At 73.0% G+C, this 54,769-nt stretch carries 57 protein-coding genes and 1 pseudogene (1 of these 58 only partly in view); 35 read left to right on the forward strand and 23 right to left on the reverse strand.

Annotated features, from left to right (window positions below; all coding sequences use genetic code 11):
• Positions 1-33: 33 nt before the first annotated feature.
• The 3 genes from QNO07_RS02610 to QNO07_RS02620 all read right to left on the reverse strand — a co-directional run bounded on the left by QNO07_RS02610 (position 34) and on the right by QNO07_RS02620 (position 3,262).
• On the reverse strand, positions 34-696 hold the full coding sequence (locus tag QNO07_RS02610) for a maleylpyruvate isomerase family mycothiol-dependent enzyme (RefSeq protein ID WP_502961757.1): 663 nt from the start codon (positions 694-696) through the stop codon (positions 34-36).
• A gap of 145 nt (positions 697-841) precedes the next feature.
• Entirely contained in the window at positions 842-1,948 is a 1,107-nt protein-coding gene (locus tag QNO07_RS02615) for a DUF5937 family protein (RefSeq protein WP_283989731.1), read from the reverse strand.
• 54 nt (positions 1,949-2,002) lie between these two features.
• Positions 2,003-3,262: a threonine aldolase family protein gene (locus QNO07_RS02620; protein ID WP_283989732.1), complete on the reverse strand. Its 1,260-nt coding sequence runs from the start codon at positions 3,260-3,262 to the stop codon at positions 2,003-2,005.
• Positions 3,263-3,437: 175 nt separating this feature from the next.
• Here QNO07_RS02620 and QNO07_RS02625 point away from each other — a divergent pair, with 175 nt between their 5' ends.
• The 7 genes from QNO07_RS02625 to QNO07_RS02655 all read left to right on the forward strand — a co-directional run bounded on the left by QNO07_RS02625 (position 3,438) and on the right by QNO07_RS02655 (position 10,907).
• A complete protein-coding gene (locus tag QNO07_RS02625; RefSeq protein WP_283989733.1) occupies positions 3,438-4,349 on the forward strand; it encodes a Rossmann-like and DUF2520 domain-containing protein in 912 nt (303 codons plus the stop codon).
• On the forward strand, positions 4,346-5,410 hold the full coding sequence (panC, locus tag QNO07_RS02630) for a pantoate--beta-alanine ligase (protein WP_283989734.1): 1,065 nt from the start codon (positions 4,346-4,348) through the stop codon (positions 5,408-5,410). Before QNO07_RS02625 ends, panC begins: the two co-directional genes overlap by 4 nt.
• Complete coding sequence (locus QNO07_RS02635; protein ID WP_283989735.1) at positions 5,407-7,323, forward strand: L-aspartate oxidase; 1,917 nt, start codon at positions 5,407-5,409, stop codon at positions 7,321-7,323. The genes panC and QNO07_RS02635 overlap by 4 nt, the downstream gene beginning before the upstream one ends.
• 83 nt (positions 7,324-7,406) lie before the next feature.
• Positions 7,407-8,444 (forward strand): carboxylating nicotinate-nucleotide diphosphorylase, encoded by a 1,038-nt coding sequence (nadC, locus tag QNO07_RS02640; protein WP_283990048.1) that lies wholly within the window; start codon positions 7,407-7,409, stop codon positions 8,442-8,444.
• 2 nt (positions 8,445-8,446) lie between these two features.
• Positions 8,447-9,253: a type III pantothenate kinase gene (locus QNO07_RS02645; protein WP_283989736.1), complete on the forward strand. Its 807-nt coding sequence runs from the start codon at positions 8,447-8,449 to the stop codon at positions 9,251-9,253.
• A 166-nt stretch (positions 9,254-9,419) separates the two neighbouring features.
• Positions 9,420-10,118: a haloacid dehalogenase type II gene (locus tag QNO07_RS02650; RefSeq protein WP_283989737.1), complete on the forward strand. Its 699-nt coding sequence runs from the start codon at positions 9,420-9,422 to the stop codon at positions 10,116-10,118.
• A gap of 252 nt (positions 10,119-10,370) precedes the next feature.
• Entirely contained in the window at positions 10,371-10,907 is a 537-nt protein-coding gene (locus tag QNO07_RS02655) for a hypothetical protein (protein ID WP_283989738.1), read from the forward strand.
• Positions 10,908-11,017: 110 nt separating this feature from the next.
• Here QNO07_RS02655 and QNO07_RS02660 read toward each other — a convergent pair whose 3' ends face one another.
• The gene (locus QNO07_RS02660) at positions 11,018-11,743 is read right to left on the reverse strand and encodes a RibD family protein (RefSeq protein ID WP_349636801.1); all 726 of its coding nucleotides are present in this window, start codon (positions 11,741-11,743) and stop codon (positions 11,018-11,020) included.
• A gap of 196 nt (positions 11,744-11,939) precedes the next feature.
• Between QNO07_RS02660 and QNO07_RS02665 the strand changes: the two genes are divergently transcribed.
• The 7 genes from QNO07_RS02665 (at position 11,940) to QNO07_RS02695 (ending at position 16,979) form a co-directional block, all read left to right on the forward strand.
• Positions 11,940-12,671, forward strand: coding sequence for a GntR family transcriptional regulator (locus QNO07_RS02665; protein WP_283989739.1), 732 nt, complete (start codon positions 11,940-11,942; stop codon positions 12,669-12,671).
• A gap of 290 nt (positions 12,672-12,961) precedes the next feature.
• Positions 12,962-13,291, forward strand: a complete 330-nt coding sequence (locus QNO07_RS02670) for a hypothetical protein (protein ID WP_283989740.1) — start codon at positions 12,962-12,964, stop codon at positions 13,289-13,291.
• Complete coding sequence (locus QNO07_RS02675; RefSeq protein WP_283989741.1) at positions 13,288-13,515, forward strand: hypothetical protein; 228 nt, start codon at positions 13,288-13,290, stop codon at positions 13,513-13,515. Before QNO07_RS02670 ends, QNO07_RS02675 begins: the two co-directional genes overlap by 4 nt.
• A 372-nt stretch (positions 13,516-13,887) precedes the next feature.
• Positions 13,888-14,472, forward strand: a complete 585-nt coding sequence (locus QNO07_RS02680; protein WP_283989742.1) for a TetR/AcrR family transcriptional regulator — start codon at positions 13,888-13,890, stop codon at positions 14,470-14,472.
• Positions 14,473-14,477: 5 nt separating this feature from the next.
• Positions 14,478-15,239 (forward strand): maleylpyruvate isomerase family mycothiol-dependent enzyme, encoded by a 762-nt coding sequence (locus QNO07_RS02685; RefSeq protein WP_283989743.1) that lies wholly within the window; start codon positions 14,478-14,480, stop codon positions 15,237-15,239.
• Between the two features lie 40 nt (positions 15,240-15,279).
• Positions 15,280-16,095: an oxygen-binding di-iron domain-containing protein gene (locus QNO07_RS02690; protein WP_283989744.1), complete on the forward strand. Its 816-nt coding sequence runs from the start codon at positions 15,280-15,282 to the stop codon at positions 16,093-16,095.
• A 158-nt stretch (positions 16,096-16,253) separates the two neighbouring features.
• On the forward strand, positions 16,254-16,979 hold the full coding sequence (locus tag QNO07_RS02695; protein ID WP_283989745.1) for a hypothetical protein: 726 nt from the start codon (positions 16,254-16,256) through the stop codon (positions 16,977-16,979).
• A gap of 51 nt (positions 16,980-17,030) precedes the next feature.
• Here QNO07_RS02695 and QNO07_RS02700 read toward each other — a convergent pair whose 3' ends face one another.
• A complete protein-coding gene (locus QNO07_RS02700) occupies positions 17,031-17,498 on the reverse strand; it encodes an SRPBCC family protein (protein ID WP_283989746.1) in 468 nt (155 codons plus the stop codon).
• A 69-nt stretch (positions 17,499-17,567) separates the two neighbouring features.
• Between QNO07_RS02700 and QNO07_RS02705 the strand changes: the two genes are divergently transcribed.
• The 7 genes from QNO07_RS02705 (at position 17,568) to QNO07_RS02735 (ending at position 23,666) form a co-directional block, all read left to right on the forward strand.
• A complete protein-coding gene (locus QNO07_RS02705) occupies positions 17,568-18,095 on the forward strand; it encodes a MarR family winged helix-turn-helix transcriptional regulator (protein WP_283989747.1) in 528 nt (175 codons plus the stop codon).
• A 68-nt stretch (positions 18,096-18,163) separates the two neighbouring features.
• Entirely contained in the window at positions 18,164-18,352 is a 189-nt protein-coding gene (locus tag QNO07_RS02710) for a hypothetical protein (protein WP_283989748.1), read from the forward strand.
• Positions 18,353-18,467: 115 nt separating this feature from the next.
• A complete protein-coding gene (locus QNO07_RS02715) occupies positions 18,468-18,860 on the forward strand; it encodes a BlaI/MecI/CopY family transcriptional regulator (protein WP_283990049.1) in 393 nt (130 codons plus the stop codon).
• A 9-nt stretch (positions 18,861-18,869) separates the two neighbouring features.
• Positions 18,870-19,475, forward strand: a complete 606-nt coding sequence (locus QNO07_RS02720; RefSeq protein WP_502961758.1) for an amino-acid N-acetyltransferase — start codon at positions 18,870-18,872, stop codon at positions 19,473-19,475.
• Between the two features lie 206 nt (positions 19,476-19,681).
• A complete protein-coding gene (locus QNO07_RS02725) occupies positions 19,682-20,023 on the forward strand; it encodes a histone-like nucleoid-structuring protein Lsr2 (RefSeq protein WP_283989749.1) in 342 nt (113 codons plus the stop codon).
• 291 nt (positions 20,024-20,314) lie between these two features.
• On the forward strand, positions 20,315-20,482 hold the full coding sequence (locus tag QNO07_RS02730; RefSeq protein WP_283989750.1) for a hypothetical protein: 168 nt from the start codon (positions 20,315-20,317) through the stop codon (positions 20,480-20,482).
• Between the two features lie 661 nt (positions 20,483-21,143).
• The gene (locus QNO07_RS02735) at positions 21,144-23,666 is read left to right on the forward strand and encodes an ATP-dependent Clp protease ATP-binding subunit (protein WP_283989751.1); all 2,523 of its coding nucleotides are present in this window, start codon (positions 21,144-21,146) and stop codon (positions 23,664-23,666) included.
• Positions 23,667-23,762: 96 nt separating this feature from the next.
• On the opposite strand, the gene QNO07_RS02740 is transcribed toward QNO07_RS02735, so the two are convergent.
• Positions 23,763-24,290 carry a GNAT family N-acetyltransferase gene (locus QNO07_RS02740; RefSeq protein WP_283989752.1) on the reverse strand — a complete coding sequence of 176 codons (528 nt, stop codon included), beginning with the start codon at positions 24,288-24,290 and terminating at the stop codon, positions 23,763-23,765.
• 334 nt (positions 24,291-24,624) lie between these two features.
• Between QNO07_RS02740 and QNO07_RS02745 the strand changes: the two genes are divergently transcribed.
• A complete protein-coding gene (locus tag QNO07_RS02745; protein ID WP_283989753.1) occupies positions 24,625-25,314 on the forward strand; it encodes a hypothetical protein in 690 nt (229 codons plus the stop codon).
• Positions 25,315-25,378: 64 nt separating this feature from the next.
• Here the strand turns inward: QNO07_RS02745 and QNO07_RS02750 are convergent, their stop codons facing one another.
• Complete coding sequence (locus QNO07_RS02750; protein WP_283989754.1) at positions 25,379-28,042, reverse strand: NACHT domain-containing protein; 2,664 nt, start codon at positions 28,040-28,042, stop codon at positions 25,379-25,381.
• A 268-nt stretch (positions 28,043-28,310) separates the two neighbouring features.
• Between QNO07_RS02750 and QNO07_RS02755 the strand changes: the two genes are divergently transcribed.
• The 3 genes from QNO07_RS02755 to QNO07_RS02765 all read left to right on the forward strand — a co-directional run bounded on the left by QNO07_RS02755 (position 28,311) and on the right by QNO07_RS02765 (position 30,220).
• Complete coding sequence (locus QNO07_RS02755) at positions 28,311-28,691, forward strand: PadR family transcriptional regulator (protein WP_283990051.1); 381 nt, start codon at positions 28,311-28,313, stop codon at positions 28,689-28,691.
• Positions 28,688-29,743 (forward strand): hypothetical protein, encoded by a 1,056-nt coding sequence (locus QNO07_RS02760; protein WP_283989755.1) that lies wholly within the window; start codon positions 28,688-28,690, stop codon positions 29,741-29,743. The genes QNO07_RS02755 and QNO07_RS02760 overlap by 4 nt, the downstream gene beginning before the upstream one ends.
• A 195-nt stretch (positions 29,744-29,938) precedes the next feature.
• Positions 29,939-30,220, forward strand: a complete 282-nt coding sequence (locus tag QNO07_RS02765; RefSeq protein WP_283989756.1) for a hypothetical protein — start codon at positions 29,939-29,941, stop codon at positions 30,218-30,220.
• 105 nt (positions 30,221-30,325) lie between these two features.
• On the opposite strand, the gene map is transcribed toward QNO07_RS02765, so the two are convergent.
• A complete protein-coding gene (gene map, locus QNO07_RS02770; protein WP_283989757.1) occupies positions 30,326-31,093 on the reverse strand; it encodes a type I methionyl aminopeptidase in 768 nt (255 codons plus the stop codon).
• Between the two features lie 61 nt (positions 31,094-31,154).
• On the opposite strand from map, the gene QNO07_RS02775 reads away from it, so the two are divergent.
• Positions 31,155-31,433 carry a helix-turn-helix domain-containing protein gene (locus QNO07_RS02775; RefSeq protein WP_283989758.1) on the forward strand — a complete coding sequence of 93 codons (279 nt, stop codon included), beginning with the start codon at positions 31,155-31,157 and terminating at the stop codon, positions 31,431-31,433.
• A 48-nt stretch (positions 31,434-31,481) separates the two neighbouring features.
• Here QNO07_RS02775 and cseC read toward each other — a convergent pair whose 3' ends face one another.
• The 5 genes from cseC to QNO07_RS02800 form a co-directional block, all read right to left on the reverse strand.
• On the reverse strand, positions 31,482-32,855 hold the full coding sequence (gene cseC, locus QNO07_RS02780; protein WP_283989759.1) for a two-component system sensor histidine kinase CseC: 1,374 nt from the start codon (positions 32,853-32,855) through the stop codon (positions 31,482-31,484).
• 1 nt (position 32,856) lies between these two features.
• Positions 32,857-33,567, reverse strand: coding sequence for a two-component system response regulator CseB (gene cseB, locus QNO07_RS02785; RefSeq protein WP_283989760.1), 711 nt, complete (start codon positions 33,565-33,567; stop codon positions 32,857-32,859).
• A gap of 71 nt (positions 33,568-33,638) precedes the next feature.
• Positions 33,639-34,412 carry a hypothetical protein gene (locus QNO07_RS02790; protein ID WP_283989761.1) on the reverse strand — a complete coding sequence of 258 codons (774 nt, stop codon included), beginning with the start codon at positions 34,410-34,412 and terminating at the stop codon, positions 33,639-33,641.
• Positions 34,400-34,945: a SigE family RNA polymerase sigma factor gene (locus tag QNO07_RS02795; RefSeq protein ID WP_283989762.1), complete on the reverse strand. Its 546-nt coding sequence runs from the start codon at positions 34,943-34,945 to the stop codon at positions 34,400-34,402. The genes QNO07_RS02790 and QNO07_RS02795 overlap by 13 nt, the downstream gene beginning before the upstream one ends.
• 169 nt (positions 34,946-35,114) lie before the next feature.
• Entirely contained in the window at positions 35,115-36,026 is a 912-nt protein-coding gene (locus tag QNO07_RS02800) for an iron-sulfur binding domain-containing protein (RefSeq protein WP_283989763.1), read from the reverse strand.
• A gap of 174 nt (positions 36,027-36,200) precedes the next feature.
• Here QNO07_RS02800 and QNO07_RS02805 point away from each other — a divergent pair, with 174 nt between their 5' ends.
• Positions 36,201-37,067, forward strand: coding sequence for a hypothetical protein (locus QNO07_RS02805; RefSeq protein WP_283989764.1), 867 nt, complete (start codon positions 36,201-36,203; stop codon positions 37,065-37,067).
• A gap of 82 nt (positions 37,068-37,149) precedes the next feature.
• Here QNO07_RS02805 and disA read toward each other — a convergent pair whose 3' ends face one another.
• Together disA and radA are read right to left on the reverse strand one after the other, a co-directional pair.
• Positions 37,150-38,208: a DNA integrity scanning diadenylate cyclase DisA gene (gene disA / locus QNO07_RS02810; protein ID WP_283990052.1), complete on the reverse strand. Its 1,059-nt coding sequence runs from the start codon at positions 38,206-38,208 to the stop codon at positions 37,150-37,152.
• An 82-nt stretch (positions 38,209-38,290) separates the two neighbouring features.
• A complete protein-coding gene (gene radA, locus QNO07_RS02815; RefSeq protein WP_283989765.1) occupies positions 38,291-39,697 on the reverse strand; it encodes a DNA repair protein RadA in 1,407 nt (468 codons plus the stop codon).
• A 372-nt stretch (positions 39,698-40,069) separates the two neighbouring features.
• Between radA and QNO07_RS02820 the strand changes: the two genes are divergently transcribed.
• On the forward strand, positions 40,070-41,683 hold the full coding sequence (locus tag QNO07_RS02820) for a BACON domain-containing protein (protein WP_283989766.1): 1,614 nt from the start codon (positions 40,070-40,072) through the stop codon (positions 41,681-41,683).
• Positions 41,684-41,805: 122 nt separating this feature from the next.
• On the opposite strand, the gene QNO07_RS02825 is transcribed toward QNO07_RS02820, so the two are convergent.
• On the reverse strand, positions 41,806-42,624 hold the full coding sequence (locus tag QNO07_RS02825; RefSeq protein WP_283989767.1) for a DUF3109 family protein: 819 nt from the start codon (positions 42,622-42,624) through the stop codon (positions 41,806-41,808).
• A 59-nt stretch (positions 42,625-42,683) separates the two neighbouring features.
• Between QNO07_RS02825 and QNO07_RS02830 the strand changes: the two genes are divergently transcribed.
• The 4 genes and pseudogenes from QNO07_RS02830 (at position 42,684) to ilvD (ending at position 46,996) form a co-directional block, all read left to right on the forward strand.
• Positions 42,684-43,616, forward strand: a complete 933-nt coding sequence (locus QNO07_RS02830) for a Ppx/GppA family phosphatase (protein WP_283989768.1) — start codon at positions 42,684-42,686, stop codon at positions 43,614-43,616.
• A 22-nt stretch (positions 43,617-43,638) separates the two neighbouring features.
• The gene (locus tag QNO07_RS02835; RefSeq protein WP_283989769.1) at positions 43,639-44,472 is read left to right on the forward strand and encodes a sugar phosphate isomerase/epimerase family protein; all 834 of its coding nucleotides are present in this window, start codon (positions 43,639-43,641) and stop codon (positions 44,470-44,472) included.
• Between the two features lie 9 nt (positions 44,473-44,481).
• Positions 44,482-44,745 (forward strand): annotated as a pseudogene (locus QNO07_RS27655) (TetR family transcriptional regulator); the annotation flags it as partial.
• A gap of 412 nt (positions 44,746-45,157) precedes the next feature.
• On the forward strand, positions 45,158-46,996 hold the full coding sequence (gene ilvD, locus QNO07_RS02840) for a dihydroxy-acid dehydratase (RefSeq protein ID WP_283989770.1): 1,839 nt from the start codon (positions 45,158-45,160) through the stop codon (positions 46,994-46,996).
• Between the two features lie 138 nt (positions 46,997-47,134).
• Here ilvD and QNO07_RS02845 read toward each other — a convergent pair whose 3' ends face one another.
• Together QNO07_RS02845 and QNO07_RS02850 are read right to left on the reverse strand one after the other, a co-directional pair.
• The gene (locus tag QNO07_RS02845; protein ID WP_283989771.1) at positions 47,135-47,563 is read right to left on the reverse strand and encodes a hypothetical protein; all 429 of its coding nucleotides are present in this window, start codon (positions 47,561-47,563) and stop codon (positions 47,135-47,137) included.
• A 229-nt stretch (positions 47,564-47,792) separates the two neighbouring features.
• Positions 47,793-48,356 carry a heme-binding beta-barrel domain-containing protein gene (locus QNO07_RS02850; protein ID WP_283989772.1) on the reverse strand — a complete coding sequence of 188 codons (564 nt, stop codon included), beginning with the start codon at positions 48,354-48,356 and terminating at the stop codon, positions 47,793-47,795.
• A 325-nt stretch (positions 48,357-48,681) separates the two neighbouring features.
• On the opposite strand from QNO07_RS02850, the gene QNO07_RS02855 reads away from it, so the two are divergent.
• Together QNO07_RS02855 and QNO07_RS02860 are read left to right on the forward strand one after the other, a co-directional pair.
• Entirely contained in the window at positions 48,682-49,053 is a 372-nt protein-coding gene (locus QNO07_RS02855; RefSeq protein WP_283989773.1) for a DsrE family protein, read from the forward strand.
• A gap of 171 nt (positions 49,054-49,224) precedes the next feature.
• Positions 49,225-50,022 (forward strand): mechanosensitive ion channel family protein, encoded by a 798-nt coding sequence (locus QNO07_RS02860; RefSeq protein WP_283989774.1) that lies wholly within the window; start codon positions 49,225-49,227, stop codon positions 50,020-50,022.
• A gap of 106 nt (positions 50,023-50,128) precedes the next feature.
• Here the strand turns inward: QNO07_RS02860 and QNO07_RS02865 are convergent, their stop codons facing one another.
• The 5 genes from QNO07_RS02865 to QNO07_RS02885 all read right to left on the reverse strand — a co-directional run bounded on the left by QNO07_RS02865 (position 50,129) and on the right by QNO07_RS02885 (position 53,958).
• Positions 50,129-50,416, reverse strand: a complete 288-nt coding sequence (locus QNO07_RS02865; protein WP_040908647.1) for a DUF1416 domain-containing protein — start codon at positions 50,414-50,416, stop codon at positions 50,129-50,131.
• Positions 50,417-50,504: 88 nt separating this feature from the next.
• Positions 50,505-51,341 (reverse strand): sulfurtransferase, encoded by an 837-nt coding sequence (locus tag QNO07_RS02870; protein ID WP_283989777.1) that lies wholly within the window; start codon positions 51,339-51,341, stop codon positions 50,505-50,507.
• A 529-nt stretch (positions 51,342-51,870) separates the two neighbouring features.
• A complete protein-coding gene (locus tag QNO07_RS02875; RefSeq protein WP_283989778.1) occupies positions 51,871-52,578 on the reverse strand; it encodes an LmeA family phospholipid-binding protein in 708 nt (235 codons plus the stop codon).
• Positions 52,579-52,642: 64 nt separating this feature from the next.
• Positions 52,643-53,692: a hypothetical protein gene (locus QNO07_RS02880; RefSeq protein WP_283989779.1), complete on the reverse strand. Its 1,050-nt coding sequence runs from the start codon at positions 53,690-53,692 to the stop codon at positions 52,643-52,645.
• Positions 53,689-53,958 carry a MoaD/ThiS family protein gene (locus tag QNO07_RS02885; protein WP_283989780.1) on the reverse strand — a complete coding sequence of 90 codons (270 nt, stop codon included), beginning with the start codon at positions 53,956-53,958 and terminating at the stop codon, positions 53,689-53,691. The genes QNO07_RS02880 and QNO07_RS02885 overlap by 4 nt, the downstream gene beginning before the upstream one ends.
• Positions 53,959-54,249: 291 nt before the next feature.
• On the opposite strand from QNO07_RS02885, the gene QNO07_RS02890 reads away from it, so the two are divergent.
• Positions 54,250-54,769 carry the 5' portion of a response regulator transcription factor gene (locus QNO07_RS02890; RefSeq protein ID WP_283989781.1) on the forward strand. Its footprint extends 302 nt past the window's final position, so 520 of the gene's 822 nt are visible here — the first part of the coding sequence; it begins with the start codon at positions 54,250-54,252; the stop codon falls past the right edge of the window.

Below are 54,769 nucleotides of genomic sequence, written 5' to 3' on the forward strand. Positions count from 1 at the left end.
CGGCCGACGCGGCCCGCGGCCTCGGGCGGCCCGTCAGGTCGGCTGCCCCAGCGCGCCGACTCCCGGGCCGTCCAGCTCGCTGAGCGCCTCGCGCCGTCCCATGACTGCGAGCAGCAGTGAGAGCGCAGGCCCGGTCACCTCCCGGCCGCCGCCGATCGAGACGTCGCCGATCGAGACGTCGGCGTCGGTCGCCGTGAGGCGCAGAGGGGCCACGAGTTCCTTGGCGCCGCCGAAGGACGCCGGGGTGCGCGTCTGCAGGCGAAGCGCCCGGACGACGGCGTCCCGGGGGTAGGGGCGGGCGAGCCCCAGCGGGCGGCGGATGTCCTCGCCGTGGATGACCTCCTCGACGATCCGGCTGTCGAGGGGCGCGGGAGGGGTCGACGTCAGCGAGGCCACCTGACGCAGCCGCCCCAGCGTCTCCTGTGGTGAGGCACCGCGCTCGCGCGCCACACCCCGGGCGTTCTGGCGGTGGAAGTCGAACCGTGCCCGCACCAGGCCGACCGCGAAACCGAGACGCGTCGTGCGAGCCGAATCGACCAGGTGGGCGGCGACGTCGCGGACCGTCCACCCCTCGCAGAGCGACGGCTGCTCCCACTGCTCGTCAGCCAGCCCCTCAAGGTCGTGGATCAGTGCCGCACGCTCCGCGTGCACGATCGGCCAGACATCTGTGCCGCGCTCCGGACTTCCCATGGCCATCGTTTCTCCTCGACGATCGGGGTGCTGCTCTCACAGGTGCACAGACTCACGATCGCCGCGAAACTCATCGCGAGCAGCGGGTTCTCCTGGGATCAGCCGGTGTCCAGCCGGGATCAGCCGGTGTTCAGCGCAGTGGTCCGGTGGTTCAACGCAGTACGGCCTCCAGCAGGTCGCTGCCCAGCCGCGCCACCACCGGCACGTCCATGCGGTGCTGGACGTAGCGGCCCTGCCGCCGGGTGGTGAGCAGCCCCGCCTCCCGCAGCACCTTCAGGTGCCTGGACACCTCGGGCGCGGTGATGCCGAGGTTCTCGGCGAGTTCGCTGGTCGTGTAGGGGGCGCGGGCCAGGTTGCGGCACAGCCGGATGCGCACCGGGTGGGCGAGCGCCTCCAGCCGCCGTTCCATCAGCCGCACCGACTCCGGCCCGGCGCGCAGCTCGGGCGAGCCGACCGGGTACTCGATGACGGGTCGCCTGCCCGGCGCGTGCAGCACCACCAGATGCGGCCAGCCGAACGCCGTCGGGACCAGCGTGACGCCCGGCCCGACCGCCGGATCGACGGCGGTGGTCCGGGCGGTGGCCAGCTTGTCCACCACGATGTGCTGCCGGGTGCCGTCGTCGTCCAGTGTCACTGCGGCGGAGACGGCGGCCAGCGCGGCGGCCGTGCCCTTGCGCTGGAGCACCTCGGTCTTGTGCCGCGCGTCGGCGGCGAGTTGGGCCCGTACCCGCTGCCAGGTGTCGGCGAAGAACGCCTGGTCGCAGTCCTCCAGCAGGCGCCGGATCCAGGCCCGCAGGGTGGGCGGGTCCTCCAGCAGGTGCTGCGCGAACTCCAGTTGCCGCGGCCCGCGGGCGGCAGCCCGCTCCAGGGCCCGGCGGCGGGCGTGCTCGTCCGCCAGCGGTGACGGGCCGCCGTTGTAGTCGGGGGAGCAGTTGATCTCCAGTGCCGCCTGCACGAAGCGCTCGTCGTCCATCCGGTCCAGCGCGTCCAGCTCCTCGGCGAGCGTGGCGGCGGGCACGGCGTCGTGCGGCAGCAGGATGTCCGAGCGGGTCGACCGCCACAGGAAGTCCGCCTCCGCCAGCCGCCCGGCGAGGTCCGGCTTCAGCGCGGCGGTGGTGGACGTCGTCCAGCTGTGCAGCCCCGGGTGGTGCGCCGGCTCGGACAGGGCGTGCAGCGCCGCGCCCAGCTCCGCCAGCGGCGACGGCGCGAAGACGAGGCGCTCGGCGGGCAGCGCGGTGATGTCGATGACGACGCTCATGAGCCCATCCTGCCGCCGCCCGGACCGGAAGCCGCAGCCGATTGTGCGCCTTCGTCAATCGGCCGGTGCGGCCTGCTCGGTGTGAGGGGTCCTCCCGGGGTGCGGGGGCCTCCCGCCGCCGGGGAGGCGGGACAGGAAGTCGTGGACCGCGTCCCGCACGTCCCGGGCCGACCACCGCAGGCCAGCGGCGTCGACCGTGCACTCCGTCATCGCCGTGCCCGGCGGGCCGCTCTCCTCCCAGCGCCGGAACAGCAGCGTGCCGGTCTCCTCGGGCTGGCGGACCGACGCCTCGTCCAGGTCCCGCGCACCGAACGGCAGCCACACCTGGAACTGGTGGGTGTGCGGCTGCTCGGGGTGGACGCGGAACCAAGGCACCCCGGCCTCGGTGAACGCCTCCTCCAGCGCCCCGGCCACCACCTGCGCGTGGGCCACGTACTCCGGCAGGCGCGGCAGCTCCCGGTCCAGCCCGGCCAGAGCCGCCAGCGCGGCCGGCCACTGCTGGAAGACGTCCCCGCCGTAGCGGTGCCGCCAGGCCCCGGCCTCGTCCACGAAGTCCCGCGGCCCGGCCAGCGCGGCCCCCGACAGGCCGCCGAGCGACTTGTAGAACGACACGTAGACGCTGTCGGCGAGATCGGCGATCTCCGGCAGCGACCGGCCGAGGTGGCGCGTGCTCTCCCACAGCCGGGCGCCGTCGAAGTGGACCACCGCGTCCCGCTCCCGGGCCGCCTCGACGACGGCGGTCAGCTCCTCCCAGGTCGGCAGCACGAACCCGGCGTCACGCAGCGGCAGTTCCAGCATGAGCGCGCCGAACGGCTCGTCCAGGCCGCGGACGTCGGCGGCGTCCACCGGCTGCGGGCCGGCCCCCGCGTGCAGCGTGCGCAACCCGCTGACCCGGGTCAGCGCCTGCCGCTCCCAGCGCTCGGGGTGTGACATCGGGTGCAGCGCCACGGTCGGGTTGCCGGTGCGTCCCGCCCAGCAGCGCAGCGCCACCTGCTGGGCCATCGTGCCCGTCGGGAACCACAGCGCGGCGGGCTTGCCGAGCAGGTCGGCGGTGCGTTCCTCCAGCGCGGCCACCGCGCCGTCGCCGTAGGTGTCGGTCCACGCGGTCAGGTCGTGGGCGGCGGGCGCCTGCTCGGCCAGTCGCGCCAGCTGGGCCGCCATCGGCTGCACGAGGTTCGCGGCGAGGGAGCGTTCGGCGGCGTTCCAGGCCGCCAGCCGCCGCTGCCGCTGCCGCGTCGGCGAGGCGTCCGCCGCGTCAGCCGAGTCCGCTGTATCAGCTGTATCAGCTGTGTCCCGGGTGCTGTCATCCGTCATGGGGGCATCCTGTCCCACCCGGCCCCGCCGCCACCTTCCGTTGCCCCACGGGTGCCCGCGCGGGCACCCGAGCCGGGGCGTGGGACGACCGCGCGGGGGGCGCGGGGCGGCGCGTAGCATGGCGTGGATCGTCCGGTACCGATCCCGCGGACTGGAACGGAAGGCCAGAGTTCACGTGAACGCACACTCCTCCGGAAGCGTCGAGGACCGTCCCGCACGCCTGACCGTGGGCGTCGTCGGCGCCGGCCGGGTCGGCCCCGCGCTGGCCGCCGCACTGCGGCAGGCCGGGCACCGCCCCGTCGCAGCCTCCGGCGTCTCCGACGCGTCCCGGCGCCGCGCAGCCGCGCTGCTGCCCGGCGTCCCCCTGGTCGAGCCCGCCGAGGTGCTGGCCCGCGCCGAGCTGGTCCTGCTGACCGTGCCCGACGACGCGCTGCCCGAACTGGCACAGGGCCTGGCAGACACCGGCGCCGTGCGCCCCGGCCAGCTCGTCGTGCACACCTCGGGCCGCTTCGGCACCGCCGTCCTGGACCCGGTGCTGCGGGCCGGGGCGCTGCCGCTCGCCCTGCACCCGGTGATGACGTTCTCCGGCACCGACGTGGACGTGCCGCGCCTGGCGGGCTGCTCGTTCGGCGTCACCGCGCCGGAGGAGTTGCGGCTCGCCGCGGAGGCGCTGGTGATCGAGATGGGTGGCGAGCCGGAGTGGATCGCCGAGGAGGCGCGCCCGCTCTACCACGCGGCGCTCGCGCTCGGCGCGAACCACCTGGTCACCCTGGTCGCGCAGGCCATGGACCTGCTGCGCACCGCCGGGGTGGGGGCGCCCGACCGGATGCTGGGGCCGCTGCTCGGCGCCGCGCTGGACAACGCGCTGCGGTCCGGCGACGCGGCCCTGACCGGCCCGGTGGCCCGCGGGGACGCCGGCACGGTCGCCGCGCACATCGCCGAGCTGCGCGCGCACGCACCCGGCGCGGTCGCCGGATACGTCGCGATGGCGAGGACCACCGCCGACCGGGCGCTGGACCGGGGCCTGCTGAAGCCGGAACTCGCCGAGGACCTGCTCGGCGTCCTGTCGGACGGAGCCGCTCGATGACCACCCCCCGCACGGCCCCCCAGCCTCCCGCCCCCGCCGACGCACCAGTGTCCGGGGCTGCCGCTGCGCCGGGGCCCGCCTCCGGGGTGCTCCGGCCGCTGCACACCGCCGCCGAGCTGCGCGAGCTGCCCCGCGAGGGCCGCCGGGCGGTGGTGATGACCATGGGCGCCCTGCACGACGGCCACGCGGCCCTGGTGCGGGCCGCCCGCGCCCGCGTCGGTGCCGCCGGGCAGGTGGTGGTGACCGTCTTCGTCAACCCGTTGCAGTTCGGCGCGGGCGAGGACCTCGACCGCTACCCCCGCACCCTCACCGCCGACCTGGACGTGGCCGCCGCAGCCGGTGCCGACGCGGTGTTCGCGCCCGCGGTCGAGGAGGTCTACCCCGGCGGCGAACCGCAGGTGCGGATCAGCGCCGGGCCCATGGGGGAGCGGCTGGAGGGCGCCGCCCGGCCCGGCCACTTCGACGGCATGCTCACCGTCGTCGCCAAGCTGCTGCACCTCACCGCGCCGGACGTGGCGCTGTTCGGTGAGAAGGACGCCCAGCAGCTGGCGCTCATCACCCGCATGGCCGGCGACCTCAACTTCCCCGTCGAGGTGGTCGGCGTGCCGACCGTCCGGGAGGAGGACGGGCTCGCGCTGTCCAGCCGCAACCGCTACCTCTCGGCCGCCGACCGGCAGGTCGCGCTGGGCCTGTCCCGGGCGCTGTTCGCGGCCCGCGACCGGCTCACCGCCGAGCGCGCGCTCGCCGCCCGCGCCGCCGTCTCCCCGGCCCCGCACGGCCGGGCCGAGGCGCTCGCCGCGCTGCACGAGCCGCGCGCCTCCGCCGACGCCGACGCGCTCTCCCGCGCCACCGCGCGCCCCTCGGCGGCGCTCGCCGCCGCCCGGCAGGTGCTGACCGGCGCGTCCGGCCTGGACGTCGACTACCTCGCGCTGGTGGACCCGGCCGACTTCACCGACGTCGGCGAGGACCACCGCGGCGACGCGCTGCTCGCCGTCGCCGCCCGCGTCGGAGGCACCCGCCTCATCGACAACGTCCGACTCCACTTCGGAGCCGCCTCATGAAGCCCCCCGGCATACGCCTGGACGCGCCCGCCCCGAGCTGGGCGATCGACGCCGACGTGGTCGTCGTCGGCTCCGGTGTCGCCGGTCTGACCGCCGCGCTGCGCTGCGCCGCCGCCGGGCTGCGCACCGTCATCGTCACCAAGGCCCGGCTCGACGACGGCTCGACCCGCTGGGCGCAGGGCGGCATAGCCGCCGCACTCGGCGACGGCGACACCCCCGAGCAGCACCTCGACGACACGCTGGTCGCCGGGGCCGGGCTGTGCGACGAGGAGGCGGTGCGCACCCTCGTCACCGAGGGCCCCGACGCGGTCCGCCGGCTGATCGCGGCCGGCGCCGTCTTCGACACCTCCGACGGCACCGACCGCATCGCGCTCACCCGTGAGGGCGGCCACCACCGGCGCCGCATCGCGCACGCCGGCGGCGACGCGACGGGGGCGGAGATCTCCCGGGCACTGGTCGCCGCCGTGCACGCACGTGGCATCGAGACGGTGGAGAACGCGCTCGTCCTCGACCTGCTCACGGACGCCCTGGGCCGTGCCGCCGGGGTGTCCCTGCACGTCATGGGCGAGGGCCAGCACGACGGGGTCGGCGCGGTGCGCGCGTCCGCGGTGGTGCTCGCCACCGGCGGCATGGGGCAGGTCTTCTCCGCGACCACCAACCCGGCCGTCTCCACCGGTGACGGCGTGGCGCTGGCGCTGCGGGCCGGTGCCGAGGTCAGCGACCTGGAGTTCGTGCAGTTCCACCCGACGGTCCTCTACCTGGGCCCGGACGCCGAGGGCCAGCAGCCGCTGATCTCCGAGGCGGTCCGCGGCGAGGGCGCCCACCTGGTCGACGCCGACGGGGTGCGCTTCATGGCCGGGCAGCACGAACTCGGCGAACTCGCCCCGCGCGACATCGTCGCCAAGGGCATCATGCGGCGCTGCCAGGAGCAGGGCGCCGAGCACATGTACCTCGACGCACGGCACTTCGGCGCGAAGATGTGGGCCGAGCGGTTCCCGACGATCCTCGCCGCGTGCCGCGCGCACGGCATCGACCCGGTGACCCGCCCGATCCCCGTCGCCCCCGCCGCGCACTACGCGTCCGGCGGTGTGCGCACCGACCTGCGTGGCCGCACCACCGTGCCGGGGCTGTACGCGTGCGGCGAGGTGGCGTGCACAGGCGTGCACGGCGCGAACCGGCTGGCGTCGAACTCGCTGCTTGAGGGCCTGGTCTTCGCCGAGCGCATCGCCGAGGACGTCATCACCGAACACGGCAGCGCCGTGTTCGCCGCCGATACCGGCGATGACGCCGCCCACGCCTCCGGGCGGGCGTCCGGCCCGCCGGAGCACGTCGACCCCGGCACGCAGCCGCGGGTGCCGCTGCTGCCGCCCGAGGCGCGGGCCGCCGTGCAGCGCATCATGACGCGCGGCGCAGGCGTGCTGCGGTCCGCACACAGCCTGGCCGAGGCCGCCGCCGCCCTGGCCGCCCTCCCGGTGGCCGGCACCATCACCGGGTCGGGCAGCGTCGACGGGTCGGTCAGCGGTGGCGGGTCGAGTAGCAGTGGTGGGTCGAGTAGCAGTGATGGGCAGGGCAAGGCGGCGGAGCCCGGCGTGGAGGCGTGGGAGGCCACCAACCTGCACCTCGTCGCCCGGGTGCTGGTCGCCGCCGCCGAACGCCGCGAGGAGACCCGCGGCTGCCACTGGCGCGAGGACCACCCCGACCGGGACGACACCGTCTGGCGCCGCCACCTCGTCGTCACCCTGCCGCTGCCCGAAGCGCCGCCCGGTGCGCTGGTTGAAGCGCCGCCAGAGGTGCTGCCCGAAACCGGCAGCCCCGGCGCGACCGCGCCGCCGGACACCGCCCTCACCCTCCGCACCACCGAGTCCACCGGCTTCCCGCCGGTCGCACCCGCCGTTCCCGAGGAGACACCGTGACGCCCCGCGACGCCGAGAACGCCGCACCGGCCGAGGCCGCCGAGCCCGCACCCCCGCCCTCGGAGGGCGGACCGGCCGACGCCGTGACCGCGCTCCCGCAGGCCGGTGGCTGCGGCGACGCCTGCGGCTGCGCCGCGGACGGCGATCCGGACGGCGAACTGCCCGAGTGCGGACTCGACCCGGGCCTGGCCGCGCTGCTCGCCGGGGCGGGACTCGACCCGCTGCTCGTGGAGGACATCGCCCACCTCGCGGTGGACGAGGACCTCGACGGCGGCGTGGACGTCACCACCGTCGCCACCGTGCCCGAACACGCCCTCGCCACCGGCGACTTCACTGCCCGCGAGGCCGGGACGGTGGCCGGACTGCGCGTCGCGGAGGCGATCCTGTCCGTCGTCTGCACCGACGAGTTCGAGGTCGAGCGGCACGTCGAGGACGGCGACCGCGTCACCCCCGGAACGCGGCTGCTGACCGTCCGCGCCCGCACTCGCGATCTGCTCACCGGCGAGCGCAGCGCGCTCAACCTGCTGTGCCGGCTGTCCGGCATCGCCACCGCCACCCGCGCCTGGGCCGACGTGCTGGAGGGCACCGGCGCGCACGTCCGCGACACCCGCAAGACCACCCCGGGCCTGCGCGCCCTGGAGAAGTACGCGGTGCGCTGCGGCGGCGGGCTCAACCACCGGTTCTCGCTCTCCGACGCGGCCCTGATCAAGGACAACCACGTCATCGCGGCAGGAGGCGTCGCACCCGCCTTCAAGGCCGTGCGCGCACGCTTCCCCGACCTGCCCATCGAGGTCGAGGTGGACCGCCTCGACCAGATCGAGCCGGTGCTCGCCGAGGGCGCCGACCTGCTGCTGCTGGACAACTTCACGACCGAGCAGACCGCCGAGGCGGTCCGCCTCGTCGCCGGGCGGGCCCTGCTGGAGTCCTCCGGCCGACTCACCCTCGACAACGCCGCCGCCTACGCCGCGACCGGCGTCGACCACCTCGCGGTCGGCGCGCTCACCCACTCCGCGCCGATCCTCGACATCGGCCTCGACCTGCGCGAGGACGACGGTCCCGACGGGGGCGGCCCCAGCGGCCCGGCGACGGACGGCCCGGCGACGAACGGCGAGGCGGTCTGACCATGCTGCTCACCATCGACGTAGGCAACACCCACACCGTGCTCGGCCTGTTCGACGGCGAGGACATCGTCGAGCACTGGCGCATCTCCACCGACGCGCGCCGCACCGCCGACGAACTCGCCGTGCTGCTCCAGGGACTCATGGGCATGCACCCGCTGCTCGGCATGGAACTGGGCGAGGGCATCGACGGCATCGCGATCTGCTCCACCGTGCCGTCGGTGCTGCACGAGCTGCGCGAGGTCACCCGCCGCTACTACGGCGACATCCCGGCCGTGCTCGTCGAGCCGGGTGTGAAGACGGGTGTGCCGATCCTCATGGACAACCCCAAGGAGGTCGGCGCCGACCGCATCATCAACGCCGTCGCCGCCGTGGAGCTGTACGGCGGTCCGTGCGTCGTCGTCGACTTCGGCACCGCCACCACCTTCGACGCGGTCTCCGCTCGCGGCGAGTACACCGGCGGCGTGATCGCACCGGGCATCGAGATCTCGGTGGACGCGCTCGGGGTGCGAGGCGCCCAGCTGCGCAAGATCGAACTGGCCCGCCCGCGCAGCGTCATCGGCAAGAACACCGTCGAGGCCATGCAGTCCGGCATCCTCTACGGCTTCGCGGGCCAGGTGGACGGCGTCACCGAACGCATGGCCAAGGAACTCGTCGGCCCCGACGGCGACCCGGACGACGTCACCGTCATCGCGACCGGCGGCCTGGCGCCGATGGTGCTCGGCGAGTCCTCGGTCATCGACGAGCACGAGCCCTGGCTGACCCTCATCGGCCTCCGCCTCGTCTACGAACGCAACATCTCCCGCAGCTGACCCCGGTCGGGCGGCCGCCCGACCGCCCGGCCTGCCCCGGGCGGGCGGCGGGCGGGCGGCGGGCCGGCCGTGCGGTGTGTCGTGTCGCGGTGTGGGAATCAGGGAACGTCCCGCGGCGTTCGAGCAACAGGCCCACCTACGCCCCCGCTTCGCACAGGAGACCCCCGTGCCAGAGCCAGAGATCGATGCGATCGTGTTCGACGTGCTCGGCACGCTCGTCGACGAGCCCGCCGGCATCCGCGCCGGCATCCGTGCGCAGTACCCCTCGCTCGGCGACCCCGGGGTCGAACAGCTCCTGGCGCTGTGGCAGCAGCACATCGCACGTGAGCAGCGCCGCGTCCTCGACGGTGACCGGCCCTACCTCGCCAGCGGCGCCCTCGACCTGGAAGCCGCCCGGCTCGTCGCCGAAGCCGCCGAAGCCGCCGGAACGGGTGACCCGGCCGACGTGGCGGCGCTGGCCCTGTCCGGACGCAGGCTCCCGCCGTGGCCCGACACCGTGGCAGGACTCGCCCGCCTAGCCGAGCGGTTCCCGTTGATCGGACTCTCCAACGCGAGCCGGACGGCGCTGCTCGGACTCAACGCCCACGCCGGACTGCGCTGGCACCAGGCACTGTCCGCCGAGGACGCCCGGACCTACAAGCCGGACCCGGCCGTCTACCGGTTGGCTGTCACCGTTTCCGGACGACCGCCGGAGCGGCTCCTGATGGTCGCCGCCCACGCCTGGGACCTGCGTGGAGCTCAGGGCCTCGGCCTGCGCACCGCCTACGTTTCCCGCCCGGTCGGCGATCCGCCCACCCCCTCCGACGAGTTCGACCTGCTCGCCGACGGGTTGGCCGACCTGGCCGAGCAACTCGGTTGCCCGTAAAGGGGGTTCGGTGCCTGAGAGCCGGAACTCACCAGCCCAGTACCTGTTTCAGGACAAACGTGGTCGCTGGTTCCCCAGAGCAGCATCGCCTGTCATCGCAGCCCAGTAGGGTCCCCCTGTTCCACTGCCAGGTGCTCTCGGCCGTCGAGGCTGAACACGCGAGCCTGTCAAGAGAATGGGTGTGCATTGAACAGTCACTTACGACTGCGGATTCGTACGGCGGCGGCGGTCCTCCGGACCAGGTCCGCCGCGATGGTCGGAACGGTCGCGATGCTCGCGGCCGTCATCACGGGCACGGCCACCACCACGGCAAGCGCCACCGAAACCGGTCCCAAGCAGGCTGCGGCAGCCGGCTGGTCCTGCTCCGGGGCTCCGGTTCCCGCCGGGTACGTCATCACCTCGTTCGACCGCTACGGCTGCAACGGTGCGGGGTCCTGGTACCAGCAACCCGTTCGCGACGGGATCTGGACCTGCTCCGGGTCACCGATCGTGTCCGGGTACGTCATCACCGGCTACGACAGGTACGGTTGCAGCGGTATCGGTTCCTGGTACCACCGGCTCGCCCGTAACGGCGTCTGGACCTGCGCGGGCTCACCGATCGTGTCCGGGTACGTCGTGACCGGCTACGACAGGTACGGCTGCGGCGGTATCGGTTCCTGGTACCACCAGCTCGCCCGTGCCGGCGTCTGGGTGTGCCCCAGCTCGCCCGTCCCTGCGGGGTACCGCGCCACCACCTACAACGCGCACCAGTGCGGCGGCCTCGGCGGCAGGTACCTCGAGCGCGCCTGACCCCGGTCACGCACACGTCGCGCCTGCCGTAAGCGCGCTGAGGGCACCACGCGTCGCCGTGGTGCCCTCAGCGCGTCCCAGGACGGGAGGAGCCGGGCGGGCCACGGCGGTCAGCGCTGCGGGCGGGCGATCAGCCGGACGTCCGGGCCCGACCGCGCCACGTCGAGCAGTTCGCACCGCAGGATGTCGTCGATCGTTCCGATCGAGCCACCCTGGAGCGCGCTCTTGCCGCGACCGAGGAGCGCGGGCGCGATGTAGGCGATGATCCGGTCGACCAGCCCGGCCGACACGAAGGACGCGGCCAGCGTGGGTCCGCCCTCCAGGAACATCGCGCGTACACCCCGGTGCCGCAACTCCCCAAGCAGCGCCCCGAGATCGAGTCCGTGGCCCTGCGCGGAGCGTGGCAGCCGGACCAGGACGGCCGCCGTCCCCTCCAGATGGGAGGTGTCGGCGTCCTCGGCCACCGCGATGAGCGTGGGGGCGGCGTCGTCGAGCACTCGGGCGTCGGCGGGCGTGCGCGCCCGGCTGTCGACGACAACCCGCCAAGGCTGCTGGTCGGCGGGAACTGCCACTCTCAGTGCCGGGTCGTCCTTCGCGGAACGGACCGCCAAATGGGGGTTGTCGGCCTGCTGGGTGCCGGAACCGACAACGGTGGCCTGGCAGGCGGCACGCAGCGAGTGCACCTCGGCGCGGGACTCCGGACTGGTGATCCACTGACTGGTGCCGTCCGCCGCCGCGATCCGCCCGTCCAAGGTGGCCGCGTACTTGTAGACGACGTAGGGCCGCCCTTCCGCGCTGTGCCACTCATCCGTGCCGACCAGCTCACTGACGTGCATGGTTCCCCTTCCCAACGGGTTGCTGCGGGCGAGCCTATTGCCGGGCGGGGGGCTGAGGGCGCGTCAGGCGAACCCGTAGCGCTCCTCCGACGCACGCTCAGGGCAACGGCTATGAAGCCGAGTCACGGCTTGACCGCTGCGTGCTGGCTGCCTCAGCATGACTACTGGACCAGTCCACCAGACAGGCGAGGAAGCCATGGCACTACCCAAGTACGAGCAGTTGGCGGCCGATCTTCGAGGGCGCATCGTCCGCGGGGAACTCAAGCCGGGAGAGACCATCCCGTCCGAGCGCGAGCTGACCGAGCGGTGGGCGGTCTCCCGCGCCACGGTGGTCAAGGGGCTTGAGGTGCTGCGGCAGGAAGGCTTGATCGACACCCGCCAAGGCACAGGCTCGATCGTGCGGGAGCGTGTACCGCTGGCCCGCACGGCAGGTGAGCGCTACCGGACTTCGGTGAAGACGGGCAACATCTACACGGCGGGTGAATACGCCGAGATCCTTTCGGCTGAGATGGTGCCGGCGCCTGATCACGTGGCGACCGCGCTGGGGATCACCCCGGGTGACCACGTTGTTCGGCGGCACCGGGTCACGTACGAGGGTCAGACGCCGACTGCGACGTCATGCAGTTGGTTCACGCAGGAGACCGTGGACGCGGCGCCGCGCCTGCTGCAGCGGGAGCGCGTGCGTGAGGGCACTACGAGGTATGTGGAAATGCAGACCGGGCGTCGCCCGCACAGCGGTCGCGACTGGTGGACTGCTCGCCTGGCCACGGACGAGGAGCTTGAACTGCTGCGACTTGCCGGGCCGCAGGCGGTTGCGGAGTCCCGGCATGTGGCGTTCTGCGAGGAGGGCCGCCCGCTCGCCTACGAGGTGGGTATTTCGCCCGCCGGGCGATGGTCGCGCACGGAAGAGTACTCGATGGTCGACTGAGTGGTCGTCAATCTCCTTTGAAGCCCCTGCCCTTGGCGGGGGCTTTTTCGTGACCAGCCCTTGACCTGACTAGTCCCCGGTGGGCCATGCGTGTGACGGACTGCTTGCGAGCGACTACAGCCCGGTCGGAACTGTTGTGCTCTGGGCGGCTGGAGACCACCACTGCGCCATCTCGGCAGGTACCGGCTTCACTGTCGCTTCGGGCCGTTCTGCCTGGCGAACATCACGCCAAAGACCCCGGCAGGTGGGCGAACACCTCCGGGGCGTGGCCAATCCTCTAGGAGATCGACATGCCCGAGTTTATCCGCGAACTGCTTGCAGCGGTGGGGTACCGCCCCGACCGCCCGAGGGCGGTCCGCCGTGGCCGGGCGGTGAGCGGCGCCGCGAGTACACCCGCAGGGATCGGCACGATGCCGCGTGCGGCGTCCCGGGCGCCGCTCCGCCCGCCCGCCCCGCGCTCCCCGTACAGCGTGCGGGAGGAGGCGCCCTACTACGTCGACCACGCGCCCCTCGTGCGGCTCTACGTCGTCCTGCACGAGTTGCGCGGGCGTCACCAGGTCCGGATCACCGACACCTGCGGCATCGACGTGGACGGCTGCGGGCACGAGGGATCGGCGTGAGCGGGGAGCAGACGCCGTGCGGGCGGCGTGCTCCCGGCCCCGAGCGTTCCGGCTGCGTGCTGCCCGCCGGGCACAGGGACGTGTGCTGCCGTGAAGCGTCCGGGTTCCGGTGGATCGACCGGAACGCCGCACTGGCCACCGCACTGGCCACCGCACTGGCCTGGGACCTGGCGGCGGAGCGGGTCCGGCACGCCTTCACCGAACCGCCGGAGGGGCAGACGTGACCGTCGCCGCGCGGGAGGCACAGCCGCCACCCGCCAACCGGGACGTCCCGTACGCGTCCTACGACTGCCGTCTGGGTTCCCACGCAGCCTGCGCGGAGGCCGCTCCGCGTCCGGCCCGGGCCCCGGGCGTCACGTACCAGGTGTGCCGTTGCGCGTGCCACGGCGAGAGGTCACCCGTCGCCTGAGGCGACTCCCGGCCCCAATCGGCCCGCCTCGCTCCGCGCCCACGGTTCGCACCGCAGCGCGCCGGCCCCTGCTCGCTGCCGCCGCCCGCAAGAAGTCCGATTAGCGGGTTCCAAGTCCGATTAGCGTGTTCCGCCCCTTGACCGCCGTGTTTGACCGGAGGAGGATCTAACTGGATTAGGAGAACCGATGCGCGATAGGCAAGCCGAACGGCGTTCGGAAAGCAAGATCGAGATCCTGCAGGCGGCGTGGGAGGTCGCCGGGGCCGAGGGGCTCGGCGGCATGACGCTCAGGGATGTGGCGCGCAAGGTGGGGATGCAGCCGCCGTCCCTGTACTCGTACTACGACTCCAAGTCCGCCCTGTACGACGCGATGTTCGAGCAGGGGTGCCGGGAGTTCATGGCTGCTCGCGGGCAGGTGCCCCTGACCGGGGAGCCGCTGGCCGACCTCAAGGCCGTCATCCGGTTCTTCATCGACTTCTGCACCGAGAACCCGACTCGCTACCAGCTGCTCTACCAGCGTCCGATCCCGGGTTTCGAACCGTCGCCCGAGTCCTACGCGATCGCTGTCGAGGGGCTGGCGGCGCTGCGCGCCCAGCTGGCCGACGTCGGCATCTCCGACCCCGGGGCCCTCGATCTTCTGACGGCCCTCTCCACCGGACTCGCGGATCAGCAGATCTCCAACGACCCTGGAGGCGATCGCTGGACCCGCCTGGCCGACGAGGCCGTGGAGATGTTCTACGCGCACCAGACACGTTCGCGGAAAGGTGAGTGAACGTCGTGACCAGTACCGACCGGAAGGCCGCCGGCCCGCCGGCGCTACGGCACAGGGAAGCCGCGGTGCTCGCCGCGGAGGAGTTGCGGCGGGTCGTCGACCTGGCACGTTCCCTGGAGCCGGACGACTGGGCGCAGCCCACGGACTGCCCCGCCTGGGACGTCCGGGCGCTGCTGGGCCATGTCCTCGGCATGATGGAGTTCAGCTCCTCGTTCCGCGAGTTCGTCCACGTGTTCCGGGCCGGGCAGAAGGCGGCTGCCGGGCGGCCCGTCATCGACGGGATCACCGAGGTCCAGGTGGCTTACCGGGCCGGACTCAGTCGGCAGCAGCTCCTCGACCGGCTCACCGCCGCGGCCCCCCGGGCTGCCCGGGCCCGCCGCCGTCTGCCCGCACCTCTGCGGGCGATCCCCATGAAGCAGGAGACGCCGGACGGCACCGAGTTCTGGCGGCTCGGCTACCTCTTCGACGTGATCCTCACTCGCGATCCGTGGATGCACCGGGTCGACATCTGCCGTGCCATCGGCCGCGAGCCGGTACTCACCGCTGAGCACGACGGGCGGCTGGTGGCCGACGTCGTCGCCGAGTGGGCCCGGCGCCACGGCCGGCCGTTCCACCTCACCCTCACGGGTCCCGCCGGAGGAACCTTCGACGTCAGCCGGGGGGCCGCCCCGGTCGGGGAGATCACCGAGGACGCCGTCGAGTTCTGCCGCATCCTCTCCGGCCGCTCTGCAGGAAGCGGGCTGCTCAGCCAGCCCGTGCCGTTCTGAGCCCCGCTACGAGGCTCCGGAGACAAACCAAGGAACGATCATGGAAGTACACCGTGTCGGGCGGGACATCAGCGTTCTGAGCGATCAACTTCCGGTGCCGGGCATCGGATTCCTCGCGGTGAACGCGTTCGTCCTGCACGCCGCCGAACCAGTGGTCGTCGACACCGGCCTGAGCCTGCCCGACCGCGGCTTCATGGACGCCCTGGGGTCGGTCGTGGACCCCGAGGACGTCCGGTGGATCTGGCTCACCCACCCGGACCGGGACCACACCGGCGCGCTCTTCGACATCCTGGCAGCCGCACCGCGGGCACGGGTGGTGACCACCTTCCTCGGCATGGGCATCATGTCCACCGTCCGCCCGCTGCCCCTCGACCGGGTTCGCCTGGTCAACCCCGGTCAGACACTCGACGTGGGGGACCGCACACTTCACGCCTTCCGCCCGCCGCTGTACGACAGCCCGGCAACCGTGGGCTTCCACGACGACCGGTCCCAGGCGGTGTTCAGCTCCGACTGCTTCGGTGCCCCCCTTCCCAGCGCCGAGCTGGCCGGCAGCGACAACGCCGACGACATCCCGGTTGAAGTGCTCCGCGCAGGCCAGCTGCTGTGGGCGACCGTGGACAGCCCGTGGGTGCACCTCGTCAACGAGCAGTCCTACCGTGCCACCTTCGAGCCGCTGCGGGCGGCGGCACCGAAGACCGTGCTCAGCACCCATCTGCCGCCCGCCGTCGGGCGCACCGCCGACTTCCTCGACATGCTGCACACGGCACCGACGGCGGAGCCCTTCGTGGGGCCGGACCAGCAGGCGCTGGAGGAACTGCTCGCCGGCTTCGAACCGTCTGCGTCTCCCGCCGCCTGAAGGCGCGGTGACTACCGCCGGGACCTCTGCTGAGACCAGGGCGTTCACAAGCCCCCGCGAGCAGCGGAGGGCGAGCCTCCGGGCGCGTTGATCGGTCAATCCGGGCGTTTTGGCCGTAAAGTCACACTATGCCCACGCCACACGGATCCCGAGGCGGTATGGCCTTCAGCGCGGAGGAGCTGCGCGTGCTCCGAAGCGCTCTCGCCACCGTGCTCCAGCCCGCCCCCGTACCGGACCACGAGATCAGGCGGTGCCTGCGGCTCGCCCAGGCCGTGGACGAAGCGCTCGACGAGTCGCGCCGCAGACGGGCGTTCCTCGCCGCGGACCTGGCCCGCTACCGGGCGGCCCTGCCGGGCTCGGCCAGCGGCTACCTGGGTCAGCTGCGGGAAGCGCTCGCGGCCGGTTACCAGCCGCTCGCGGCCGACCTGCTGGCGCTGCGCGACCTGTGCGCCGAGCACACCGGCCACCGCGAGTCGGCCCGGCGCACCGCCCTGCTCGTCCGGGCCGCGCTGCCGGGTGCCCGTAGTCCGCTGCGGACCCTGCCCGACGGGTTCGGAGCCGGGATCGCCGGTGTCGGTGCGGCCGGCGACGGGGAGGGCGAGCCCGCCCCGAAGCCGAGCCCCGACCGTCCCCCGAGCCCTGACCGTTCCCCGAGCCCCGACCGGTCCCCGTCGCCCGACGAGCCGGCGCCGCGCCCCTCGCGGCCGGTGCCGACGCCCGGCGAGGTGTTCCCGCCCCGGCGCCGGCCGCAGCAGCCCTCCGGCTCCCGCGGCACACGCCGGGCCACCGGCCCGCTGGACGCCACCCGGCTGCGCCGGGTGGCCGCCCGCGCGGAGCCGGCGGCCGCCGTGCACCGTGTCCGCGCGCTGAGCGCCGTCGGCTGAGAGTCGTCCCGCAGCCCCTGGCGGGGCCCCGTCGGGGACGGCGGGACGGACCTAGTTCTCTAGGTTCTCGCGGTCCTTCCACGCCTGCTCCAGCGTCTGCCTGACCTGCCGGAGATCCTTGCGCTCGGTGCGCTTGACCACGGCAGCGATCAGTGGACGCAGGAGGCGGTCGCTCCCGGTCAGGGTCACCTGCTTGACGATGTCCACCCGGCACGAGTCCGCGCCGGTCGCAGTCACCGAGCGACTGCCCTGGGCGATCGCGCCCTCGGTGACCCGCCACGCGAAGGAGTGCCCCTCACGCACGTCCGAGACCTCGATCAGGCTCTCCACGACCCTGCCGAGCACACGGAGGGTCTCCTCCACCCGGGCGCCGTCCCGCACGGGGCCGGGCGGGCTCTGGGTCATCTTCTCCAGGCCGGACCGCCATATCAGGTCGTTGTCGTAGACGCGGAGGAAATCCCACACGAACCCCGCAGGGGCGAGTACGGCGGCCGAGGAGCGCACGGCGATGGGCTTCATCAGAGCACCTTCCTAATTTAGTTAACCGGTTGACTATATACCGGATACTTGTTGCAGTACACTCACCGCATGGTCGACAGGTCCGAGATCCGCCCCGACTTCGCCGACGTCGCCGTCGCCCACTGGCAGCGGGAGCGACCGGACCTCGACTTCGCCGCGATGGGCACGCTGGCGCGCTTCGCCCGCCTCCACATCGCAGGCAGCCGCCACGTGGAGGCGGTCTTCGCCGCCTACCACCTCGACCGTGGGGAGTTCGACGTGCTGGCCAGCCTTCGCCGCACGGGGGCGCCGCACGAGCTGCCGCCCTCGCAGCTCGCGGACATCCTCCTCATCACCCGTGCGGGGATGACCAAGCGCGTCGATCGTCTGGAGGCACGCGGCCTCGTCACCAGGCGCGCCGCCCCGGAGGACCGCCGCAGTCTCCGGATCGGCCTGACGCCCGAGGGGCTCGCGCTCATCGATGCCGCCGTCGCCGACCACGCCGCGAACGAGAACCGCCTCCTCGAGCTGCTCACCGAGCACGAGGTGCAGGCGTTCGACGCGATCCTGCGAAAGCTGCTGGCCGCCCTGGAGGAGCAGCCGCCGAAGCCGACATGACCGCCCGACGCGGAGCCCGGGCGGTCGCTGGCCTACTCTGGAAGCCCGAACACTAGGAGGCAGGGCCGATGGAGTACGTCGCCGCACTCACCCCCTCCGCGGTGATGGCTGTCGCCTTCACCGCGCTCATCGTGACGATCGTCAAGAGCCAGGGCGGTGCCAGGAAGAACAAGGAAGACGCCGCCGTGGACGCCGCACTCGCCCGGAGCGAGGCGGCGGCCGGCCGTACGGTCACCGAGGGCGACGCCCGCGCCTGACTTCTCCGAGGGCATATGGCACGAGGGATATCCACCCGTGCCATATGCCCTCTGTGCATACAAAACGACCTGCGGCGGTCACGTCAATCGCGACATCTCGCTCTATTATTCTTCTGTGCCGCGACCATTGGGAGAGCTCGAAGACGCCGTCATGTCCCGGGTATGGCAGTGGAACCGCCCGGTCACCGTCCGAGAAGTCCTGGAGGACCTCCAGGAAGAACGGCAGATCGCCTACACCACCGTCATGACCGTATTGGACAACCTGCACCAGAAGGGCTGGGTCCGCCGGGAGCAGGACGGTCGCGCCTATCGATATGAAGCGATCTCCACCCGTGCTGCCTACTCGGCGGCACTCATGAACGAGGCGTGGTCGTCCAGTGACAACGAAGCGGCCGCTCTCGTGGCGTTCTTCGGCATGATGTCGCCGGAACAGCTCGAAGCCCTGCGAGATGCCCTGCGCGTCCTGCAACTCAATGGGGTGCGGCTCGACGACGCGGGGGAGCGATAGCGTTCGGTCATGCCAGAAGCGATAAGTCCGGCCGACAACACCCGCCCCGACGGCGACCGACCCGGCGGCGGTGGCCGCCGTACCGGCGACGCGCGCCCGATCGGGGCGCGCGGCGAGGTGGCCGTCCGGCGGGCGCGAACCGGTGACGTTCCCGCGGTGCGGCGCCTCATCGACTTCTACTCGGCCGACCGCATCCTGCTCGACAAGGCAACCGTGACGCTTTACGAGGACATCCAGGAGTTCTGGGTCGCCGAAGAGGCCGCCAGCGGCCAGGTGGTCGGCTGCGGCGCGCTGCACGTGATGTGGGAGGACCTCGCGGAGGTCCGCACCCTGGCCGTCGATCCGGCCCTGACCGGGGCCGGGGTGGGCCACCGGGTGCTGGAGAAGCTGCTGGAGACGGCCCGCCGGCTCGGGGTCCAACGGATTTTCTGCCTCACCTTCGAGGTGGAGTTCTTCACCAAGCACGGCTTCGTCGAGATCGGTGAGACCCCGGTGGACGGCGACGTGTACAGCGAGCTGCTGCGCTCCTTTGACGAGGGCGTCGCGGAGTTCCTCGGGCTCGAACGGGTGAAGCCCAACACCCTGGGCAACAGCCGCATGCTGCTTCACCTATGAGTGCGCCGAACACCGGCCGCGGGCATCGTGAGTAGAGGTTCACTATGTCCGAAAGATCCCCTCAGTGTCCCCCGTTCCGCCGGGCAAACTTCCCGGAGGGTTTGTGTTTTGCGGAGAAAAGCGGTTTGCTGTCGTCGTCAATATCAGTATTCCGTTATCTCGCCCTGTTCGCGGAACAGGGCGGCAGCAGTGAATGGGAGTAGCCGGTGGCTCAGAAGGTTCAGGTCCTTCTTGTGGACGACCTCGACGGCGGCGAAGCCGACGAGACGGTGACGTTCGCACTGGACGGCAAGTCCTACGAGATCGACCTCACTACTGCCAATGCCGAGAAGCTTCGCGGCCTGCTCGCCGACTTCGTGAAGGCCGGTCGCCGTACCGGTCGTTCCTCCGGTACGCGCGGCAAGGCCCGCGCAGCCGGGAGCACCGGGTCCGGCAGCCAGGACACCGCCAAGATCCGGGCGTGGGCCAAGGAGCAGGGTTACGACGTCAACGACCGCGGCCGCGTCCCGGCCACGGTGCGTGAGGCCTACGAGAAGGAGAACGGCTGAGTTCTCGGGGCCCCCGGCGTCACCGCCGGTGCCCCCGGCGCTCCGGACGCCTCGGACCTCCTGAGCGCTCCGGACGCGGTCCGAGTCCCGGCGTCCCGCCGGAGCCTGGCGCGATGGCACTCCGTGGCCGCCGCGCTGACCAGCCGAACGAAGTCCGTGCCGTGGACGAGGTCCACGCCACCACCCGGTACGGGGTGTCGTGACACGACTCCCCCGGAGCGGGACCCGGCAGCGACCGGATCCGCCGCGCACCCCCCACACCGCGGCCCCCGCCGGGCGGTGAGTTCCAGCGTGACGCCTCCCCACTCCAGCCACTCCAGCAGGGAGGGCAGCTCCTCGGCGCTGCCCTCGGGCACCCGCAGCCGCACGCTGCGTGCCGCCGCGTCGTGTTCCACCGGCCCGGTCGGCACGCCCCGCGCCAGCAGCGCCCAGCCCGCGTCAACCGGCATCTCCAGGTAGTCGAACCCCCCGAAGCCGCAGCTCCCGCAACGGCAGTTGCGGGACGGGCGGGACGTGCCGGAGGTGCCGGACGGGCGACGCGGCGGGCGGTCGGCCGCGGGGCCGCCGTCCGCGGCCTCTTCTCGCTGACCCGGGAAGCGCGATTCCATGCCCGGTGCAACTGCCGGACACGTCCGGGGTTACGCAGCGTGCCGGAACCGGCGCGTGCGGTGCGTTCCGTCCGGGTCCGGCGCCGGGTTCGCCGGCCTGCGCGGCGCCGGGCTGTTCGCCCGTAGCGGATGCCACCCCCGCTTCCCGCATGGACCCGCCCCCGGCGGGGGTAGGTAACGCACAGTGGAGAGGGACGGGGCCGGTCCGGGCGGGTCCCGGGCGTCCCCCGGCGGGCGCCGGGAGGCTTCTCCCGGCCTGTGCGGGGGGTACTGGGCGTGTCGAGGGGGTGCGCGTTCGCCATCGGCGTACTGAATGCGGGTGGATACGCCTGGCCTGCGGGAACATCGTCTCGCACCATCGGGTTGGAACTGTTGCCGGCCGTTCGGGGCAGCGAGCCGGGGACGGGTGTCGGCAGTTGGAATGAGCGGTCCCCCGTTGCGGGACTAAGCTGCGGAAGGACAGGGAGGGGACCTACCCCTAACTGACTGACCGCTCTGAGGAGCGATTAACGATGTTCGAGAGGTTCACCGACCGCGCGCGGCGGGTTGTCGTCCTGGCTCAGGAAGAAGCCCGGATGCTCAACCACAACTACATCGGCACTGAGCACATCCTCCTGGGCCTGATCCACGAGGGTGAGGGTGTCGCCGCTAAGGCATTGGAGAGCCTCGGGATTTCGCTCGAGGCGGTCCGCCAGCAGGTGGAGGAGATCATCGGCCAGGGCCAGCAGGCCCCGTCCGGTCACATCCCCTTCACCCCCCGTGCCAAGAAGGTGCTGGAGCTCTCGCTCCGCGAGGCACTCCAGCTCGGCCACAACTACATCGGCACCGAGCACATCCTGCTCGGCCTGATCCGTGAGGGCGAGGGCGTCGCCGCCCAGGTCCTGGTCAAGCTCGGCGCCGACCTCAACCGGGTGCGCCAGCAGGTCATCCAGCTGCTCTCCGGTTACTCCGGGGGCAAGGAGACGGCCGCCGCCGGCGGACCCACCGAGGGCACGCCCTCGACCTCCCTGGTGCTGGACCAGTTCGGCCGCAACCTCACGCAGGCCGCCCGCGAATCCAAGCTCGACCCGGTCATCGGGCGCGAGAAGGAGATCGAGCGGGTCATGCAGGTGCTGTCGCGCCGCACCAAGAACAATCCGGTGCTCATCGGCGAGCCGGGCGTCGGCAAGACCGCGGTCGTCGAGGGCCTGGCCCAGGCGATCGTCAAGGGCGAGGTGCCCGAGACCCTCAAGGACAAGCACCTCTACACCCTCGACCTGGGTGCCCTGGTCGCCGGATCCCGCTACCGCGGTGACTTCGAGGAGCGCCTGAAGAAGGTGCTCAAGGAGATCCGCACCCGCGGCGACATCATCCTGTTCATCGACGAGCTGCACACCCTGGTGGGTGCGGGTGCGGCCGAGGGCGCCATCGACGCCGCCAGCATCCTCAAGCCGATGCTGGCCCGTGGTGAGCTGCAGACCATCGGTGCCACCACGCTCGACGAGTACCGCAAGCACCTGGAGAAGGACGCCGCGCTCGAGCGCCGCTTCCAGCCGATCCAGGTCGCGGAGCCGTCGCTGCCGCACACCATCGAGATCCTCAAGGGCCTGCGCGACCGCTACGAGGCCCACCACCGGGTCTCCATCACGGACGCCGCCCTCGTCGGCGCCGCGACGCTCGCCGACCGCTACATCTCCGACCGCTTCCTGCCGGACAAGGCGATCGACCTGATCGACGAGGCGGGCTCCCGGATGCGCATCCGCCGGATGACCGCGCCGCCGGACCTCCGCGAGTTCGACGAGAAGATCGCGAACGTGCGCCGGGAGAAGGAGTCCGCGATCGACGCGCAGGACTTCGAGAAGGCCGCTTCCCTGCGGGACAACGAGAAGCAGCTCCTCACCGCGAAGGCCAAGCGGGAGAAGGAGTGGAAGGCCGGCGACATGGACGTCGTGGCCGAGGTCGACGAGGAGCTGATCGCCGAGGTCCTCGCCGCGTCCACCGGCATCCCGGTCTTCAAGCTGACCGAGGAGGAGTCCTCGCGGCTGCTGCGCATGGAGGACGAGCTGCACAAGCGCGTCATCGGCCAGGAGGACGCCATCAAGGCGCTCTCCCAGGCGATCCGGCGCACGCGTGCGGGTCTGAAGGACCCCAAGCGCCCCGGTGGCTCGTTCATCTTCGCGGGCCCGTCGGGTGTCGGTAAGACGGAGCTGTCCAAGACGCTCGCCGAGTTCCTGTTCGGCGACGAGGACGCGCTGATCTCCCTCGACATGTCGGAGTTCAGCGAGAAGCACACCGTCTCGCGGCTGTTCGGTTCGCCTCCCGGCTACGTCGGCTACGAGGAGGGCGGGCAGCTCACCGAGAAGGTGCGCCGCAAGCCGTTCTCCGTCGTGCTGTTCGACGAGGTCGAGAAGGCCCACCCGGACATCTTCAACTCGCTGCTGCAGATCCTGGAGGACGGTCGCCTGACCGACTCCCAGGGCCGGGTCGTGGACTTCAAGAACACCGTCATCATCATGACGACGAACCTCGGCACCCGGGACATCTCCAAGGGCTTCAACCTGGGCTTCGCCGCCCAGGGCGACGTCAAGACCAACTACGACCGCATGAAGGTCAAGGTCAACGACGAGCTGAAGCAGCACTTCCGCCCGGAGTTCCTCAACCGTGTCGACGACACGGTGGTCTTCCACCAGCTCACGCAGGAAGACATCATCCGCATCGTCGACCTGATGGTCGCCCTGGTGGACGAGCGCCTGCGGGACCGCGACATGGGTCTGGAGCTGAGCGGCGAGGCCAAGCAGCTCCTCGCCAAGCGCGGCTACGACCCCGTCATGGGCGCCCGGCCGCTGCGCCGGACGATCCAGCGGGAGATCGAGGACACGCTCTCGGAGAAGATCCTCTTCGGCGAGCTGCGCCCCGGTCACATCGTGGTCGTCGACGTCGAGGGCGAGGGTGAGGCGGCGAAGTTCACCTTCCGCGGCGAGGAGAAGGCCGCGCTGCCCGACGCCCCGCCGGTCGAGGCCGCAGGCAACGGCCCCAACCTCAGCAAGGAAGCCTGAGGCGGAAGCCGAAGGCACCGCCTGAGAGGCGGCACCGCCTGACATGACGCCGGCCCTGGAACCGTTCACACCGACGGTTCCGGGGCCGGCGTCATGTCATGGCGCGGGCGGGAGGCGGCGTTCGTAGCGCACGCCGGGCCGGCCCGCCAGCAGCGTCTCGCCGACGCGCCGGAAGCCGGTGCGGACCAGCACGGCCGTCGAACCCGGGTTCGCCACCGCGGCGGCGGCCCGCAGGCTGCTCAGCCCGTAGTGCGCGGCGGCCAGCTCGCACAACCGGGTGACGCCCCACGTGGCGAGGCCGCGTCCGGCGGCGTGCTCGGCGATGCGGAACCCCAGCTCGGCCGAACCGTCCGCCACGTCGACCAGGTTGATTCGGCCCAGCACCCGGCCCGGCGTCTCGTCCGCCGCCTCACCCGGCGTCTCGCCCTCGCTGCCGACGAGCAGGTGGAAGTGGTGCAGTCCCGCGGCCTGCTCGGCGAGCAGCTCGGCGTGGCGGGCGTCGAAGTGTGCGAAGTAGTCGTCACCCCGGTCCGGGACCGAGGCGGCGAAGTACGCGCGGTTCTCCCGCTCGAACGCGAGCAGCGCGGGGGCGTGGTCGGGGCGCAGGCGTTCCAGGGTCGGCATGGCGGCAGCGTACGCAGCCGCGGACGTGTCGCGCCCCCGGCTTTTCCGGCGTTCTCCGCCGCGCCCGGGCCCGGGCCCGTGTCAGGCCTGGGGCTCCTGCGGCTTCACCTCGACCTCGCGCAGGTTCTGGTCCCGCCGTTCGGAGCGTGCCTCCGTTCGGAGCACGGTGATAGCCCTGGCCCTGGTGCATGACCCGGACGAGGGACCGGGCGCTTCGTGCCCTCGGGGCACCGATGGCGAGACCGGGCCCCGTCTGCCAACCTGGGGAGGGGACGGCAAAGAGGTGAGGGAGACCCGATAGCCAGGTCAATCGCGGGGGGTGTTGGAGGCCCACATGCGCATCGCCTTGGCACCGCTCACCGGTCTGCTGGCCGTGGTCTTCACGGTCGTCGGCTTCTTGCTGCTCGGCGGCACTCCTGGCGCCGACGCCTCCGGTGGCGAAGTCAGATCGTTCTACGCCGGCCACGAGAGTCAAGGGGCGGTCAGCCTGTACCTGCTGGTCCTGGCCGGAGCGTTGTTCGCGTTCTTCGCCGCCCGTCTGGCTCGCGACCTGCACGGTCCCACCTCGTCTTCGGGCAGCTGGCTGCATCACGTCGTCTTCGGGGCCGGCCTGCTCATCGCCGTGAGCTTCTGGACGGGGGCGAGCATGATTCTTGCCCTGCTGGACCTGTCGGGCGAGCCAGGGGTGAGCGACGGCACGCTCCAGAGCCTCAACGCTCTCAACGAGACCTTCTTCGTCCCCTTCCTCGGTGGAATGGGGATGCTGCTCGTGGCCGCGGGGCTCGTCCTGGTTCGTCGCACCCCCGCCGATGCGCTGCCTCGCTGGCTGGGCTGGGTCGCTCTCGTCGTGGGTGTGCTGCTCTTCGTTCCCTGGGTCGGGTTCTTCGCGTTCCTCCTTGCGGGGCTCTGGGTGGTCACGACGAGCGTGCTGCTGGCGCTCCGCTCCGGTGGCGCCGCGTCGGTGGACGCCCAGATGAACGAGTCCGGTGTCTCCAGCGGTCACAGGCGATCAGAGATCGATTGACCGGGGCAATGGCGGTGCAGTTGTGCCGGAGGGCGGGGGCCAGGGCGAGAAGTCGTTGGGCGCCCTACTGCTCCTCACCCGTCTCATCGTCACCACCAGCGCCCCCGTCGCCCCCGCCCCTGCCGCCGTTGCGGGAGGGGCGCAGGGGGCCGTGGGGCTGGACGACGGTGATGCCCGTCGGCAGGGTCGCGGCCTCGGCCGTTCCCGGCTGGTCCGGCACCAGCAGCACCTCCAGCTGCGGGAAGTCGGTCAGCCACGGCTCACCCCCGGCGGAACGGTAGCCGTCCCGCAGCCACAGGTGGGTCAGCCGCTCCGGCGCCAGCAGGGGCCGCACCTCGGCCGGGTCGTAGTCCCAGGCGAGCTGGACGCGGGCCCGGCCGCCCAGCGCCTGCAGGGCCTTCAGGTGGCCGAGGTGGTGGGCGGTGACGTACAGGCCGGTGTCGTCCAGTCCGGCGATGACCTCGGCCGCGTAGCGGTCGGTGTCGAAGTAGCGCCACGCCCAGGCGAGCTGGCGGCGGACGGACAGCGCCGGATGCTCGCGGAAGCGGGCCAGGAGGTCCACGGCGGCGTCCGTGCCCAGCCGGGACGCGGCCACCACCACGTGGGTGGCCTCCCGGTCGGTGAGGCACTCGGGGCCGGGCAGCAGATCGAGCAGCAGCGGCCCGCCGAAGTCGCCGAGCTGGCGGGCCGTGAGCGCGTCGGGCGGCGGCAGCAGGCGGTGGGTGAGGGCGACCACGCGGGCCCGCACCCGCGGGTCCAGCTCGGTGGCGTGCTCCAGGCAGGCGCCGGCCAGCACGATCCGCCGGAACGTGGGCCAGGCGTCGGTGGCGTCCTCCGGGCGGGAGAGCCGCCGCATCAGCCCGCCCACGTCGTCGGGTTCCGCTTCCGCGATGAGCCCGGTGAGGATACGGGCCCGTTCCGCCGGACGGGCGTGGGCCACGGCCAACCGGAACACGTCCTCCCACTGCGACCGGTGCGCGTTGCCCAGCAGCAGTGGGAAGTCGCCCTCCTCCACCAGGGCCTTCGCGCCCAGGTGGTCCTGGAAGGTGCGGTGCACGAACGCCACGCAGCCGGGCGCGGGCTCGCGCAGCATGCCGGAACGGGTCAGCAGGTGCCCGAGCACCTGCTCGGCGGAGGCCGTGACGTGCGCCATGTGGGTAAGGCCCCGGTCGAGCTGGCCGACCGCGTCGACCCGGTCGAGTTCGGTGCGGTCGTTGCGGATCATCCAGTGCGCGAGTTTCTGCAGCAGCTGCACCTGCGTCTCCCGCGACAGCCGCAGCTCCGGCTCGACGTGCACCGCGCGCTCGCTGTCGCGCCGTTCCAGCAGCATGCTCAGCACCGCGTCGTAGAGGTCCCGGCGGCTGTGCGGCAGGAAGCCGCGGTGCTCGCGGTGCAGCGCGCACAGCAGCCCGCACATCAGCGGGCTGGCGGCGAGGCGGCCCAGGTCGCCGTGGGCGCGCAGGGTCCGCAGCAGCGACTCGGCCAGGTCCTGGCCGGCGTCGGCGGCGGTGTGCCAGCGGCGGACGAAGCCCGCAACGTCCGAGCGGTCCATCGGGGCGAGCGCCAGCTCGGTGAACCCGTCGCCGGTCAACCAGTCGTCGCGGACCGCGGAGGGCCGCGAGGTGACCAGCCACAGGTTGCCCGGGTGGTCGCCGAGCAGGTCCCGCAGCCAGCGGCGGGTCTGCTCGCGCTCCCGCTCGGGTATCTCGTCGATGCCGTCGACCAGCAGCAGCGCCCGCCCCGCGGCCAGCACCCGGTCCGCCCAGCCCGGCGGCTGGGCGGCGGCCAGGCTGCTGCGGACGGCGTGCAGGAAGCGGTCAGGGGTGGGCGGCAGGCCCTCGTGCAGGATGCGTCGCAGCGGCAGCACGAACGGCACCCGCCCGATCAGGTGGCCCAGCTTCGGGCGGTAGCGCTGCCGGGCGCAGGTGACGGCGAGCCATTGCACCAGTGTCGTCTTGCCGGACCCGGCGCCGCCGCGCAGCAGCACCCGGTCGTGGTCGCGCAGCGCCTGCTCGGCCGGTAACGCGGTCGAGCCGGACTCCGCCTCCAGGGAGACGTACGCGGCGTCCAGCGGCCATTCCCTGGTGTGCCGCAGGTCCAGCCCGTAGAGGGTGAGTTCGCCGTGCCGGCGGGCCATGTGCTCGGCGTAGCGCTGCTCGAACCGGGCGTCCTCGGCGGTCTGCGCGGGGATGCGTTCCAGCAGCAGGTCCGTCTTGCGGACCAGGCGGTCCAGGCTGGTGGTCTGCTCGACCAGGGTGCGGGCGACGAAGGTGGAGCGCTGGGTGAAGAAGTTCAGGATGTGCAGGCACACCGCGCGCAGCAGCGACTGGAAGAAGACGTCGGCGTCGGCGGACATCCCGCCGGGGTGGCCGACGCGCAGGGCCAGGTTCTCCGGGCCGAGCCGGACGGCCTGCACGTCGTCCATGTCGAGGTCGCCGAGCCGGTGCAGCGACACCCGCAGCGCGTCGGCGACCTCCCGCTGGACCTCCGGGGACGGCGCCTCGCCGCCACCGGACCGGGCCGCCCGGGACACGACCTCGGCCACGAGGCGGTCCAGTTCCGCCTCGCCCAGGCTGCGCCTCTCGCCGCGGAACGACAGCCAGCCCGACAGGCGCAGCGGCGCCGACACCAGCCCGGCGCCCGGCTGTTCCGTCACCAGCAGCCGCTTGAGCAGCGGCGCGACGGCGCCGGACGCCAGCCGTACGCCGATGAGCGACGGATCCACCATGCCCCCTGGATAGATGTGCGGCCGTGCGGCCCCAGGGTAGGCCGTCACGTGATCATCAGTCACCGGCCGCGGCGGAATCGCTTCCGGCGGGGCCGCGGGACAACCGGCCGCCGTCACCGGCCGGTTGTCCTGCGACCCGGAGGTGGACGCGTGCGACGATCGTGGGGTGGCAAGTCCTGATCCTTCCTCCCTCTTGTCGAGCGATCGGCGTGTCCGCGCCTGAATATATCGGCGGCCGAGATATCATGACCGCATGGCATCGAGGAACATGACACAGGCGGCGTTCTTCGTCCTGACCGCCCTGGCCGACCAGCCGAGGCACGGGTACGGGATCCTCCGAGAGGTCGAGGAACTGTCCGACGGCGAGGTGCAGATGCGCGTCGGCACCCTGTACGGCGTGCTCGACCGGCTCACCGCGGACGGACTGATCGTCCTGGACCGCGAGGAGGTCCATCAGGGCAGGCTCAGGCGCTATTACCGCCTCACCGACGACGGCGTCCGGGCCCTCGCCGCCGAGGCGGACCGGATGGCTGCCGGCGCCGGCGCGGCCAAGAAGCGGATCGCCGAGGGACGCCGCGCCCCCGCACCGACCGGCGTCACACCCGCACGGCCCGCGACGGGCCCGGGACTCGCTGGAGGTCTCGCATGACGACGACACTGCTCGAAGACCGCTACCGCACCGTGCTGCGGCTGCTCCCCGCCTACTACCGCCGCGAGCGGGAGGAGGAGATGGTCGAGACGTACCTGTGGGACATCGACCCGGACACCCAGGACCAGAGCCGGCCCTCGCTGGGCGAGGTGGTGAGCGTCGCCGCCCTCGCGCTGCGCACCCGTCTCGCGACCCCCGGCGCGCCCCGGCCGTACGCCCTCTTCGGCACCGCCGTGCGGCAGTTCGCCCTGTTCGCGGTGCTGCTCCAGGCTGCCACCGCCGTTGTCGAGGGGATCCTGGAGCTGACCTGGGCGTCGACCGGCAGGGCACAGTGGGAGATGTTCGCCTCCGGATTCACCGGCCGCGGACTGGGCTCCGGCATCATCGAGGCCGCCCTGTGGACACTGCCCCTGCTGTGGACGGTCGGCTACTTCGCCCTGCTGCACGACCGGCGCCGCCTCGCGCACGTGTCCGTGCTGCTGGCCGCCGTACCCACGCTCTGGCCGCTGCTGGAACCGCTGCTGGACGCGTCGGTCCCGCCCCAACCGGCCTACGCCACCGCCACCGTGCTGCTGGCCTGGCTGACCGCCCTCGCCCTGTGCGCGTCCCACCACCGCGACGCGCCCCCGGCGTCCCTGCCCGCGGGCTCGCCCGGAATGGTGTTCACCGCCTGCTGCGTGGTGATGGGCGGCTCCCTCGTCCTGCTGCCCGGGGCAGCCGACTCGGTGTGGGCGCCGGCCACGGGCTTCCTGGCCGGCTCGCTCGGCTGGCTGCTGTGGCGCACCAGGCGCACGGACCGAAGCGCCGAGCAGGGCACCGGCCCGAGCGCCGACCAGAGCACCGCGTGCGGCGCGCTCGCCCTCGCGGCGCTCGGCCTGCTGATCCTGGCGGTACGCGTGACCGCGCTGGAGCCGTGGCTCGACGTGCCCGTCCCGGCCGTGCTCCTCGGCAGCGCCCTCGGGCAGGCGGCCGCGCTCGCCCTGCTGACCGCGGTCCTCGCGTTCGTGGGCCGGCGCGGCCTGCTCGCGCGCCGGGTCAGGGGGAGAAGGTGACGTACCCGCTCCACACCCCGGCTGTGGGGATCGATATCGACCACCGTCCAGTGGACGACACTCCCCGACGGCGTGTCGACGTCCTCGTGCAGCAGCACCTGGTGCTGCTCCGCGTTAGGCGTCGGCTGGTCGAGTCGCTGTCCGTGCTGGCGGCCGACCCCCCCGTGCCAGAGGGCCTGGCCGGCCGGTCACGCGGTGTCGACGGACGAGATCGCCCTGGACTTCGACGACGCCTTCCGCACGGCCGATTCCCTGGCCGCGGAGAAGCACCTCTCCGGTGGAGCCATGGCTGATCTGCGGGAGATCGACGCGGCCCTCGCTGGGATGGGTGGCGAGGAGAACGCTGTCCGCTGGACACCCGATGCCCTGTCGGGTGATGAGGGGTGGGCAGCAATTCGGCAGTTGGCCCGACGGGTCCTCGCTCAGGAAGTTGGCGACTGGCGGCAGTCTCTGCCGGACATCACGGTGGTCCGATGACGGCTCGTCCACTCTTGCCGGCCGGGCCGCCTGAGGGCTGCCCGACACCGGCGAGGCGACTGCGAGTCGGCTTCGTCGGCCGCGCCCCCCGGGGGCAGTGGAGGGTCAGGGCAGGGTGAGGATGCGGGGGCCGCTGTCGGTGACGGCGACGGTGTGCTCGATGTGCGCTGCCCGGCTGCCGTCGGCCGTGCGCAGGGTCCAGCCGTCGGGGTCGGTGCGGTAGGCGTCCCGCCCGCCGGCCATGAGCATGGGCTCGATGGCGAGGACCAGGCCGTGGCGGAGGGGGAAGCCGCGGCCTGGGCGTCCGCGGTTGGGGACGGGTGGCTCCTCGTGCATCCGGCGGCCGATGCCGTGGCCGCCGAAGTCGGTCGGCATGCCGCAGCGGGCCGACCGTGCGATCGCGCCGACGGCGTGGGAGATGTCGCCGACCCGGTTGCCGGGGACGGCGGCGGCGATGCCGGCGTCGAGTGCCTGGCGGGTCGCCTCGATCAGGGCCGTGTCGGCCGGGCGGGCGGTGCCGACGGTGAAGCTGACGGCGGCGTCGCCGGTCCAGCCGTCGAGTTCCGCGCCGCAGTCGACGCTGACCAGGTCGCCGTCGCGCAGGCGGTATCCGGTGGGGACGCCGTGCACGAGGGCGTCGTTGACCGAGGTGCAGATCACCGCGGGGAAGGGGGTGGGGGCGAAGGAGGGCCGGTAGCCGAGGAAGGGCGAGCGGGCGCCGGCCTTCGCCAGGACCGCGCGGGCTGCTTCGTCGAGGTCGAGCAGGGACGCTCCGACCTTCGCCGCCTCCTTGGCGGCGGCGAGGGCGTGCGCCACGACACGCCCGGCTTCCCGCATGGCGTCCAGTGCCGTGTCGGTCTTGATCTCCACCATGTTCCGCAACTCCCTGCCCCGCCTGGTTCCCAATTCTTATACCGGTATTAGTATCACGGGCATGGTGAGAACTCCTTTGACCCCGTGGGAACGGCAGCGGGGAGAGCACTTCGGCGCGCTGCTCCGGCGGGCGCGCGGTGAGCGCAGCATGGTGGACGTCGCCGCGGCGGCGGGGGTGTCGGCGGAGACCCTGCGCAAGATCGAGACCGGACGGGCGCCGACTCCGGCCTTCTTCACCGTGGCGGCCCTGGCTGCCGCGCTGGAGGTGTCGATGGACGAACTGGCCGCCGCCTGCGCGCAGGACACCGGCTGGGAGGAGGCCTCCGCACTCTCGGCCTGAGGCACGCACCCCTCGGCCGGTGGCGCCTCAGCGCCCTCGATACGGCCCTCAGCCGTCCTCGGGCCCCGGCTCGCCTTCCGTACCGCGCCGCTCCCCGCGGGCGGGGCCGGAGTGGGAGTGGGAGTGCGGGGGGCCGGAGTGGGAGTGGCGCGGGGGGCAGGGGTGGTCGGCGGGGGCGGTCTCGGGCAGGCGCAGGATCGCCACCGCGCCCGGCGTGGTGTTGCGGAACGTCAGGCGGGCGCCCAGCACCCGGGCCTGACCGGCGGCGATCGTCAGCCCCAGCCCGTGGCCGCGGCCCGCGCGGTCGGTGCTGCCGGTGCGGAAGCGGCTCGGGCCCTCGGCGAGCAGGGTCGCCGGGAAGCCGGGGCCGTGGTCGCGGACCCGCAGCAGCCGGTTGTCCACGGTGACCTCGACGGGCGGCTCGCCGTGCCGGGCGGCGTTGGCGAGCAGGTTGCCGAGGACCCGTTCCAGCCGCCGCGGATCGGTGGTGACCACGGCGTCCTGCTCGACGTGCACCTCGATGCCCGGGTCGAGGTCGCGCACCCGCCGGGTCACGAACTCGCCCAGCGCCACGTCCTGGAGTTCGGCCCGCTCGGCGGGCCCGTCCAGCCGGGCCACCTCCAGGATGTCCTCGACGAGCACGCGCAGCACCTGCGCCCGGTCCCTGACCATCTCCGAGGGCCGCCCCTCCGGCAGCAGCTCGGCGGCGGTCAGGAGGCCGGTCACCGGGGTGCGCAGCTCGTGGGCGATGTCGGCGGTGACCCGGCGCTCCGCCTCCAGCCGGGCCTGGAGCGCGTCGGCCATGGCGTCGATGGCGCGTGCCAGCTCGTCGGCCTCGTCCTGGGCCCGGCCGCCGATCGCCTCCCGCACCCGCACCTCCGCGTCGCCCTCGGCCACCCGCCCGGCCGCCGTCGCGGCCTTGCGCAGCCGCCGGGAGAGCCGGCCGCCGATCAGCACACCCAGCGCGGTGCTGCCCAGGACCACGGTGACCGAGCCGATGACCAGCGTGCGGTCCAGATCGGCCAGGACCGAGTAGCGGTCGGTGAAGCGGGTGCGCAGCGACAGCACCCCGCCGTCGGGCAGCGGCGTCGCGGCCCACACCTCGGGGGTCGCCGCGCCGTCCTCGCTGACGTAGGTGGCGCGTTCGCCTCTGTTGACGGCGGCCAGCAGCGGTTCCGGCAGGCTCGGGTCGTCCAGCACCGCACCGAACGCCAGCCGTTCGTTGGACTCGTAGATGCGCTGGGCGGACTGGATGCGCTCGTCCTGCACGTCGCGGCTGTTGCTGATCATCGACACCCGGGCGGCGTTGTGCACGATCAGGCTGAGCACCAGCGCCACCAGGGCGCTGACCGCGGCGATGGCGGCGCTCAGCTTCCAGCGCAGCCCCACCCGCCGGGGGATCGGGAGCCGGGGAACGGCCACGTCAGCCCTTCAGTTTGTAGCCGAAACCGCGGACCGTCTCGATGCGGTTCTGCCCGATCTTCGCCCGCAGCCGCTGCACGTGCACGTCCACGACGCGGGTGTCGCCGCCCCAGCCGTAGTCCCACACCCGCTCCAGCAGCCGGTCCCGGGACAGCACCGCGCCGGGCGCGGCCGAGAACTCCAGCAGCAGCCGCATCTCGGTCGGGGTCAGCGGCACCGGTTCGCCGTCGCGCCGCACCTCCATGCCCTCGGTGTCGACCTCCAGGTCGCCGAAGGACAGCACCGCGTCGGACGGCTCCGCCGCCGCGGTGCCGGGGCCGCCGTGCTCACCGGCCGCGCGGGAGTGGGTGAAGCGCCGCAGCACCGCCCGGATGCGGGCCACCAGCACCGCGCCGTCGAAGGGCTTCGTCACGTAGTCGTCCGCACCGGCCTCCAGGCCGAGCACCACGTCGATGCTGTCGGCGCGCGCCGACAGCATGATGACGGGCACCGTCGACTCGTCCCTGATGCGGCGGCACAGGCTGACGCCGTCCAGGCCGGGAACCATGACGTCCAGCAGCGCCACGTCGGGCCGGTCGGCGCGGAACGACTCCAGTCCGGCCAGCCCGTCGGCGACCGCCGTCACCCGGAAGCCGTCCCGCTCCAGCGTGAGCTGCAGCGCCTCCCGGATGACGTCGTCGTCCTCCACGAAGAGCACGTGCGTGTCAGCCACCGTGCCCCCCAGACCTCTGCGCCGGCGCCCCGGCTCTCTGCGCCGTCACTCCGGCCGTCTCCGCCGCCACCTCAGCCCTCTCTGCTGTCGCTGCCGTCACCCGGCGCCGTCTCGGACGGCTGCGGGTACTCCTGATAGGTGCGGTCCAGTTCCGCGAAGCCGCCGTCCCGCCACACGTACGTCACCACGTCCTCGCCCGACGGGCAGCACGCCGGGTCGTCCTTGAGGAAGATCTCCTGGTAGACGCGCAGCGCGCCCTTGTCGATCTCCGCGTAGACGGCCGGCTCCTCGTCGGCGAACACGTTGACGTACGTGCCGCGGGCGTTCTGCCGGAACACGTAGCTGCCGACGCCTCTGCCGTCCGCGCAGGTGTAGACGTTGACCACCAGGTCCGCGGCGCGGCCGCCGGTGAGCCGGCCGTAGGCGACGTCCACCGGCCACGACTCGGCGTCGCACGGCCGCAGGTCCTCGCGGACCATGCCGCCCACGGCCCGGGTGGATCGCAGCAGCGCGACGACGTCCAGCGCCTCGCGGGCACCCGGCGGCGACACCGGCGCCCCGGCCGTGGGCAGCCGGCCCGCGTCCGACAGCTCCGGCTCGGCCGTGCCGTCCGCGGCGCCGGGACCGTCGGACGGGCCTTCCGTCGCGCCGCCGGAGCGGCCGGTGACGTCCGGTTCGGGGGACGGCAGCGGGTCGGCGGGCAGCGGGGACGGACGGGACTGCGGCGGGTCGCTCGCCGCCGCGGGGGTCTCCACCCGGATGCCCGCGCCGCTGCCGCACGCGGTCAGCGCCGCGACCGGAAGCAGCACCAGGACCACGGCGGCGGCGGCCGTCAGGCCGCGCACGCGGCGCGGTCCCGCTCCTGCACCAGTTCCTGCGCCCACCGCAGCTCCCTGCTCTCCAGCTCCTCCCGGAGCCGGGCCAGCGCACGGTGCAGTGTGCTCTTCACCGTGCCGGCCGACATCCCGAGGGCCTCGGCGGTCTCCTCGGTGCTCATCTGCTCCCAGTGGCGCAGCACCACGACACAGCGCTGCTTGGGGGCGAGTACCCCCAGTATGTCGACCAGCAGGGCCCGGTCGGCGTGCTGCGCCGAGCCGTCGTCGACACCCACCACGTCCGGCAGCACGTCGGTGGGGACCTCCGTCAGTCGGCGGGCCCGCCACCACTCGGTCCGGGTGTTGATCATGACGCGGCGCAGGTAGGCGTCGGCGAGCGCCTTGTCGGCGATGGTCTCCCACTTCGGGTAGGTGCGGGCCAGCGCGGTCTGCAGCAGGTCCTGCGCGTCGACCGGGTCGGGGACCAGGCGCCTGGCGCTGCGCAGCAGGGCGTCCTGGCGCGACCGTACGTACTCCTCGAAGTCCAGCACCTGCGCCGTCATCGCCCCGCCTCCGTAGCTCCCCGCCGTACCGGCCGGCGTTCGGCCGGTACGGAAGGGAAACTACGGAGGCGGTGTTGCGGCGCGGCCCGCTGTCGGCGCACGGCGAGCGCACGACCACCCGTCGATCGTGTAACAGCGCGCCCGGCGCGGTCCGCACCGCCCGGTGCGGTCAGCCCTGCGGCAGCCGGTAGACGCCACCGGTCAGCGGCTCGACCAGCCCGTCCGCGACGAGCCCGTCCAGGGCCCTGGCCCGCTGCACCGGCTCGTCCCAGACCCGGTCCAGCACCTGCTGCGGGACGGGGTCGACGGCCTCCCGCAGCACCGCCAGCAGCCTGCCGCGGACCTGGCGGTCCGTGCCGGCGTACGTCTGGGTGCGGCGCGGCGGGCCGTCGTGCGCGGGGGAGCCCGCCAGCCGCCACGCGCACTGCGCGGCGATCGGGCAGCGGGCGCACTCCGGGCTGCGCGCGGTGCACAGCAGGGCGCCAAGCTCCATGGTCGCCGCCGCCCAGCGGGCCGCGGTGGCCTCGTCGTCGGGCAGCGCGGACCGCGCCAGGCGGCGTTCGGCCGCGGTGGTCGCGTTCGGCGGGTACTGGCGGCCGGCGATCGCCCGGGAGAAGACCCGCCGCACGTTGGTGTCCAGCACCGGATGGCGCTGGCCGTAGGCGAACGAGGCCACCGCGGCGGCGGTGTACTCGCCGACCCCGGGAAGGGCGAGCAGCTGGGCGTGCTCGGCCGGCACGTCACCGCCGTGCCGCTCCGCTATCGCGCTCGCCGCGCCGTGCAGGCGCAGGGCGCGACGCGGATAACCCAGCCGGCCCCAGGCGCGGACGGCCTCGCCCGGCGGGTCGCCGGCGAGGTCGGCCGGGCGGGGCCACCGGGCCATCCACTGCTCGTACACCGGCAGTACCCGGCTCACCGGGGTCTGCTGGAGCATGAACTCACTGACCATCACACCCCAGGCGCCGGCTTCGGGCCGGCGCCAGGGCAGGTCGCGGGCGTGTGCTTCGAACCAGTCGATGACCGGAGCGTGCAGACCGGTCGCGCTGTCCTCATGTGTGTTGTGCTCAGTCATGGCAGTCATGGCGCTTCCGATCCTGGCACGGGCCGTGTCCGTGGCGAAAACGCCCGCGCCGGGCGGTCGGGTGGCCTGTCGGACGCTCCGGGCCGCCGCTGATTGCCGCTGATACGAAAAGTTGTCATGTTCTGCGGCGGGTACGGCGCGGTGTGACGCCTGATGTCTCGTAAGGTTTCCGGCGTGGGATCACTGCGCAATCCGGTCGGGCCGCTTCCCTCCTCCATCTACTGGCGACGGAGGGCAGTCGCGCTGTCCGTGATCGCCCTCCTCGCCCTGCTGGTCGCCTGGGTGGTCGGCACCGGCGGCGACAACGGCAACGGCAACCGGGCCGACGGCGGCCGGGACGACCGCGGCAACGGCGCTGCCAGTTCCATCACCCCGGGCCCGACCAGTTCGGCGCCCGTCGACGGCGACCGGCCCGGTGGCCGCGAGGAGTCCGAGGACGAGGGCGGCAGCGACGGCGCGGACTCCGGCGGCAGCGGCGGGCCCGGCTCCGGCGACGCCGGCACCGGCGGCGCGAGCGGCGGCACCGGCTCGGACGACCGGGGCTCCGGCGGCGCGGGCGGGTCCGGCGGCGGTGACGGTGACGCGCAGGCCGGAGGCGGCGAGGGCGCCGGGGCCGGCGACGCGGCGGCGATCGCGAAGCTCCCGGCCTGCCGTTCGGGCGGCGCGAAGCTGTCGCTGGTCAGCGCCAAGAACACCTACGCGCCCGGGGAGCGCCCGGAGCTGCGGCTGACGGTCGAGAACACCTCAGGCGGCGCCTGCCGGGTCGACGTCGGCGGCAAGCAGGCCGTGATCACCCTGTCCGACGCGGACGACACCACGGTGTGGGCCTCCGACCACTGCCCGACCGGCAGCGGCTCGCGCCTGCTGCGGGTGCCGGCGCGCGGCGAGACGGTGCACCGCGTGGAGTGGGACCGCAAGCCCAGCGCCGAGAAGTGCGCCACGCCCAAGGCGAAGGCGGCCAGGGCCGGCACCTACCTGGCGGAGATCCAGGTCCCGGGGCTGGGCACCGCGCAGACCTCGTTCGTGCTCACCAAGAGCTGACCGCCCCCGGCGCACGGGCCCGCGTACGGGATGGCCGGCGGCCGTGCCGCCCCGGCCCTTGCCGGGGCGGCGGAACGGTCCGTCAGACGTAGCGTTCCAGGATCGAGGACTCGGCCAGCCGGGACAGGCCCTCGCGCACCGAGCGGGCCCGCGCCTCGCCGACGCCGTCCACCGCCTGGAGATCGTCGACGCTGGCCGCCAGCAGCTTCTGCAGGCCGCCGAAGTGCTCGACGAGGCGCTCGATGACGGTGTTGGGCAGCCGCGGCACCTTCGCCAGCAGCCGGAACCCGCGCGGCGACACCGCCGAGTCCAGCGTCTCCGGCGCGCCGCTGTAGCCCAGGGCCCTTGCCACGGTGGCCAGTTCGAGCAGCTCGGTGTGGGTGAGGTGGTCCAGGTCGGTCAGCGCGGTGCCGACCGTGCGGGTCCGCTTGCCGGCCGGCTCGGGCACGTAGTCGCGGGCGACCAGTTCGCGCTCCGGTTCGACCCCGGCGATCAGCTCGTCCAGCTGGAGCGAGAGCAGACGCCCGTCGGTGCCCAACTCGACGACGTACTCGGCGATCTCGGTGGCGATCCGGCGCACCATCTCCAGGCGCTGGGCCACCGCGGAGACGTCCCGGACGGTGACCAGGTCCTCGATCTCCAGCGCGGACAGCGTGCCGGCGACCTCGTCGAGCCGCAGCTTGTAGCGCTCCAGCGTCGCCAGCGCCTGGTTGGCGCGGGACAGGATCGCCGCGGAGTCCTCCAGGACCCGCCGCTGCCCGCCCACGTACAGGGCGATGAGCCGCATCGACTGGCTGACCGACACCACCGGGTGCCGCGTCTGGATCGAGACGCGCTGCGCGGTGCGGTGCCGGGTGCCCGTCTCCTCCGTCTCGATGGACGCGTCCGGTACGAGCTGCACCCCGGCGCGGACGATCTTGGTGATGTCCTTGTCGAGGATCAGCGCGCCGTCGAGCTTGCACAGCTCGCGCAGCCGGGTGGCGGAGAACTCGACGTCGAGCACGAACCCGCCGCTGCACAGCGACTCGACGGTGCGGTCCATGCCCAGCACGATGAGACCACCGGTGTTGCCGCGCAGGACGCGTTCCAGACCGTCGCGCAGAGCGGTTCCGGGGGCGACGGCGCTGAGTGAGGCGCGCATCAGCCCTTCACCGGCACCTGCCCGTTCGTTGGCTGCCACGGCTCTCCTTCGGTCGTGCGTACGGGCGAGACCGGGGCAAAGTCTACCGGCGGCTGTCGGTGTCCGGCCCGGGACTCCGCGCGGGCAGCACCCCGAGCGCCTCCGAGATGTCCGCGACCTCCTTCACCCGCATACCGGAAGGCACCCTTCCGGGGTCGCCCGGAACCAGGGCGTGGGTGAAGCCCAGCCGGAACGCCTCGGCCAGCCGCTGCTGCACCCCGGTGACCCGGCGGACCTCCCCGGCCAGCCCCACCTCACCGATCGCCACCAGGTTCTTCGGCAGGGGCGTGTCGCTGGCCGCGCTCGCCAGCGCGAGCGCCATCGCGAGGTCGGCGGCGGGCTCGGAGAGCTTCACGCCGCCGACCGTGGCGGTGTAGATGTCCCGCTTGCCCAGGGCGCTGATCCGGCCGCGCTGCTCCAGCACGGCCAGCATCATCGACACCCGGGACGTCTCCAGCCCGGACGTCGTACGGCGCGGTGAGGGGATCTGCGAGTCGACCGTCAGCGACTGGACCTCAGCGACGAGGGGGCGCCTTCCCTCCAGCGTGACGGTCAGACAGGTGCCGGGCACGGGGGCGTCGCGGCGGGTGAGGAACAGGCCGGAGGGGTCGGTCAGGCCCGTGATGCCCTCGTCGTGCAGCTCGAAGCAGCCGACCTCGTCCGTCGCGCCGTAGCGGTTCTTCACGCCGCGGACCAGCCGCAGCCGGGCGTGCCGGTCGCCCTCGAAGCTCAGCACCACGTCCACCAGGTGCTCCAGCAGCCGGGGCCCGGCGATGGTGCCGTCCTTGGTGACGTGGCCCACCAGCAGGGTGGACATGCCGCGTTCCTTGGAGGCGCGGATCAGCGCCCCGGCCACCTCGCGGACCTGGGCGACACCGCCGGGCGCACCGTCGATCTCGGGCGAGGCGACGGTCTGCACGGAGTCCAGCACCAGCAGCGACGGCTTCACCTCGTCGAGGTGGCCGAGCACCGCGGAGAGGTCCGTCTCGGCGGCGAGGTAGAGGTGGTCGCTGAGCGCGTGGATGCGGTCCGCCCGCATCCTGACCTGGCTCGCCGACTCCTCACCCGTGACGTAGAGGGTGCGCCGGTCCGGCCCTGAGGCCTTGGCGGCGACGTCGAGCAGCAGGGTGGACTTGCCGACGCCGGGTTCACCGGCCAGCAGCACCACGGCGCCGGGCACCAGCCCGCCGCCCAGCACCCGGTCCAGCTCCGGCACGCTGGTGGAGCGGGCGGCGGCCTGGGCGCCGCTCACCTCCGCGATCGGCAGGGCGGGCGCCGACACCCGGCCGGGCGCGGTGGTGCGGATTCCGGACCCGCCGCCGGCCTCCTCGACGGTGCCCCACGCCTGGCACTCGGGGCAGCGGCCGAGCCACTTCGCGGTGCTGTAGCCGCACTCGGAGCAGCGGTAGGAGGGGCGGTCCTTGGCGGACGACTTGCGGGCAGCGGCCATGCGCCACACCGTAGCGGCGGGGTCTGACACCGCCGACACCGCGGCCCTCGGGCGGGGTTCTGCGGTAGTGCGGGTGCCGCCGCCAGGCCGGGCAGTGACCTCGCGGCTGTGCGGCGCGTTCACCGGGTGGGCGGGCGCGGGCGCGGGAGCGGGGCGCGGGGAGTGGGACGGCGGGGCGTGCGGCGCGTCCGACGGCGGGGCGGCGGCGTGCCGAGGGGCACGGTGGCGGCAGCCGGTACCGGGCCGTCAGTCCGTCGTGTCACCCGAAGGACCGATTCCTGTCCCCTTTCGAGCGAGATTGTCACCCGTAAGGATTAAACCCGGGCGAGCAGGCCCAGGAGGCCGCAGCACTGCCCCTACGGTCTCGGGGTGATGAGCAGTAGGCGCGAGGACGACACGAACACCACCAGCGCACACCTGGCGCGCCGTGGCGCGCTGTCCACGGCTGAACGACCGCCGGTGCACTTCTACGACACCTCACTGGACGGCCTGTTCACGTACTGCCTCTCCGTCATGTGCGAGCACGACGCGGCCGTCGCCGCGCTGGGGGAGGCGCTGGCCGTCGCCGAGCGCCAGCGCGCCCGGGACCGCGCGCCGGCCGACACCGCGCTGCACCGGCCCTGGCTCTACGCCCTCGCCCGCTGGTCCTGCCTGCGCCGGCTCTCCGCGACCACCGGGCGCCCGGAGCCGCCCCGGCTGACCGGCCCCGAAGCGACCCGCCGCCGCGGCGAACTCGCCTCGCTGGCCTGGCCGGAGGCGGCCGGCACCACTCCCGAGCAGCGTGAGGCGCTGGAACTCGCCGTGCGCCACCAGCTGCCCGTGCACGAGGTGGCCGCGGTGCTCAACCTCAGCTCGGAGACCGCCCGCACCCAGCTCTCCAGCGCCGCCTGCGAGGTGGAGCGCACCCGCGCGGCGCTCGCCGTCGTGGACGCCGGAGGCTGCCCCGCCGTGGCCGGGCTGGCCCGGGACCACGAGGTGCTGCTCGGCACCGCGCTGCGCCGCGAACTGGTCCGGCACGTCGACGAGTGCACCGTCTGCCGTCTCGCCGCCGAACGCGCCATGGCCTCCCAGCCCTGGCCGGGCACGGCCACCCTGGGCACCGGCACGCTCGCCGTGGTGGAGGCACCGCGCCCGGAGGTCAACGCCGCGATGTCCGTCGCGCTGCGCGCCCGGATGCTGCACACCCCGCGCTTCAACCGGCGCGGTTTCCCGGTGGAGCTGAAGGACCGCCAGGCCCGCCGCGAGCGCATCCGCAGCCGGGCCGTCACCACCACCGTGGTCGCCACCGTCGTCGCCGCGCCGGTGCTGGCGCTGTGGGCGGCGTACCGGGGTGTGCCGCTGCCCGGCGACAACCGGGACGGCCCGGTGTCCGCGGCGGAGGCCGAGGACCGCGAACTGCACACCCACCCGTACGAGAACGCCGGCCGCGCCGGCCGCACCGCCGTACCCGGCGGCGGCCCGCGCGACGGTGGCGGCCCGGGGACCGAGGTGAGCGTCGAGGCAAAGGAGCGGGCGGACGAGGAGAAGTCCGCGGACGGCAGGCCCTCGCCGTCGCCGTCCGCCGGCGGGCAGCACGAGCGGCCCGGTGGTCACACCGGCGGCTCGACCAGCCCGGGGCCGGGCCGGATCACCGTCTCCGCCCAGCCGACCGGCGACGCCACGCTCATCACGCTCACCGCCTCCGGCGGCTCGGCCGTCGACTGGTCGGCACACGCGGACGCGGGCTGGCTGCGCCTCAGCCGGCACTCCGGCACGCTGCACCCCGGCGAGTCGGTGACGATCCGGGTCACCGTCGACCGCCACCGGGAGCCCCCAGGCGACTGGTCGGCGCGCATCCACATCGCCCCCGCGCAGGCCGTGATCACGGTGCAGGGCCGCGGCCGGGAGCCCGACCCCGGCCCGTCCGACCCCGGCCCGTCCGACCCTGACCCCTCACCCTCCGACCCGGCCCCCGGCCCGTCCGACCCGGACCCCGGCGGCGCCTGACCCGAGCGGCACCCGGGACCCGGGCCGCACCCGACCCTGGCGGCCCCCGGGTCATCGAGGGGCGCCCGGGGTCCGGGACGGCGTCAGAGGGACGGCGCGTCAGCGGGCCGGCGGGACGGGCGTCAGCAGGGCGGGTCCGCGGGGTGCGGGGCCAGCAGCGGCAGCTGGGAGGCGAGCCGCTGCTCACACAGCTCGACCAGCCGGTCGTACCCCGCCTTCCCCATCAGCTCCAGCAGTTCCGCACGGTAGGAGACGTACACCGGCTCACCCGCGCCGTGCGCCGAGGGCGCACCGGTGCACCACCAGTGCAGGTCGTGGCCGCCCGAACCCCAGCCGCGCCGGTCGTACTCGCCGATCGTCACCTGGAGCCGCTGCTCGCCGTCGCCCAGCTCCACCCAGTCGAAGGTGCGTCGCACGGGCAGCTGCCAGCACACGTCTGGCTTGGTCTCCAGCGGCTCGCGGCCCTCCTGGAGCGCCAGCAGGTGCAGCGCGCACCCGGCGCCCCCGGCGAAGCCCGGCCGGTTGTTGAAGATGCACGCGCCCTGGTGGCGGCGGGTCTTGCGTTCGCCGTCGCCGTCCGTCTCCGTCCAGCCGCCGGCCGCCGCCACGTCGTGGAACTGCCAGTTCAGCGGGGTCAGCCGGGCGACGTGGCCGGCGACGCGCAGCTCGTCCTCGTCCTCGGAGAAGTGCGCGCCCAGCGTGCAGCAGCCGTCGTCGGCCCGTCCGGCCTGGATGCCCTGGCAGCCGCGGCCGAAGACGCACGACCACCGCGAGGTGAGCCAGGTCAGGTCGCAGCGGAACACCTGCTCCTCGTCCGCCGGGTCCGGGAACTCGACCCAGGCACGTGCGTGGTCGAGCGGGACCTCCTCGCCCGCCGCCCTCCTGCGCACGCCGCCCACGTTCGGGCTTTTGCCCGCCTTCGCCTTTTTCGTCTTCGCCACCTGACCAGGGTACGGGCCGGGGAGACCGCGACCCGTGCGGCGCAGTAGCGTGCTCTCCTATGAGACTCGGTGTCCTCGATGTGGGTTCGAATACCGTTCACCTGCTGGTGGTGGACGCGCACCCGGGCGCGCGCCCGCTTCCCGCCTACTCGCACAAGGCGGAGCTGCGCCTCGCCGAGCTGATCGACGAGCACGGCGCGATCAGCGCCGAGGGCGTGGACCGGCTGGCCGGCACGGTCAAGGTCGCGCTGGAGATCGCCGAGGACAAGGGCGTCGAGGACCTGCTGCCGTTCGCCACCTCCGCGGTGCGCGAGGCCACCAACCACGACCACGTGCTGGCCCGGGTGGCCGCCGACACCGGCGTCGACCTGCGGGTGCTGTCCGGGCCCGACGAGGCCCGGCTCACCTTCCTGGCCGCCCGCCGCTGGTTCGGCTGGTCGGCGGGCCGCCTGCTGGTCCTCGACATCGGCGGCGGCTCGCTGGAGATCGCCTACGGCCTGGACGAGGAGCCGGACGCGGCGGTGTCGCTGCCGCTGGGCGCCGGCCGCCTGACCGGTTCCCGGCTGCCGGGCGACCCGCCGGACCCGGCCGAGGTGCGGGCGCTGCGGCGGCACGTGCGGGCGGAGATCGCGCGGGTCGTCGGCGAGTTCACCCGGCTGGGCACCCCGGACCACGTGGTGGCCACGTCCAAGACCTTCAAGCAGCTGGCCCGGCTGACCGGCGCGGCCCGGTCCGCGGACGGCCTCTACGTGCAGCGCGAGCTGAGCCGCCGCGACCTGGAGGAGTGGGTTCCGAAGCTGGCCGGCATGTCCGCCGAGCAGCGGGCCGCGCTGCCCGGCGTCTCCGAGGGCCGGGCCCGGCAGCTGCTCGCCGGGGCACTCGTCGCCGAGGCCACGATGGACCTGTTCGGGGTGGCGTCGGCGGAGGTCTGCCCGTGGGCGCTGCGCGAGGGCGTCATCCTGCGGCGGCTGGACCGCCTGCGGAGCGCGTAGCGGTTCACCGTAGGCTGGGCCCGTGGCTCCTGACGTACATGACGCGCCGCGTTTCCCGGCTGCGAAAGTCGCCCTGTCCACGGCGTCGGTGTACCCGGAGTCCACCGCGACCGCGTTCGAGATCGCCGCGCGGCTGGGCTACGACGGGGTCGAGGTCATGGTGTGGACCGATCCGGTCAGCCAGGACGTCGACGCCCTGCGCCGGCTGTCCGACCAGCACGGTGTGCCGGTGCTGGCCGTGCACGCGCCCTGCCTGCTCATCACCCAGCGTGTCTGGTCGACCGACCCGTGGACGAAGCTCCAGCGCGCCCGCAGCGCCGCCGAGCGGCTCGGCGCGTCCGCGGTCGTGGTGCACCCGCCGTTCCGCTGGCAGCGCAACTACGCGCGGGACTTCGTGCGCGGCGTGTGGCGCATGGCCGACGAGACGGACGTGCGGTTCGCGGTGGAGAACATGTACCCGTGGCGCTACCGGGACCGCGAGATGCAGGCCTACGCGCCAGGCTGGGACCCCACCGAGGAGGACTACCGGCACTTCACGCTGGACCTCTCGCACACCGCCACGTCCAGGACCGACACGGTGGCGATGCTGGACCGGATGGGCGACCGGCTCGGACACCTGCACATCGCCGACGGCAACGGCTCCGCCAAGGACGAGCACCTGGTGCCGGGCCGCGGCAAGCAGCCCTGCGCCGAGGTCCTGCAGCACCTCGCCGCGACGGGTTTCAGCGGGCACGTCGTGGTGGAGGTGAACACCCGGCGCGCGATGTCCCCCGCCGAACGGGAGGCCGACCTGGCGGAGGCGCTGGCGTTCACCCGCCTGCACCTGGCCACCGCGCCCCGGACGGCCGGGCCGTGACCGGGCGGGGTGCCGGCACCCCGCAGGCCGCGGACGGCGACACGCCCGCAGCAGGCCCGGTACCCACCGGGGACGGCCCGCGCAGGCGCGGCTGACGGGACCGGCGCCCGCGCCCGCATCCTCGCCTCGGCCGGCGCCCAGTCCGCGGCCCGCGGCTACGACCGGGCCTCCATCCCCGGCATCCCCGGCATCCCCGGCATCCCCGGCATCGCCCGCGGCGCCGGGGTCGACCCGGCGCTGGTGCACCACCACTTCGGCAGCAAGGAGCAGGTGCTCGCCGCCGCCCTGGAGACGGCGTCCGCCCCGTCCGCAGCGGCCTGGAGCCGCTGCCCGAGGTCGGTTCGGACGCGCTGGGCGAGCAGCCGGTCCGTCCCCCTTCGGCGTCCGGGAGGACCCGGAAACCCGCGAGCCGGTGCTCGCCCTGGTGCGGTCGGCGGTGAGCAACGAGACGGCCGCCGGGCTGCTCCGCGGCACGGTCGCCGGGGCGGCACCGCCGCTGCTCACCGGCGGCTGACCGGCGCCGCCCGACCGCCCGCGGAGGCGTCCCGCGCTGGGGCGGGAGCCGAGCGGCGCCCGTCCGGACTCCGGTACGGGTGTCTCACCATCTGGCAGGCCCGTCCGGATCACGGATGAAGCGGCGTACGCTCGTGGCACTGTCACCCACGCGTCAGGGAAGTGGAGCATCATGCCCGAGCTGAGGTCCCGTACCGTCACCCACGGCCGCAACATGGCGGGTGCCCGAGCCCTGCTCCGCGCCGCTGGCGTAGCGCGCGAGGACTTCGGCAAGCCGATCATCGCGGTGGCCAACAGCTTCACCGAGTTCGTGCCGGGGCACACCCACCTCCAGCCCGTGGGCCGCATCGTCTCCGCGGCGATCCACGCGGCGGGCGGCGTGCCGCGCGAGTTCAACACCATCGCGGTCGACGACGGCATCGCCATGGGCCACGGCGGCATGCTCTACTCGCTGCCGTCCCGCGACCTGATCGCGGACTCCGTGGAGTACATGACCGAGGCGCACTGCGCCGACGCGCTGATCTGCATCTCCAACTGCGACAAGATCACCCCCGGCATGCTGATGGCCGCGCTGCGCCTCAACATCCCGACGGTGTTCGTCTCCGGCGGGCCGATGGAGTCCGGCACGGCGACGCTGGTGGACGGCACGGTCCGCAAGCTGGACCTGATCTCCGCGATCGCCGACTCCGCGAACGAGTCCGTCTCCGACGAGGACATGGCACTCATCGAGGAGAACGCCTGCCCCACCTGCGGGTCGTGTTCGGGCATGTTCACCGCCAACTCGATGAACTGCCTGACCGAGGCGATCGGCCTGTCGCTGCCCGGCAACGGCTCGGTGCTGGCCACCCACACCGCCCGCAAGGAGCTGTACGAGGCGGCCGGCCGCACGGTGGTCGACGTCACCAAGCGCTGGTACGAGCAGGACGACGCGACCGTCCTGCCGCGCAACGTCGCCTCCCGCGCCGCGTTCGAGAACGCCGTCGCGCTGGACATCGCCATGGGCGGCTCCACCAACACCATCCTGCACCTGCTGGCCGCCGCGCAGGAGGCCGAGCTGGACTTCCAGATGAAGGACATCGACGCGCTGTCCCGGCGGCTGCCCTGCCTGTCGAAGGTCGCGCCGAACGGCTCGTACTACATGGAGGACGTGCACCGCGCGGGCGGCATCCCCGCCATCCTCGGCGAGCTGTACCGGGCCGGGCTGCTCAACGAGGACGTGCACACCGTGCACAGCTCCTCGCTCGCCGACTGGCTGAAGCAGTGGGACATCCGCGGCGGCTCCCCGTCGCCGGAGGCCGTCGAGATGTTCCACGCCGCGCCCGGCTGCGTGCGCTCGGCCACCGCGTTCTCCCAGTCCGAGCGCTGGGACACCCTCGACACCGACGCGGCCGGAGGCTGCATCCGCGACGTCGAGCACGCCTACAGCACCGAGGGCGGCCTGTCGGTGCTCTACGGCAACCTGGCCGAGGACGGCTGCGTGGTGAAGACCGCCGGCGTCGACGAGTCCATCTGGACGTTCGAGGGGCCGGCCGTCGTCTGCGAGTCGCAGGAGGAGGCCGTCGAGGCGATCCTCGCCAAGCGCGTCAAGGAGGGCGACGTGGTGGTCATCCGCTACGAGGGCCCCAAGGGCGGGCCCGGCATGCAGGAGATGCTCTACCCGACGTCCTTCCTCAAGGGCCGCGGCCTGGGCGCCAAGTGCGCGCTGATCACCGACGGGCGTTTCTCCGGCGGGACCTCGGGCCTGTCGATCGGCCACGCCTCCCCGGAGGCGGCGGCCGGCGGCACCATCGCCCTGGTCGAGGACGGCGACCTGATCTCCATCAGCATCCCGGAGCGCCGTCTGGAACTGAAGGTCGGCCAGGACGAGTTGGACGCCCGCCGGGAGGCGCTCGGCGGCCGTTACGCGCCGAAGGCGCGGGAGCGCAAGGTCTCGCAGGCGCTGCGCGCCTACGCGGCGATGGCCACATCCGCCGACAAGGGCGCGGTCCGCGACGTCAGCAAGTTGTACTGACGCACCGCTCACGACGACCGCTCACGACGCCGGCCCCGGCACCGCTTCCACGGTGCCGGGGCCGGCGTCGCGTCGGCGGCGGCCGGCGCGCGAGCGGGTGCAGCCATCCCGCCCGTGCCGAGGCGTCCAGGTGCTTGGCTATGCCGCTTCCGGCACGATCTCGAAGAACTCGATGTCCAGGGCCTCCCCGGGACGGCCGACGGCCTCCGCCAGCGAGGCACGCACCGTCTGCTCCGCGTTCGCGTAGCTCGGGGACGGCAGGACGGACAAGCCGGTGGAAAGATCGTGCTGGGCGGGGAACTGGGTGTGCCAGACCTCGCCGTCGAACACGGCGGCGCCCGCGTAGACGGGCTCCTCGCCGCCCTCGCTCCCGAAGAGGTACACCTCGATCCCGCTCGTGTCACAGCCGAGGACGCGGCCGAGTTCCTGGTCGACCGCCCCGACCAGTGCGCCCTCCGACGCGCAGGTCACCGTGACGGCCGGACGGTCGGGCAGTTCGACCCTGGCGCTGAACTCACCGTGCTCACGGGACACGATGCCGAAGTAGACGTGTCGGAACATGCTCATGCGGTCCTGCTTCCTCAGGAGTCACGGCGGAGCGGTTGCTCCCTTCTCCCCGCCGTGCGGGAAGAAGCCAGCCTGTGACGGGCTCCCGGGGCGTGTCGAGTGGGTTTCCGCCGCGACTCCCCTGAGTCAGGTCGCCACGGGGCCCGGTCGCGGGTGTGGCTGCTGCCGGGCGCCAACGGCGCCTCGCCCCGCCCTGCTTGGGGAAGCCGCCCTCCTTGGGGAAGCCGCCCTACTTGAAGAAGGCGATGCCGTCGTCGGGCAGGTCGCCGAGGTCCTTGGCCCACTCGCTGGGGTCGACGACCTTCTTCAGGTGCGCCGACATGTAGGGGCGCAGCGGCACCTGCGGGGTGGACTTCTCGCCGACCCACATCAGGTCGCCCTTGACGTAGCCGTACAGCCGCTTGCCGCCGCTGTACTCCTCGGCCGCCGCGAGCCGGGCCACCGCGTCGGTGGCCAGGTCGATCTGCGGCTTGCTGTCGGCCAGCTGGCCGTACCAGATCTCGACGACGCCCTGGTCGCGGACCATCACGACCTCGATCTTGCGCTCGCTGTCGACCCGCCAGTAGCCGGACTCCGACTCCAGCGGGGCGACCTTGTTGCCCTCGCCGTCCAGCTGCCAGCTCCGGGAGGTGTACTCCAGGAACGCGCGGCCGTCATGGCTGAAGGTGACCTCCTGGCCGAAGTTGCACTTCTCCGCACCGGGGAAGTCCGCTACCCCCGCACCGGCCCAGTCGCCGAGCAGGAAGGCCAGCGGTACGAGGTCGGGGTGCAGGTCGGACGGGATCTCGATCATGGATGGCTCAGGCGATCTGTAGCAGGGACGGCAGGCGGGGCGAATGTCGCGGGACCGGTGGGACCGGTGGGACCGGTGGGAGGGGTCAGCGCTGGCCCTGGAAGAGCTTCTTCACGGTCAGCCCGGCGAACGCGGTGGTGCCGATGCAGACCAGGATCATCAAGGTGATGAAGAAAATCTCAAGCACGGTCGCTCCTTTGAGCGGGTTCTCGGTACGTACGGACCGGCACCGAGTCTAGTCGGCCCGACGGCCCCCGACGCTGCGAGGTCCGCCACCCGGCGCCGCGCGCATCGCGCACCCGGGCCCGCGCATAGGGTGACACCCATGGCAGCTACCCAGAAGAAGCTCGTGATCAAGGTGACGGCGGGGGCGGACGCCCCGGAGCGGTGCTCGCAGGCGTTCACGGTCGCCGCGGTGGCCGTGGCCAGCGGAGTGGAGGTGTCGCTGTGGCTGACCGGCGAGTCCGCCTGGTTCGGGCTGCCGGGCCGGGCCGCCGAGTTCGAGCTGCCGCACTCCGCGCCGCTGGACGAGCTGATCGCCGGTGTGCTGGCGGGCGGGCGGGTCACGGTGTGCACCCAGTGCGCGGCGCGGCGGGAGATCGAGGAGAAGGACCTGCTGGAGGGGGTGCGCATCGCGGGTGCCCAGGTGTTCGTCGGCGAGGCGATGGCGGACGGCACCCAGGCCCTCGTCTACTGACCCGCCCCGAGCCGCACGACTGCCCTCCCGCTCCCGTCGCCGGCTCCCGGTGCCGCTCCGCCGAACGGGGGACGTGGGGCGCGCAGACGGGTGAGGGAGGACTCCCGGCCGACTGAGTGGCGGCCCCGGTGGTACCGGCAGCTCATCAGCTGATGTCGGACGGGGAGTTCCATGCAGAATTCGCAGGTAGTGCTGGCGATCGACTTCCAGCAGGGCCTCTCGGAGGCGTGGACCTCGGTCGCCACGTTCGTGCCGAGGTTCATCTCGTTCCTGATCATCCTGCTCGTCGGCTGGCTCATCGCGAAGGCGCTGGCCAAGGCGGTGGGAGTGATCCTCCGCAAGGTCGGCTTCGAACGGGTCATCGACCGCAGCGGCCTGGACCGGTTCCTGGAGAACTCGTCCCTGAACGCGATCGACGTCATCTCCAAGCTCGTCTACTACGCCGTGCTGCTGATCGCGCTGCAGGTCGCGTTCTCGGTCTTCGGACCCAACCCGATCAGCGACCTGCTGCGCGGAGTGGTGGCGTGGATCCCGCGGGCCGTCGTCGCCATCATCATCGTCGTGCTGGCCGCGGCCATCGCCAACGCCGCCAAGAGCGTGATCAGCAGTGTGCTGGGCGGACTGTCCTACGGCAAGCTGCTGGCGAACATCGCCGCCGTGTTCATCATCGGCCTCGGTGTGATCGCGGCCCTCAACCAGATCGGCGTCGCGGTCGCCGTGACCACGCCGGTGCTCATCACGGTGCTCGCCACCATCGGCGGCATCCTGGTGGTCGGTGTGGGCGGTGGCCTCGTCAAGCCGATGCAGCAGCGCTGGGAGCGCTGGCTGGTCAGCGCCGAGCAGGAGACCAGCCGGGTCCGCGAGCACGTCTCCAGCCGCGGCAGCGGCGGTAGCGGTTCCGAGGCGTCGGGCACCCCCGGCACGCCGCCCGGCGGCACCCTGCCCGGCGGTCCGCCGCCCGGCGTCTGAGCCCCGGGCGTCTCGGGTCCCACCCAGCGGCGGCCCCACACAGCGGCAGGGCCGCACCTCCCGGTAACCCGGTGGTGCGGCCCTGCCGCTGTCGGTGGTGCCCGCCTCAGACGGCGATGGCGACCTCTGCCAGCCCGCCCTGCTGGGCGACCACGGTGCGGTCCGCGGTGCCGCCGGGCACCAGCGCACGCACGGTCCAGGTGCCCTCGGCCGCGTAGAACCGGAACTGGCCGGTCGCGGACGTCGGGACCTCGGCGGTGAACTCGCCGGTCGAGTCCAGCAGCCGGACGTAGCCGGTCACCGGCTCGCCGTCACGGGTGACGCTGCCCTGGATGGTGGTCTCGCCGGGCTTGATGGTGGAGGCGTCCGGGCCGCCGGCCTTCGCTCCGCACATGGGTGCTCCCCTGTCTGTCCTCAGGACGGTTTCCGGTGGGTACCGGTTCGTGGAGGGTCCGCGGGCCGAGCGGCCCGCGGACGGGTGGTCAGTTGGAGCCGAGCTCGATCGGCACGCCGACCAGCGAGCCGTACTCGGTCCAGGAGCCGTCGTAGTTCTTGACGTTCTCCTGGCCCAGCAGCTCGTGCAGCACGAACCAGCTGTGAGCGGAGCGCTCACCGATGCGGCAGTAGGCGATGGTGTCCTTCGCGAGGTCCACGCCCTCCTGCTCGTACAGCTCCTTCAGCTCGTCGTCGGACTTGAAGGTGCCGTCGTCGTTGGCCGACTTCGACCAGGGGATGTTGCGCGCGGTCGGCACGTGGCCGGGACGCTGCGACTGCTCCTGCGGCAGGTGCGCGGGGGCGAGCAGCTTGCCGCTGAACTCGTCGGGGGAGCGCACGTCGACGAGGTTCTGCTCGCCGATGGCCTTGACCACGTCGTCCCGGAAGGCGCGGATGGCGAGGTTCTGCGGCTTCGCCTGGTAGGTGGTCTCGGCCCGCTCGGGCACCTCGGCCACCAGGTCGCGGGAGTCCAGCTCCCACTTCTTGCGCCCGCCGTCGAGGAGCTTGACGTCCTCGTGGCCGTAGAGCTTGAAGTACCAGTACGCGTAGGAGGCGAACCAGTTGTTGTTGCCGCCGTAGAGCACGACGGTGTCGTCGTTGGAGATGCCCTTCGCGGACAGCAGCTTCTCGAACCCGGCCTGGTCGACGAAGTCGCGGCGCACCGGGTCCTGGAGGTCCTTCTGCCAGTCGATCCGGATGGCGCTCTTGATGTGGTTCTTCTCGTAGGCCGAGGTGTCCTCGTCCACCTCGACGATGACCACCTTCGGGTCGTCGATACGGGCCTGGACCCAGTCGGCGTCCACCAGGACGTCACTGCGGCTCATGGATTCTCCTTCGGAGCTGATGCGGATGGGTGCGCGCGCACAGAGCAGGAGGGCACGCGCTGCGCTCGTGTGTGCGCGGCGGCGGGCTGTCGAGGGATGGTCCGGACCGGCCGGCGACGGCCGGTCGGCACGCATCGGCGCCTTGAGGGCCGGGTCCCCCGTCGACGGCTGCGATGCCGTCAGACGACGGTGCGACAGAGCATGGCGGCGACGCGGCACAGGTCCACTGCCCGTCGCTTCGTGAGATCCGCCTGTCGCTTCATGGGGTCGATCGTAAGGACGGGCGCGCCGCATGTCACCGGCGGTCCACATGGTGATACGAGATCGTCTGCGATGTGGGATGGGAAGTGATTGGGCCCCGCCCCCGGGCGCCCCCGGACCGGCGCCGGTGCGCGGAGGTGGACCACGCACCGGCGCCCACGGACGCGCCGGTCTCAGATGCCGGACGCGGCAGGGGTGATGGACGCGGCAGGGGTGATGGACGCGGCAGTGCTGGTGGGGACCGGCGTCCGCCCCGGATCGTCGCGCCTCAGCCGGTCACGTTGACGTCGGAGCCGGAGAAGTGCACGGTGACGCCGCGCTGGTTGGCCTCGATCTTCTCCAGCCGCACCCCGTCCGGCAGTCCGTCGATGGTGCGTGTGTAGTCGATGCGCTGCCGGATCAGGTCCTCGATGCCGGGGATGTCCGAGCCGGGGATGGCGTCGGCCCGCAGCCGGACCGTGTCGCCGTTCTCCACGCTCACGGTGCTGGTGGTGGAGCGCTCCAGCGGCTTGTCCAGCACCGGCACGTTCACGCTGCCGGTGACCTTCACCTTCGCCTCCCCGGCCTGCGCGGGGCCGCCGTACTCCACCCGCACGCCCTCCTGGGCCGCCGCCGTCAGGTCCTCGTAGGTCAGCAGGGCGCTGCCGTCCGCCCGGTCGGCGACGCCGCCGGAGTAGTCGTCCGACAGCCGGATGTCCCGGGCCTCGACGTCGAACTCGCTGACGCGCAGGGAGCCTTCGGCGATGTCCTGGGTCACGCCGCTCAACCGTATGTCCACCGACTCCAGTTCCTTGGCGAGCACCTGCGTGAGGAACGGGAAACCGTTGACGGAGACGTCCACCGAGTTGGCGTCCCGCGCGCTTCTGACCTCGTCGGTGATCCGGTCCTCGACCAGCTTGACCGCCAACCGGTCCGCGCCGACGAACAGGCCGCCGAGCACGAACACGATGATCAGTGTGATCCGCAACGCACGCATGATGTCCGGTGCTCCCTCAGTCGAATGGGCGTTCCTGCCCGGTGGTGCACTCCAGCATGCCCGGTCAGGCCACGACGCGGCCCAGCAGATACACCGCGGGGGCGGCCAGCGACAGCGGCAGTGCGACCCCGGCCGTCATGTGCACGAAGCGGGACGGCCAGTCGTAGCTCGCCACCCGCAGGCCGACCAGCGCGCACACCCCGGCGCCCGCGCCCAGCACCGCGCCGCCCGTGCCCAGTTCACCCCAACTGCCCGCGGCGATACCGGCACCGGCCGCCGCCAGCAGCGCGACCGGCACCGACACGACCGCCGGCAGCGGCAGCGCCCTGGCGACCACCGCCGCCGCCACCGCGGCGGCCCCGGCCGTCACCACGCCCGGGTCGACGCCCTCGGCGGCGAGCAGCCCGGCGGCCAGCACCGTCAGCACGGTGGAGCCGGTGCCCGCGGTCAGCGCGTACAGCCGCTCGTCGGGTGTGCTGCGGTTGCGCAGGTGCAGGACGAAGAGGAGCACCACCCACACGCCCAGCGACCCGACGATCGCCACGGCGGCGTTCTGCCGGCCCGCGGCGAGCAGCGCAACGTCCGCGGTGAGGCCGGCGGCGAACGCCAGGGCGATGCCCTGCCTGGCGGGCCACATGCCGTTCAGCCGGTACCAGCCGGCGGCGGTCAGTGCCTGGAGCAGCACCACGGCCACCGCGAGGGCCGGGCGGCCCGCCTGGGCGGAGACGGCGAGCAGGGCCGCCAGCACCGCGGTGAGTGCGGCGGGCCGCAGCCCGGGCTCGATGATCGGGCTGCCGGTGCGCACGCCAGGCCCCGCCGGAGCGGCGGGACGGGACGGCCCGTCGGCTGGGCCTGCCGGGGACGGGACCGTGTGCGTGGCGGAGGCGGACGGGGCCGACGGCTGCGCCGGGGACGGCTTGCGGCGTCGCCCGGTGCCGGCGCCCGGCTCGGCGGGCGTCGCCCGGTGGCCCTGGTGCGGCAGCCGGGCACCCTCGCCGCCGTCGGCCACCTGCCACGGCTGCGGCTGCCGGTGGCCGTAAGGATCGCCCGCGGGGTTGCCCGCCGGGTCGCCGGGAAGGGGGTACGGGTCGTGTCCGCCGGGGGGCGTGCTCATCGTGCACCTCCGGCGAACGGCGGGAGGACCTCGACGGTGCCGCCCTCGGTGAGGGAGACGGCACCGTGGGAGCGGGTGCCGACCGGGTTGCCGTCCACCAGGAACGAGCAGCGCTGCAGCACCCGGGCGAACTCGGGCCGCGCGTCGTGCCGGTCCCGTGCCTCCCGCAGCGCCTCTTCGAGGGTGCCGGCCTCGTAGGTCTCCTCCGCCACCCCGGCGGCGGCTTTGGCCGCCGCCCAGTAGCGGATCGTCCCGTGTACGGGCATTGATGTCTCCCAGACGTGTGAAGTGCCGTCACCCATCATGGACCGTCCGCATGTCGAGATGTGCGCCAGTGCGCCCCCTCTGCGGAAAACACCAGGTCATGGCCATGATGATCAGGCGATGTGACGTAGAAGCACGCTGACTCCCCCTGGCGGAAACCTCTCGGTGGGCTATTGTTCTCGCAATGAAGGATCCGGGCAGCGCCGCCCCCGGGTCCTTTTGCGCTTTCAGGCAGCGTCCAGAAGCAGTGCCGCCATGAGTCCTCGATGGGACCGAGGAAGGAACTCGCCGTCATGAGCTCGCTACTCCTCCTGACCAACGCACTTCAGCCGTCCACCGAAGTCCTTCCAGCTCTCGGGCTGCTCCTGCACAACGTTCGGGTCGCCCCGGCCGAGGGCCCGGCGCTGGTGAACACACCGGGTGCGGACGTCATCCTCGTCGACGGCCGCCGTGACCTGCCACAGGTCCGCTCGCTGTGCCAGCTGCTGCGCTCCACCGGCCCCGGCTGCCCGCTGATGCTGATCGTCACCGAGGGCGGCCTGGCGGCCGTCACCGCGGACTGGGGGGTGGACGACGTCCTCCTCGACACCGCGGGACCCGCCGAGGTGGAGGCCCGCCTGCGGCTGGCCACCGGCAGGCAGCAGCTGTCCGTCGACGACAGCCCCATGGAGATCCGCAACGGCGACCTCTCCGTGGACGAGGCCACCTACAGCGCCAAGCTCAAGGGCCGGGTCCTCGACCTGACCTTCAAGGAGTTCGAGCTGCTGAAGTACCTGGCGCAGCACCCGGGCCGGGTCTTCACGCGCGCCCAGC

Origin of the sequence: Streptomyces sp. 549, from assembly GCF_030124175.1 — a bacterium.
In the GTDB taxonomy this organism is placed as follows: Bacteria; Actinomycetota; Actinomycetes; order Streptomycetales; family Streptomycetaceae; genus Streptomyces.

Bases quoted from the DNA above. Each gene is read 5' to 3' on its own strand.
- QNO07_RS02795 (WP_283989762.1), bottom strand. From the start codon at position 34,945: ATGACGGCGCAGGTGCTGGACTTCGAGGAGTACGTACGGTCGCGCCAG.
- QNO07_RS02860 (WP_283989774.1), top strand. From the start codon at position 49,225: ATGCAGAATTCGCAGGTAGTGCTGGCGATCGACTTCCAGCAGGGCCTC.
- QNO07_RS02750 (WP_283989754.1), bottom strand. From the start codon at position 28,042: ATGGTGGATCCGTCGCTCATCGGCGTACGGCTGGCGTCCGGCGCCGTC.
- QNO07_RS02665 (WP_283989739.1), top strand. From the start codon at position 11,940: ATGGCACTACCCAAGTACGAGCAGTTGGCGGCCGATCTTCGAGGGCGC.
- QNO07_RS02655 (WP_283989738.1), top strand. From the start codon at position 10,371: ATGGTCGGAACGGTCGCGATGCTCGCGGCCGTCATCACGGGCACGGCC.
- radA (WP_283989765.1), bottom strand. From the start codon at position 39,697: ATGGCCGCTGCCCGCAAGTCGTCCGCCAAGGACCGCCCCTCCTACCGC.
- QNO07_RS02735 (WP_283989751.1), top strand. From the start codon at position 21,144: ATGTTCGAGAGGTTCACCGACCGCGCGCGGCGGGTTGTCGTCCTGGCT.
- QNO07_RS02705 (WP_283989747.1), top strand. From the start codon at position 17,568: ATGGTCGACAGGTCCGAGATCCGCCCCGACTTCGCCGACGTCGCCGTC.
- QNO07_RS02620 (WP_283989732.1), bottom strand. From the start codon at position 3,262: ATGACGGATGACAGCACCCGGGACACAGCTGATACAGCTGATACAGCG.
- QNO07_RS02875 (WP_283989778.1), bottom strand. From the start codon at position 52,578: ATGCGTGCGTTGCGGATCACACTGATCATCGTGTTCGTGCTCGGCGGC.
- QNO07_RS02700 (WP_283989746.1), bottom strand. From the start codon at position 17,498: ATGAAGCCCATCGCCGTGCGCTCCTCGGCCGCCGTACTCGCCCCTGCG.
- QNO07_RS02670 (WP_283989740.1), top strand. From the start codon at position 12,962: ATGCCCGAGTTTATCCGCGAACTGCTTGCAGCGGTGGGGTACCGCCCC.
- QNO07_RS02635 (WP_283989735.1), top strand. From the start codon at position 5,407: ATGAAGCCCCCCGGCATACGCCTGGACGCGCCCGCCCCGAGCTGGGCG.
- QNO07_RS02880 (WP_283989779.1), bottom strand. From the start codon at position 53,692: ATGAGCACGCCCCCCGGCGGACACGACCCGTACCCCCTTCCCGGCGAC.
- QNO07_RS02710 (WP_283989748.1), top strand. From the start codon at position 18,164: ATGGAGTACGTCGCCGCACTCACCCCCTCCGCGGTGATGGCTGTCGCC.
- QNO07_RS02740 (WP_283989752.1), bottom strand. From the start codon at position 24,290: ATGCCGACCCTGGAACGCCTGCGCCCCGACCACGCCCCCGCGCTGCTC.
- QNO07_RS02645 (WP_283989736.1), top strand. From the start codon at position 8,447: ATGCTGCTCACCATCGACGTAGGCAACACCCACACCGTGCTCGGCCTG.
- QNO07_RS02855 (WP_283989773.1), top strand. From the start codon at position 48,682: ATGGCAGCTACCCAGAAGAAGCTCGTGATCAAGGTGACGGCGGGGGCG.
- disA (WP_283990052.1), bottom strand. From the start codon at position 38,208: ATGCGCGCCTCACTCAGCGCCGTCGCCCCCGGAACCGCTCTGCGCGAC.
- ilvD (WP_283989770.1), top strand. From the start codon at position 45,158: ATGCCCGAGCTGAGGTCCCGTACCGTCACCCACGGCCGCAACATGGCG.
- QNO07_RS02690 (WP_283989744.1), top strand. From the start codon at position 15,280: ATGGAAGTACACCGTGTCGGGCGGGACATCAGCGTTCTGAGCGATCAA.
- QNO07_RS02745 (WP_283989753.1), top strand. From the start codon at position 24,625: ATGCGCATCGCCTTGGCACCGCTCACCGGTCTGCTGGCCGTGGTCTTC.
- QNO07_RS02720 (WP_502961758.1), top strand. From the start codon at position 18,870: ATGCCAGAAGCGATAAGTCCGGCCGACAACACCCGCCCCGACGGCGAC.
- QNO07_RS02610 (WP_502961757.1), bottom strand. From the start codon at position 696: ATGGCCATGGGAAGTCCGGAGCGCGGCACAGATGTCTGGCCGATCGTG.
- QNO07_RS02755 (WP_283990051.1), top strand. From the start codon at position 28,311: ATGACACAGGCGGCGTTCTTCGTCCTGACCGCCCTGGCCGACCAGCCG.
- QNO07_RS02800 (WP_283989763.1), bottom strand. From the start codon at position 36,026: ATGACTGCCATGACTGAGCACAACACACATGAGGACAGCGCGACCGGT.
- QNO07_RS02830 (WP_283989768.1), top strand. From the start codon at position 42,684: ATGAGACTCGGTGTCCTCGATGTGGGTTCGAATACCGTTCACCTGCTG.
- map (WP_283989757.1), bottom strand. From the start codon at position 31,093: ATGGTGGAGATCAAGACCGACACGGCACTGGACGCCATGCGGGAAGCC.
- QNO07_RS02820 (WP_283989766.1), top strand. From the start codon at position 40,070: ATGAGCAGTAGGCGCGAGGACGACACGAACACCACCAGCGCACACCTG.
- QNO07_RS02760 (WP_283989755.1), top strand. From the start codon at position 28,688: ATGACGACGACACTGCTCGAAGACCGCTACCGCACCGTGCTGCGGCTG.
- QNO07_RS02870 (WP_283989777.1), bottom strand. From the start codon at position 51,341: ATGAGCCGCAGTGACGTCCTGGTGGACGCCGACTGGGTCCAGGCCCGT.
- QNO07_RS02660 (WP_349636801.1), bottom strand. From the start codon at position 11,743: ATGCACGTCAGTGAGCTGGTCGGCACGGATGAGTGGCACAGCGCGGAA.
- QNO07_RS02695 (WP_283989745.1), top strand. From the start codon at position 16,254: ATGGCCTTCAGCGCGGAGGAGCTGCGCGTGCTCCGAAGCGCTCTCGCC.
- QNO07_RS02615 (WP_283989731.1), bottom strand. From the start codon at position 1,948: ATGAGCGTCGTCATCGACATCACCGCGCTGCCCGCCGAGCGCCTCGTC.
- QNO07_RS02865 (WP_040908647.1), bottom strand. From the start codon at position 50,416: ATGTGCGGAGCGAAGGCCGGCGGCCCGGACGCCTCCACCATCAAGCCC.
- QNO07_RS02850 (WP_283989772.1), bottom strand. From the start codon at position 48,356: ATGATCGAGATCCCGTCCGACCTGCACCCCGACCTCGTACCGCTGGCC.
- panC (WP_283989734.1), top strand. From the start codon at position 4,346: ATGACCACCCCCCGCACGGCCCCCCAGCCTCCCGCCCCCGCCGACGCA.
- QNO07_RS02885 (WP_283989780.1), bottom strand. From the start codon at position 53,958: ATGCCCGTACACGGGACGATCCGCTACTGGGCGGCGGCCAAAGCCGCC.
- QNO07_RS02680 (WP_283989742.1), top strand. From the start codon at position 13,888: ATGCGCGATAGGCAAGCCGAACGGCGTTCGGAAAGCAAGATCGAGATC.
- QNO07_RS02775 (WP_283989758.1), top strand. From the start codon at position 31,155: ATGGTGAGAACTCCTTTGACCCCGTGGGAACGGCAGCGGGGAGAGCAC.
- QNO07_RS02845 (WP_283989771.1), bottom strand. From the start codon at position 47,563: ATGAGCATGTTCCGACACGTCTACTTCGGCATCGTGTCCCGTGAGCAC.